At 42.3% G+C, this 55560-nt stretch carries 47 protein-coding genes; 24 read left to right on the top strand and 23 right to left on the bottom strand.

Features of this window, described 5'->3' with window-relative positions; translation table 11 throughout:
- The first annotated feature begins 252 nt into the window (after positions 1-252).
- The gene (locus tag EO93_RS14980; protein ID WP_156161349.1) at positions 253-2583 is read left to right on the top strand and encodes an Ig-like domain-containing protein; all 2331 of its coding nucleotides are present in this window, start codon (positions 253-255) and stop codon (positions 2581-2583) included.
- A gap of 92 nt (positions 2584-2675) precedes the next feature.
- Here EO93_RS14980 and EO93_RS14975 read toward each other — a convergent pair whose 3' ends face one another.
- From EO93_RS14975 to EO93_RS14955, 5 genes are all read right to left on the bottom strand, one after another.
- A complete protein-coding gene (locus EO93_RS14975) occupies positions 2676-3758 on the bottom strand; it encodes a hypothetical protein (protein ID WP_048163366.1) in 1083 nt (360 codons plus the stop codon).
- Positions 3759-4079: 321 nt separating this feature from the next.
- Entirely contained in the window at positions 4080-4769 is a 690-nt protein-coding gene (locus tag EO93_RS14970) for a DUF72 domain-containing protein (RefSeq protein WP_048163364.1), read from the bottom strand.
- Positions 4770-4882: 113 nt separating this feature from the next.
- A complete protein-coding gene (locus EO93_RS14965) occupies positions 4883-5116 on the bottom strand; it encodes a hypothetical protein (RefSeq protein WP_048163363.1) in 234 nt (77 codons plus the stop codon).
- A gap of 130 nt (positions 5117-5246) precedes the next feature.
- Positions 5247-5714, bottom strand: coding sequence for a DUF3795 domain-containing protein (locus EO93_RS16625; protein WP_052735481.1), 468 nt, complete (start codon positions 5712-5714; stop codon positions 5247-5249).
- 1214 nt (positions 5715-6928) lie between these two features.
- Entirely contained in the window at positions 6929-7513 is a 585-nt protein-coding gene (locus EO93_RS14955) for a M23 family metallopeptidase (RefSeq protein WP_048163362.1), read from the bottom strand.
- 439 nt (positions 7514-7952) lie between these two features.
- On the opposite strand from EO93_RS14955, the gene EO93_RS14950 reads away from it, so the two are divergent.
- Positions 7953-8303, top strand: coding sequence for a DUF2173 family protein (locus tag EO93_RS14950; protein ID WP_048139210.1), 351 nt, complete (start codon positions 7953-7955; stop codon positions 8301-8303).
- A gap of 606 nt (positions 8304-8909) precedes the next feature.
- On the opposite strand, the gene EO93_RS14945 is transcribed toward EO93_RS14950, so the two are convergent.
- Together EO93_RS14945 and EO93_RS14940 are read right to left on the bottom strand one after the other, a co-directional pair.
- Entirely contained in the window at positions 8910-9731 is an 822-nt protein-coding gene (locus EO93_RS14945; RefSeq protein ID WP_082107680.1) for an alpha/beta fold hydrolase, read from the bottom strand.
- A gap of 543 nt (positions 9732-10274) precedes the next feature.
- Positions 10275-12218, bottom strand: a complete 1944-nt coding sequence (locus EO93_RS14940; protein WP_048163359.1) for a histidine kinase dimerization/phosphoacceptor domain -containing protein — start codon at positions 12216-12218, stop codon at positions 10275-10277.
- A 402-nt stretch (positions 12219-12620) separates the two neighbouring features.
- Here EO93_RS14940 and EO93_RS14935 point away from each other — a divergent pair, with 402 nt between their 5' ends.
- Complete coding sequence (locus EO93_RS14935; RefSeq protein ID WP_048133254.1) at positions 12621-12833, top strand: hypothetical protein; 213 nt, start codon at positions 12621-12623, stop codon at positions 12831-12833.
- A 226-nt stretch (positions 12834-13059) separates the two neighbouring features.
- On the opposite strand, the gene EO93_RS14930 is transcribed toward EO93_RS14935, so the two are convergent.
- Positions 13060-13776 (bottom strand): endonuclease III domain-containing protein, encoded by a 717-nt coding sequence (locus EO93_RS14930; RefSeq protein WP_048163377.1) that lies wholly within the window; start codon positions 13774-13776, stop codon positions 13060-13062.
- Positions 13777-13865: 89 nt separating this feature from the next.
- On the bottom strand, positions 13866-17651 hold the full coding sequence (locus EO93_RS16620) for a PAS domain S-box protein (protein ID WP_052735480.1): 3786 nt from the start codon (positions 17649-17651) through the stop codon (positions 13866-13868).
- Between the two features lie 656 nt (positions 17652-18307).
- Between EO93_RS16620 and EO93_RS14915 the strand changes: the two genes are divergently transcribed.
- Complete coding sequence (locus EO93_RS14915) at positions 18308-19504, top strand: Acg family FMN-binding oxidoreductase (protein ID WP_052735479.1); 1197 nt, start codon at positions 18308-18310, stop codon at positions 19502-19504.
- Between the two features lie 244 nt (positions 19505-19748).
- On the opposite strand, the gene EO93_RS14910 is transcribed toward EO93_RS14915, so the two are convergent.
- From EO93_RS14910 to EO93_RS14890, 5 genes are all read right to left on the bottom strand, one after another.
- Positions 19749-20249, bottom strand: coding sequence for a phosphate-starvation-inducible PsiE family protein (locus tag EO93_RS14910; protein ID WP_048133285.1), 501 nt, complete (start codon positions 20247-20249; stop codon positions 19749-19751).
- Positions 20250-20575: 326 nt separating this feature from the next.
- Positions 20576-21919, bottom strand: a complete 1344-nt coding sequence (locus EO93_RS14905; RefSeq protein ID WP_235284290.1) for an ABC transporter permease — start codon at positions 21917-21919, stop codon at positions 20576-20578.
- A 76-nt stretch (positions 21920-21995) separates the two neighbouring features.
- Positions 21996-23246, bottom strand: coding sequence for a COG1361 S-layer family protein (locus EO93_RS14900; RefSeq protein WP_156161348.1), 1251 nt, complete (start codon positions 23244-23246; stop codon positions 21996-21998).
- 143 nt (positions 23247-23389) lie between these two features.
- Complete coding sequence (locus EO93_RS14895) at positions 23390-24103, bottom strand: ABC transporter ATP-binding protein (RefSeq protein WP_048163357.1); 714 nt, start codon at positions 24101-24103, stop codon at positions 23390-23392.
- Between the two features lie 259 nt (positions 24104-24362).
- A complete protein-coding gene (locus tag EO93_RS14890) occupies positions 24363-24938 on the bottom strand; it encodes a DUF4013 domain-containing protein (RefSeq protein WP_200898132.1) in 576 nt (191 codons plus the stop codon).
- A 184-nt stretch (positions 24939-25122) separates the two neighbouring features.
- On the opposite strand from EO93_RS14890, the gene EO93_RS14885 reads away from it, so the two are divergent.
- On the top strand, positions 25123-25905 hold the full coding sequence (locus EO93_RS14885; protein WP_048163355.1) for a hypothetical protein: 783 nt from the start codon (positions 25123-25125) through the stop codon (positions 25903-25905).
- A complete protein-coding gene (locus EO93_RS14880; protein WP_235282888.1) occupies positions 25881-26183 on the top strand; it encodes a winged helix-turn-helix domain-containing protein in 303 nt (100 codons plus the stop codon). The genes EO93_RS14885 and EO93_RS14880 overlap by 25 nt, the downstream gene beginning before the upstream one ends.
- A gap of 106 nt (positions 26184-26289) precedes the next feature.
- Here EO93_RS14880 and EO93_RS14875 read toward each other — a convergent pair whose 3' ends face one another.
- The 3 genes from EO93_RS14875 to EO93_RS14860 all read right to left on the bottom strand — a co-directional run bounded on the left by EO93_RS14875 (position 26290) and on the right by EO93_RS14860 (position 28409).
- Positions 26290-26496 carry a helix-turn-helix transcriptional regulator gene (locus EO93_RS14875; RefSeq protein WP_048133245.1) on the bottom strand — a complete coding sequence of 69 codons (207 nt, stop codon included), beginning with the start codon at positions 26494-26496 and terminating at the stop codon, positions 26290-26292.
- Positions 26497-26516: 20 nt separating this feature from the next.
- Positions 26517-26903 (bottom strand): hypothetical protein, encoded by a 387-nt coding sequence (locus tag EO93_RS14870; RefSeq protein ID WP_048133241.1) that lies wholly within the window; start codon positions 26901-26903, stop codon positions 26517-26519.
- A gap of 579 nt (positions 26904-27482) precedes the next feature.
- Complete coding sequence (locus EO93_RS14860) at positions 27483-28409, bottom strand: pirin family protein (RefSeq protein ID WP_048133239.1); 927 nt, start codon at positions 28407-28409, stop codon at positions 27483-27485.
- Positions 28410-28557: 148 nt separating this feature from the next.
- Between EO93_RS14860 and EO93_RS17680 the strand changes: the two genes are divergently transcribed.
- Positions 28558-28710: a hypothetical protein gene (locus tag EO93_RS17680; RefSeq protein ID WP_156161347.1), complete on the top strand. Its 153-nt coding sequence runs from the start codon at positions 28558-28560 to the stop codon at positions 28708-28710.
- Between the two features lie 105 nt (positions 28711-28815).
- On the opposite strand, the gene EO93_RS14855 is transcribed toward EO93_RS17680, so the two are convergent.
- A complete protein-coding gene (locus EO93_RS14855) occupies positions 28816-30411 on the bottom strand; it encodes an IS1634 family transposase (protein WP_052734340.1) in 1596 nt (531 codons plus the stop codon).
- 423 nt (positions 30412-30834) lie between these two features.
- Here EO93_RS14855 and EO93_RS14850 point away from each other — a divergent pair, with 423 nt between their 5' ends.
- The 5 genes from EO93_RS14850 to EO93_RS14830 all read left to right on the top strand — a co-directional run bounded on the left by EO93_RS14850 (position 30835) and on the right by EO93_RS14830 (position 35564).
- Positions 30835-31521 carry a hypothetical protein gene (locus EO93_RS14850; RefSeq protein WP_235284289.1) on the top strand — a complete coding sequence of 229 codons (687 nt, stop codon included), beginning with the start codon at positions 30835-30837 and terminating at the stop codon, positions 31519-31521.
- A 329-nt stretch (positions 31522-31850) separates the two neighbouring features.
- Positions 31851-32681 carry a YihY/virulence factor BrkB family protein gene (locus EO93_RS14845; protein WP_048133693.1) on the top strand — a complete coding sequence of 277 codons (831 nt, stop codon included), beginning with the start codon at positions 31851-31853 and terminating at the stop codon, positions 32679-32681.
- A 233-nt stretch (positions 32682-32914) separates the two neighbouring features.
- Entirely contained in the window at positions 32915-33643 is a 729-nt protein-coding gene (gene modA / locus EO93_RS14840) for a molybdate ABC transporter substrate-binding protein (RefSeq protein WP_394297254.1), read from the top strand.
- A gap of 50 nt (positions 33644-33693) precedes the next feature.
- The gene (gene modB, locus EO93_RS14835; protein WP_048133695.1) at positions 33694-34377 is read left to right on the top strand and encodes a molybdate ABC transporter permease subunit; all 684 of its coding nucleotides are present in this window, start codon (positions 33694-33696) and stop codon (positions 34375-34377) included.
- Positions 34378-34430: 53 nt separating this feature from the next.
- Entirely contained in the window at positions 34431-35564 is a 1134-nt protein-coding gene (locus EO93_RS14830; RefSeq protein WP_235284288.1) for an ABC transporter ATP-binding protein, read from the top strand.
- 81 nt (positions 35565-35645) lie between these two features.
- Here EO93_RS14830 and EO93_RS17675 read toward each other — a convergent pair whose 3' ends face one another.
- The 4 genes from EO93_RS17675 to EO93_RS14815 form a co-directional block, all read right to left on the bottom strand.
- Positions 35646-35783 (bottom strand): hypothetical protein, encoded by a 138-nt coding sequence (locus EO93_RS17675; protein WP_156161346.1) that lies wholly within the window; start codon positions 35781-35783, stop codon positions 35646-35648.
- Between the two features lie 135 nt (positions 35784-35918).
- Complete coding sequence (locus EO93_RS14825; protein WP_048163347.1) at positions 35919-36224, bottom strand: MscL family protein; 306 nt, start codon at positions 36222-36224, stop codon at positions 35919-35921.
- Positions 36225-36509: 285 nt separating this feature from the next.
- Positions 36510-38357 carry a PAS domain S-box protein gene (locus EO93_RS16615; RefSeq protein ID WP_255350235.1) on the bottom strand — a complete coding sequence of 616 codons (1848 nt, stop codon included), beginning with the start codon at positions 38355-38357 and terminating at the stop codon, positions 36510-36512.
- The gene (locus EO93_RS14815; RefSeq protein WP_048133698.1) at positions 38358-38795 is read right to left on the bottom strand and encodes a PAS domain S-box protein; all 438 of its coding nucleotides are present in this window, start codon (positions 38793-38795) and stop codon (positions 38358-38360) included.
- 403 nt (positions 38796-39198) lie between these two features.
- On the opposite strand from EO93_RS14815, the gene EO93_RS14810 reads away from it, so the two are divergent.
- The 8 genes from EO93_RS14810 to EO93_RS16610 all read left to right on the top strand — a co-directional run bounded on the left by EO93_RS14810 (position 39199) and on the right by EO93_RS16610 (position 50003).
- A complete protein-coding gene (locus tag EO93_RS14810; RefSeq protein ID WP_048163346.1) occupies positions 39199-40491 on the top strand; it encodes an APC family permease in 1293 nt (430 codons plus the stop codon).
- A 262-nt stretch (positions 40492-40753) separates the two neighbouring features.
- A complete protein-coding gene (locus EO93_RS14805) occupies positions 40754-41293 on the top strand; it encodes a GNAT family N-acetyltransferase (RefSeq protein WP_235282917.1) in 540 nt (179 codons plus the stop codon).
- 763 nt (positions 41294-42056) lie between these two features.
- On the top strand, positions 42057-42356 hold the full coding sequence (locus EO93_RS14800; RefSeq protein ID WP_235282918.1) for a carboxymuconolactone decarboxylase family protein: 300 nt from the start codon (positions 42057-42059) through the stop codon (positions 42354-42356).
- Between the two features lie 421 nt (positions 42357-42777).
- Positions 42778-43356, top strand: coding sequence for a TetR/AcrR family transcriptional regulator (locus tag EO93_RS14795; protein ID WP_048163344.1), 579 nt, complete (start codon positions 42778-42780; stop codon positions 43354-43356).
- Positions 43357-43503: 147 nt separating this feature from the next.
- Positions 43504-44703: an aldo/keto reductase gene (locus EO93_RS14790; protein ID WP_048163343.1), complete on the top strand. Its 1200-nt coding sequence runs from the start codon at positions 43504-43506 to the stop codon at positions 44701-44703.
- A 205-nt stretch (positions 44704-44908) separates the two neighbouring features.
- On the top strand, positions 44909-45724 hold the full coding sequence (locus EO93_RS14785) for a nitroreductase family protein (RefSeq protein WP_048163341.1): 816 nt from the start codon (positions 44909-44911) through the stop codon (positions 45722-45724).
- Positions 45725-45967: 243 nt separating this feature from the next.
- Positions 45968-47164, top strand: coding sequence for an aldo/keto reductase (locus EO93_RS14780; RefSeq protein WP_048163371.1), 1197 nt, complete (start codon positions 45968-45970; stop codon positions 47162-47164).
- 706 nt (positions 47165-47870) lie between these two features.
- Positions 47871-50003, top strand: coding sequence for a PAS domain S-box protein (locus tag EO93_RS16610; RefSeq protein WP_052735477.1), 2133 nt, complete (start codon positions 47871-47873; stop codon positions 50001-50003).
- Positions 50004-50085: 82 nt separating this feature from the next.
- On the opposite strand, the gene EO93_RS14770 is transcribed toward EO93_RS16610, so the two are convergent.
- Positions 50086-50652, bottom strand: coding sequence for a flavin reductase family protein (locus EO93_RS14770; RefSeq protein ID WP_048163340.1), 567 nt, complete (start codon positions 50650-50652; stop codon positions 50086-50088).
- Positions 50653-51160: 508 nt separating this feature from the next.
- Here EO93_RS14770 and EO93_RS17670 point away from each other — a divergent pair.
- From EO93_RS17670 to EO93_RS14755, 4 genes are all read left to right on the top strand, one after another.
- Positions 51161-51313, top strand: a complete 153-nt coding sequence (locus EO93_RS17670; RefSeq protein ID WP_156161058.1) for a hypothetical protein — start codon at positions 51161-51163, stop codon at positions 51311-51313.
- Between the two features lie 322 nt (positions 51314-51635).
- Complete coding sequence (locus EO93_RS14765; protein ID WP_052733543.1) at positions 51636-52166, top strand: Ig-like domain-containing protein; 531 nt, start codon at positions 51636-51638, stop codon at positions 52164-52166.
- 494 nt (positions 52167-52660) lie between these two features.
- Positions 52661-54169, top strand: coding sequence for a serine--tRNA ligase (locus EO93_RS14760; protein WP_048163339.1), 1509 nt, complete (start codon positions 52661-52663; stop codon positions 54167-54169).
- A 428-nt stretch (positions 54170-54597) separates the two neighbouring features.
- Positions 54598-55212 carry a 30S ribosomal protein S3ae gene (locus EO93_RS14755; RefSeq protein WP_048133703.1) on the top strand — a complete coding sequence of 205 codons (615 nt, stop codon included), beginning with the start codon at positions 54598-54600 and terminating at the stop codon, positions 55210-55212.
- Positions 55213-55560 lie beyond the last annotated feature (348 nt).

Genomic DNA, 55560 nt, shown 5'->3' with positions numbered 1-55560 from the left:
CTATATATCCAATTAGCTTTTTTAAAAAATATTAATTATTTATATATTCATCTATTAATTTTTATTAATATGCCATTCTTTTTTTACAATTTAGTTTTTTAAAAAAAATATGTTCTTATTAATAGCTTAGATTAAAAATAATTTATAAAATCTGATTATATAAACACACGTTTTCTTATAGAATCAGTTTCATGAATATTAAGTATGTAAATAATACAAATATTGGGGGTATGTGCAATAAATAAACCTCTTGTGAGTTCGATAGCAATCCTGCTTTTATTCTGCTATGCTGCTCTTGCAGCTGATGTTGTGCCAACTGATATCATGCAGCCCGGTACACAGCTAAACGAAGTGAAATTTCTTGAATCTCCTGACAAGTGTGATAATTGCCATGGGGGATATAATGAAACCGTTGAACCTGCTTTCAACTGGCGCGGCACAATGATGGCAAACGCGGGCCGCGACCCGATCTTTTGGGCTACTCTTGCAGTTGCAGAACAGGACTTCAATGGAGCGGGGGATCTCTGCATACGCTGCCACAGCCCCGGAGGATGGCTTGCCGGGCATTCCACACCCACCGACGGGTCAGGACTGACAGCATGGGATTCCGATGGTGTTGAGTGTGATTTCTGCCATAAGGTCACAAATCCTGATAATTCCGACCCTATACTAATTGGTGTACAGAATGACCCGTTTTTGGCAAATGATCTCGGAGATCTGGATGCGGATCCTAATAATATTACAGGATATTATGGAACCGGAATGTATGTTATGTGGAACAATCCTGACAAACTGGGGCCGTATAGCGATGCTACGTCAAAGCACCGGTTTATTCAGTCCAGATTCCACCGTTCCGTCGACTTCTGCGGCACCTGTCATGATGTATCCAACCCGGCTGTAGGGGACCTTGCCCATAATTCTGGAGCGCTGGACCCAACCGGTGTGGTAGCTTCCGGAGAACCCGGTTCACCTGTCGAGGGTAAGGCAGCTTTCAACAACTTCCCGTATGAGTATGGGATTGTGGAGAGGACCCAGAGTGAATATAAGGCAGGGCTTCTGTCTCAGACGCCGGTTTCGGATTACGATAGCCTTCCTGAGGTCCTTCAGGCAGGTGCGGTCAAGGCTGCCTATGACAGTGCTTTTGCGTCAGGTACCGAAGGAAACTATGCAGACGGCACTGTAAGATACTTCAGCTGCCAGAGCTGCCACGAGCCTCCAGTAGAGGGTTACGGTGCCAATAAACCCAGAACTCAGTTAAGGGCAGACCTGCCGTATCATGACTTTACCGGTGGCAATTACTGGGTGCCGGATGCTATCCAGTATCTGGATGGCATTGGACAGCTCAGGCTTGGCGGAGGGCTTACACGCACCCAGAACCAGGCAATAGATGCCGGGCAGCTCCGAGCCGGGAAACAGCTTGAGAATGCAGCTGTCCTGGAGGTAAATGGCAATACCCTGAAAGTCATAAACACTGCAGGTCACAAACTCATTACCGGATATCCCGAAGGGCGCCGGATGTGGGTAAATGTCAAGTGGTATAATGAGAGCAATGGCATTGTGAGGGAAGACGGAAAATATGGTCCTGTCCAGCTTGAGATAGATCTGGATGGAGATGGCGTGAATGACACTGTTAATACAATTCTGAACCTCAAAGATAAAAACACCAAAATATACGAGAGTCACCCCGCCATGACACAGGAATGGGCAAACCAGCTTATGGCTCAACCTTTTAATGTTCCAGGAGATCTGCCATTGAGCTATGACCGCTTTACAGGGGAGCCGGATTATACTCTCGGAGAGCTTGCTGCACAACCTGAGGGAACCACCTATAAGACGTTCCATTTTGTCCTTAACAATGCAATGGAGATGGATAACCGCATCCCACCCTACGGAATGAGCTACGATGAGGCAAAACTCCGAAATGCACTTCCGGTTCCGGAAGACCAGTATGGAAACCCCGGATCAGAAGGGGTGTACAATTACTGGGATGAGATAACCCTGAACCCTCCAGATGGTGCTGTAAGAGCAGAGATACAACTCCTCTACCAGCCCACCAGCTGGGAGTATGTACTCTTCCTGTATAAGGCCAACAGCGGGTCGAACCCGTTCCTGGCAGAAGAAGGAAATAAATTACTGGATGCCTGGTTGAATAACGATATGGCAAAGCCATATGTTATGGCATCTACAACGTGGCCTGCTTCGGCATTACCTCCGGCTTCCGAGCTTGTGGTCGGTGACCTGGTGACGCTGGAAGTTGACATAAAGGGCAATCCTGCCGGGCAAAGTAGTACATTTGCTCCAAAGGATACTGTGGGCATAGGATTCAGAATAGGAGATTCTACAGGCTCTCAAATTTCAGGTGCCACCGTGTTCCTGAGCGTCCTTGATTCTGAAGGTAAAGAAGTAGCTTCGCTTCAGGGACTTACTGATGAAAACGGGGAAGCTGTTTTTAAATGGAAAACCTCAAATAAACAGGGGGCTGGAGCGTACACTGTTGATGTGACTGATGTGGTTATGGACGGATACGTGTATAACGCTGAGGAAAGAGATGAGCTGGACAAAGTGAAATTTAATATCCAGTAATAAGCCTCTTAAAAACAGGAGTTTGACTGAAAAATATTTTGACAAAAGGGGAAATTTTTCTCCCCTTTCTCTTTTTGAATCTTAATTGGTTTTTACCAGACAACGTTGTTTTTCAGGGTAGCCAGAATGTTGGTGAATTCATTGTTGAACTTACATTTTCGGAAGTCCGGGGAATCAAGGATGTTTTTCTTTACGGCCTGCATTGAAATAAGAAGGCTCATATCGGTGATGTATTCGAATCCTTCTTCGGGAGAGATAATGTTTTCTGCAAGAATTTCCAGAAACCTGGGGTCCAGGTCGTTTGTTAAGTAGGTGTCCAGAATCAGGAGATCCATAATCCGTTTGTAGAAGTCTATGAGTTTCTGGTAGTAAGGCAAAGAACAGACACTTGCCGTATGTTTCTGGCTGTTGAGATAAATAAGATAGCGGGAGATTGTGCTTATCAGGGTTTCAACGGGCTCGCCCTTTGGGAATTTTATAGGGAACCTCTTCAGAATTTTAGGGCAAATGGTGTTGCTGGTGCACTTTTTTTCGCGGTTCCAGATTTCCGGGAAGGCTCTTGATATGGAAGAATTAAGGACGGCTGTAACGTAATGGTACATGGAAGGGTCGCCGAGAATTACTCCTATCCCACCAGCAAACACATGGTTTCCGGCTGCATCGTACGAGGCCTGCAGGCGGTAGTGGTCGGTAATGATGATTTTGGGCGTGTTAATGTACTGCAAGAACCTTTCATCTTCCAGGCGGTAACAGTCGGCAGAATCAAGCTTTTCTCCCTCGGTTCCTAATTTGGATTTGATTCCCAGAAGCCTTTCATATGCCATTGGAAACTTTGTATTTAACTCTCCTGGCTGGAAGATTCGGTATTCTTTCCTGACGCCGCAGCCCCTTATCTCATAGGGCAGCATGAACCTGTACTGTGTCGCACGGATGGCAAATTCGTTGGGAAGAGCACTATCCAGGTAAGGATACATTAATTCCTGCTCTATGTTCACATTTTTGTACAGATGTCTGCATACGTATGGTGCATCGGGGCTGTTTTCCCGCGATAGGCTAACCCTGTGCAAGAAATCATTTGTTGAGGGTACGCCATCGAAGATCTCTACTGAGATGTCTTCCAATGTGCGCGGGATTTTGGCAAGCCTTTCTACAATATCGTCCTTGCTCCAGAACATGTTTTTTCCCCTTTTTTCCCGAAATTATACATTCTGTTAATATATATAAAATAAGTTATTCACTCGGCACCTATTTACCAGAGATCAATTTTCATAAAATATGACATTATAATTTAGATAAACCTTATTTTTGACCTTCTAAAGTTAACTTGTCAATTGTGAATATATATTCTTAATATAATAATCTTTTTCTAATGCCTGGTTTACGTTTACAGATATTTCACTCCGCTGCAGGGGGCTTTACAGGAGCAGAAGATAGCTCGTATCTGAGTTTCTGATCCCGGTCGGAGGGGATGTTTGAAGTCCTGCACAGGGCTCTCCTCAGGTTGACAATTCATTCATGATGTCCAGCATCACTCTTGCATTTTTCAGCATATTGTGGTCGTTATTAAAGTAAACATAGGCTTTTTCCGGGCCTTCTTCAAGGATTTTTCCTGCGGTTTCCCTCATTTCCTTTCCTGAATAAGCATAGCAGTACCAGCCTTCTCGCCCATGCATCCGCAAATAAACAATTTTGCCGGGAAAGATCCGGTCCCGGAAGTCGGGGGAGTCTACAGATACGGGAGTTACTTTTTCCACAATTGCCTCACACAGCCCCTCGTCTCCCAGCACTTCTCTGTTCCGGATTTCTAAAGCAAACCTCTTCCCCAGGCCTGTGGCTTTTGCAAAGTCCAGAACTTTTCCTATGTCCTTGAACTTTGGTGGTGTCTGGAAGAGGTAAAAATCAATCAGAGGATCAAGGGGTTCGAAACGTTCCCTGAAATTGTTCCATATTTCAAAGGCTCTTTCATTGAATTGATGTTTATGGGTAACCGACATGTGAGCCTTTACGCTCCACCGCAGCCCGGCTCCTTTTACTGACCAGTTCTTTATCGTATTGGGAGAAGGAATCCTGTAAAAACTTGCATTTAGCTCTACAGTATTCAGTTTGGAATTCCTTACGAACCAGTCCAGGCTTTTTTCCTTATTCCACTCGTAGTACCAACCGCTTGTGCCTACAAATGCCTGCATATAACCCCCCTGCACAGGTATCGGGCATGCTGATAGATGTATCTTTGGTCTATGAAGCTCTGGTCTATAGTTTTGGTTTTTCCCTCAGGAGATTTGCGGGTTCGCTCCCGGTTTTAAGAACTTGAGCTTTTCCTTGACGCAGGCGCATTTTTGTCCCGATCTATAATAAGCACGAAGGGAAACCTGTTCTCCCGTGCATATCGAAAAAAGTCAGTGACAATTTTTTTTCCGTCGCCTTTATCAATGTAATTATCTTTGATTACAGGCAGTTTCTTGAATGCTTCGATTTTTACATCGCTTTGGGATATTTTATCATATTGGGATGTTTTCTCATCTGGAATCACCATATCAATCCCACAAAAATATTTTTTTCAGAAACCAGGCTAATTCATCGGATGGCAGCAGCATGTAATCAAATTTGATTATGTCTTATGCGGCTCATTTTATGTTCAAACTCTTCTTCAGACGCTTCTTCGGTCACATCTGTTGCCAGTTATAAATAGGCCTGCGGCGCTTGCTCCAGCCTTCAAAACCATTTTCCCTTATCTCTTTGAGGTTATGCATTACCGAAGCTTCACAGCGGGGTTTTAAGCACTCGAACTTCTCACATGCTTCAAAAGTCCCGCATTCCCAGCACCCCTCGTAGCCTTTTTCCTTACAACACTGAATTATCTGGCAGGGCTCTTCACTGCACCCTTCTCCTGTTCGACAGCCTTCAGAGCAGGAGTGGCTTATAAGAGCTTCAAGCACTGTAAGAAACACATCATACTGCTGGAACTCCGAACCAAAAGGACTTTTTACGCTGGCGTAGCTTTGAAAGTCTATATTCTCAAGTGTCTCTTTCAGCTGCCCCGCAAGTTTACTGTGTTTATTCTGAAAGTGGATACAGTCGGCGCAGTAAAGCCCGCAATAAGCTGTGAGTTCTTTTTCTTCTCCTTCACGCATACGGAAAAATCTGACGTCCTTTTATATAAATGGGGTAGTAAAGTTATCCAGCATGGGAATTTGTTTTTCACCCGAATTGCGCCCCGGGATCACATGAAATCGGAGATTTCCTGGGAGTTGCGATGTAATCGCAACAGTACGCGTCCTTTTCGCTGCGCTCAAGAGGACTGAATTACACATATTTCTGGCCAGTACAACTTAATTAGCTGTTTAAAGTCGTTTTTGTCACGTTCGACACAGGAGAGCGGCTTTCATACAAAAAAAATAAGACAAAAGACCCGAAAGAAAAGCTATAAAGTAAAATTAAAGTAAAAAGTAGGGAGATGCAGTCAGAACCTGATAAAAATATACCTGAAAAATACTATTATTCACGTCTGTTTTTATTGATTTTTAATGGAAATTTCAACCTCTTGTTTCTTCCTTCTCTTATTATCAGGACTTACGCGGTTGAACCGAGAAATCATTAGCATTAAACCCCATACTGTCTAAAAAACTAATTTTATCACACCGTATGTTGCATTTGATTTTGTATCTCAAGTGCGTAAATCCTAATTATCTTTCTTCTTTTTTCTTCTTTTTTTGCAGGGCCGCCAGAAAAGCTGGCGGATACGTCCGATATTTACCTGTGAATTAAAAAGCGGTCTCCGGGGTCAAGGGAAGTATTCTTCGGACCATGAAGGCATTTCACTATAATCTCGTTTTTTCTTAATACCAGTAGGAATTCGCATGTTATTTGTTTTTGCGGGCAGACGAGACGGTTTCAGCCCTGTAAGGCGCAGAAGAGAAAAAAGATTTCATCTCAGGATATTCTGAATAATACCAACCGATTAAGCAGGAACCACTACAATGTTCAAATCATAGGTATTTTTTCAAATTCGTCTTAATAATGTATTCATTCAGTAGTTTACTATACAATATCTATATAAAAAAGTATATATTTCTATTATGTGCCTATACTTATCTATTAGTTTAAACTGTAGTATTGATAGCTTTTCAAGATGAAAAGCATCAAAAACACATAGTATCAGTTGGCAAAATTATTGAAAAACTTTTTGAAATAAATTCACATCAGTCCATACATATGAATGTTAATTCTCCTTCTCTTGGGGAATTATCTTCTTCTTAAAGTTTGCATGCCCGGACTATAAAAACGGAAATGACATAAATGACATAATCCGCCGCAAAAAACCGTGGCCATCAGCCTGATTTTTCATTCAGTTCCTTATTGATGCCAGATATTCCGTAGGGTCTACAAGGTTTTCTGGCTTTTCTTCAGAAAACCAGTTCCCTCCAAGATAATCTCTATGAGAGGTAATGGGTTTATCCTTCCAGAGTTCAAAATGCAGCATACTGGAGTTTTTATTCTTTAATTTCCGGATATAGGATGGAGAGAATTCATCTATTTTCGCACAGTTGAGGACCATTCCCACATACCCTATCAGCTGTCCGGAGCCTACATTATCTCCTTTTTGTACGGCATACTCTGCAAGTTCCCCATACTTGCAAAACATCCCTGAGGTGTTTTCGATTATCACGTAATACGTGGGGTTCCAGTAAGGCAGGATCTCGGGGGAAGTCATGAGGCCTGTTTCCGAAACAATTCCTTCTTCAATCGAAAGAACCTCAGTATTTTCGGGGGCATAAAGGTCAACTCCACAGTGGAATCTGTCTCCCCGGTCCTCCCAGAAAGAGCCTGCTTCTCCCTTTTGCAGGATTTTTGTCGGATTTACTTTATCTATAGCTGTTTTTTCAGAAGCTGTTTTTTCTGGAACTGTTATATTTAAAGGCCATCTTTTCATGTGATTTCAGTTTATGTCGGTAGTTAAAAAAACTTTCTTTGATCTGTTTTTTTCTTTTCAAGTTCATACAAGGGAAGGCTGGCCTGCGGTCGGTGAGTATCTCGGGATCTGAGAGAATCGGATTCAAAAACCGCCACGATTCATGAAAAAAACTCAAAGAGAGTAGATTTTCAGTAAATGGAAAAGGTTTAATTTTTTAGTTTTAAATTTTCTTTTTTTAATTTGATATATTTATATAATATTGCATTAATCTTTTTCTATTCCTTTATGCAAAAATCAGGCACGAAGGAACAATTATTTCACTGAACTAATTTTGTGCATGGACAAGGAGAAGAGCCTGTGGACCTGTGGACAGTGGCTCCAGAAACGAAGCAGGTTCACTAATAAGGTTCACCGATTATACTGAAAATATATACCGAATTTAGTTGGGGGGAAATACATGAACCAAAAAGAGTGCAACCTATCGTTAGATGAGCTTCTGAAGTTTGATGGTGTAGCTGCAGCCGGGATTTTCAGCCCGGAAGGAAAGCTTGTGGAGTATAAATCCAAAACCGAGATGCCCAAAGAGATGGCTGAGACGACTGCCAAATTTTGCGGAACCGTAAACATGATGTTCGATGCTCTGGCCAGTGCCTACACACAGCTCTACAAGATGAGCTGGATACCTCAGCACAACTGGATGTACAGCGGCGGCGATTGGACCGTTATGATCTCGGGCACAAGGGGAATCTTCGTCGAGAGCTCAAAGGCAGATTTAAAACAGCTCCTCAAAGCCCTGGGGATGTGTTAATACTCTTTTAATAAGCCCGGCTAACCATCTATGGTTAGCCAATCATTTTAATCATGTGTGTACACGGAAATTAGTACTTACTAACTAAAAAAATGCTCAATTATTGTTCTTTTATACCTTTAATGAAATAATTACAATTGATCCATAAGGTCAGTCCCAGATCTATGAAAAGACGTACAGAGAAGGTATGTAACTTAAATAGAGTGACTTGACTAAGTAATAACTTGACTAAGTAATAACTTGACTAAGTAATAACTTGACTAAGTAATGACTTAAATAAGTAGAACTTAAGTACAGAACTACATTAAATTGTGAATCAGACCTTATGGGTCACAAGCGCCCTTTTTAACACTTCATTTTGTTTCCGTCCATTTTATCTCATTTTATCTCGCTTTATCTCGCTTTACTTCATTTTGGTTTTGATCATGTCTACAATCTTCGTGTTTTCTGTTTGTCTTATTCCAGCGAATTGCCCGCTATTACCAGGTTTCGGCTTTCAAAAACTTCAGGCTTTTCACCAGCTTTCTGTAAATGATTTTAAAAAAATTTTGAGTAATAGGTCTTTCAGAAATAAAGGACTGGGGATGCCCTCCCGTGGCATTTCAATCAATCGGCAATCTCTTCAATAAATGCAACAATATCCGATGCAACGCGAACCGGCTCTTCCCAATAGAAAGCGTGCCCGCCACCTGGATACACAACGAATTGTGAGCATGAGATTGTTTCTGTGAGGGCTTTCTGGTCGCTCAGGGGAAGGAATGCATCCCTGTCCCCCCAGATAATCAGGGTGGGTGCCCTGATCTTATTGAGCTCTTCGGAAGAATCATCTTCCATGAGGCCTTTAAATGTCGCTTTCCATACGCGCGCAGGGACTTTCAGGTTCTCCTGCACCAGCATTTCTAAAAAATCCTGAGGCACTGGCTGAGCAAGCGTATCTTCTGCAAATTCGCGGACCATTCGCGGGTCAACAGGGTCTGTCATTTTTGATATTATAGAGTTCCACAGTTCCCGAGGGCCCGGTTTATCTTTAAGGGTGAAGGGAGAGCCAAGGAGCACAAGCCCGAGAGTGCGTTCGGGGTGGTCGATTGCAAAGCGCCGGGCGATAATACCGCCACTGGAACCTCCTATGATTACGGCTGCTTCAAGCTGAAGTATGTCCATAAAAACCAGAAGGTCAGCCGCAAAATCACGCGGTCTATAACCCGCCTCAGGGCGGCTCGCATCTCCATGGCCCCTTTGTGTCAGAGCTATGGCATGTATATATCCGGGCAGATGAGGCAGTAAGCGCTCGAAGGCATGCCAGGAGTCTGCAATGGCGTGCAAAAACAGCACTGGGACGCCCGAGACATCTCCCTGCTCAACATATTGGAGTACTACCTTACCGGGAAGTTCAACAGATTTAATAACAGGTGCCATGTTTAATGCCATCCAGCTAAACCTCAATTTCTAAACCTGAATTCTGCAGGCTGGTTTTCTGCTTCTTCTGATATAGTTATATACAATTATAAAAATAAGAATTTACTGTCTAATAAAAAATATTATGTACTATGCGCCTAATTTAAATCTATGGGACAGATGGCAGAAGCTATTGTCTACATTTTATTCCTGATTTTCGCAGTATGGCTCGTAAAAGCATTTTTCAGCATAATTCCTGAGCTGTTAAATTTTCCATGAATTTTTGGTCGTCACTGCTAAATAGCCGATATTTTGATTCTCGATTTTTCCAGTGCCGTTGAAGATTGTGTTTTCATCTGCTCGAAGCCCACCGCCTCAAGCCGCACCCGGCGCCTGACAGGAACAAAACAGGAGATTCCATTTTGCTTATTTTGGAATAATCCCGGCTAATTGACTCCGGAGCACCTGGTATATGACCTGAGGTCTAAAATTTGAAAAAAGGCAGTTGAATTTAAAAAAACAAACGTTAATGGTTTTTGGGACCCTCAAACTATTTTCTGATCACTTTTTGTTTCTTCAGCCTGAATTTTCTTTGAATTTTATCCTGAATCCTGTTCCCACCCCTTTTTCTAGTTCAATACTCCCATTTATCTGTTCTACCAGGGCGTTTACAAGTTGAAGTCCCAGGGAGGGGGTATTCCTGAAATCGATCTTTTCCGGCATGCCTACTCCATCATCCGAAACGGTCAACGTAAACTGAGAGGTATCATCATTTTCTGTCTGGTGGAATTTGATCTGGATTTCCCCGTTTCTTCCCCTGGGGAAAGCGTGTTTTAAGGAGTTGGAAACAAGTTCACTGACAATGATCCCGAGGGGGATTGCCGTGTCCATTCCAAGGGATACTTTTTCGAGGTCCAGCTTTAAACGGATGTCCTCGGTCCCGATTTTATAAGACTGGATAAGTTCTTTTGCCAGTTTTTGGAGGTAGGCTGTAAAATCAAGGTTTTCGGAGTCTCCCGTTTTGTAGAGTTCCTCGTGGATCAGGGACATTGATATGACCCGGTTCTGGCTGTCCTGAAAAGCCTCTTTAACTTTGTCATCACTGAAGTGTTCAGCCTGGAGGCTTAGCAGGGAGGAGATTACCTGCAGGTTATTCTTTATACGGTGGTGGATCTCTTTTTTGCGAATTTGTTCGGTTTTTAAAAGTGCCTGCTCTGCTTTTTTGCGTTTGGTAATGTCAAGTAATACCCCTACAATCCCGATTACATCCCCTGCGACATTACTGTATGTAGCTTTATGGACTAAAAAGTCCCTGATTATTCCGTCTTCCGCACATCTTATCTGTACTTCATGAGGCAGACTTATTCCTTCTTTCAGCAGCATCCTGTCATTATATTCGGAGATCCGGGTCATTTCTTCCGAGAATTCTTTTGTAAACTCATACATGGAGTGTCCTATGACTTTTTCTTTCGGAAGGCCCAGGATATAGCTGGCAAACATCTCGTTGCAGCCCTGGTAAATGTAGTCCAGGTCCCTGTAAAAAATGGGCGCAGGTATCGCATCAAGAACTGTCTCCAGGAAATTGACGTTATTTTGAAGGGCTTTTTCCACCTGCTTGCGCCCTGCAATTTCCCGGGAAAGCTGCTCATTTGCCTTTGTAAGTTCGGAGGTCCTTTCTTTAATTAATTCTTCAAGCTGTTCCCTGTGCTGCTTCAGTTCCTCTTCTGCACTCCTGCGTTTGATTACTTCTGCAATCATAAATGCCACCGAATTGAGGAAATAGGTGTCTTCTCCTGTGAACTTCCTTTTTTTAGTACTGTGGGCTCCCAGCACTCCAAAGGGGTTTTCCCTGTTTCCTATGGTGACACTCATCCCGCTTACTACATCATGTTCTTTCAAAAGTTCGGGGGTACTGAAACGCTTTTCCTCCCTGAGGTTTTCTACGATAACGGGGATTTTTGAAAAAAGGGTGTATCCTGCCTGGGATTCCATTTTCCCCTCAATGACAGCTTTTCCCACAAGTCCGGGTTTCCACCCTACTCCGGCCCTGAGCAGGAAATTTCCATCGGGTAAAAGTTCCAGGATTTTACAGTATTCGAGTTTCAGGGTACTGGCAACCAGCTTTACACTTTCGTCCATGAAGGATTGAAGGCTTTCAGACGCAAGGGCTATCCTCCCTATCTTGTAAAGAACATCATGCTGTCTTTCCTTGATACGGAGTTTTTCTTCCAGTTCTTTCTGACCGCTTATATCAAATCCGTAAACGTTTACGTATTCTTCAGGCAAAGGGTGAAACGTGATCAGGTATACTTTTTTTCCCACTTTAACTTCCATTTTTTCCGGGCTATTCAGGGAAAGTACCTTCTGCACAAAATCTCCTATACAGGAAGGTAGTTTTTCTCCAACTCCCACACTCCATTTTTGCAGCAGGGATTCACCTGCGCTGTTTGAGTAAAGAACTGTCCCATTTTTATCCAGACGGAGCACAGGATTCGGGTTCATTGATGGAAATTGGTCCATTTTTCTCCTTTTCCTTTCGGGATTTCCCTTCTTATGACCTTCAGCCCGAAAGCCGATACTTGCAAACCAGAAAATTCGTTACTTAGAAATAAACTATAATATTATAGTATACTTTAACTCTAATTAATTGTTTTCTCCGGGTATTTTATCTATGCTTTTCCATTTCACTGAGCACAAAAGTTATATAAGTTAACTGAGTAAATATTCAGTGCGAGTAATTTATATTAAAAGAAATATACTCAAATAGATAAACTAAAAATATATAGGTGCATATGCCATACATATATTACTGGGATAATCTATTTATAGATACTCGACAACTATACTATGTCGAAGAGAAAACAGAAACCAGACAAAAGTAAAAATAAAATATAAATTAAAATAAAAACAGGTGATATAAAAATGGAACAACTCAGAAACTTAATTATCGAGAACGTGGCAATGTTCAATAAGGCATTTCCGGACAGGTTCTGCCATAGCCCGGATGTAATCTCAGCGATCTCATACGACTATCAGTTCACTTACGGACAGGTAGAAAACGAGATTGAGAAGATGGTTCATGAAGGAGTTCTTGACGCAGAACTTTCCGATTGGGATGGAATAAAGCTCTTATAAGTACGGAATAAGGCGTTAAGAGGAATATTGCTTCTTTCCGATAAAGGGAAGAAATAAACTGAAAATCACAAAACACTGCACGACGACAAATTGGATTGAGTAAGAAGTATTTAACTGCAAAACAAATAATTTAAAACAAATACTTGCTAAGGATAAAGAAAATTATACAGATGGAATTTCAACTGAAATTTCGCCCGTAAATAACTTCTTTTCCCCAAAAACTCTTTTAGTTCCCGGCAAGTTCCAGAAGCGGACATTTCACAGAGTTTCTATTCTTCTGATAATATCTCTTGGCATGTTCCACCAGTAGGGCATGATACTCCTGATACACAGCAAGGTCTTCCGGAAGATTTTCTTCAAAAAGGGCCTTTATTTCATCATACTTTGCCTTTTCTTCTACCAGACCCAGGTTCGTTACTATTCTCCTTGTATATGCATCGACCACAAAAGAAGGCTGTTTGAAGGCGTAGAGCAGGATTGAATCGGCAGTTTCGGGCCCCACACCTTTTAAATAGAGGAGTTCTTCCCGGGTCGGGGTTCTGTCTTTCAGATTTGAGAACCATCCGGCAAGGATTTTGAGGCGTTCAGCTTTCTGGTTGTAGTAACCTGCTGGTCTAATGGCTTCTTTTAAGGTCTCCGGGTCAAGGGAAATCATTTTCACCGGGTCAAGGGCGTTTAGCCGTTTGAGGTTAAGGAGAGCCTTTTCAACCTGCTGCCAGCCTGTGTTCTGGGTAAGCAGTGCCCCACATATGATCTCAAACTGCTGGTTTCCCGTCTGCGGATAGCTGTAGTCCCCCGGATGATATCCCTGAACCGAGCCGGTTTTTGTGGGGTTTGTCCCTCCTTTGTCATGAAGCTCGATAAGGGGCCACCAGCCCTGCGGGCCGCAGGAATCAAGGAGAGAGTCGTAAATTTTCAGGATAATCGGATTATGGATACTCATATTCTTAAAAATGTTTTTCTGATTTTTGTTCTCCATTTTTGGTACACCGGAATTAGAGATCAGGCTTAAATAATGCTACCCTTGAAGTATCAGTTTTCATTTTTGTGTATTATAGGCATGGTAAAAGTAAAAATGCTGCCCTTCCCAACTTCGGATTCAACCCAAACTTCTCCGCTGTGCATCTCCACAAAGCGTTTAACAAGCGCAAGGCCAAGACCTGCTCCTTCCTGCTCTCTTGACTCGAATTTTTCAAGTTGCACGAAGGGCTGGAAAATACTTTGATGGGCTGCTTCCGGAATTCCCGGTCCAAAGTCTGCAACACTGATAAGTACCTTGTCTTCCGAAAACCTGGAGGATATATTAATAGTGCTCTCTTTGGGTGCAAACTTTAAGGAATTGCCCACCAGGTTATATAATATCTGCTTTAACCTGGTCTTATCGGCTCTCAGGGTAGGTGTTTTCGGGCTGATCTGGCACATTATACGGATGTTCTTCTGAGCCGAACGTGGTATCAGCATTGTCTTTATTTCCTCGACCACTTCCTGCAGGGATAAGTTCTCAAGGTTAAGCTCTGTCATTCCGGCTTCAACCTTTGAGAGATCGAGGATATCATTAATTAACCTTAAGAGGTGCTTTCCACTCTTTGAAATATTATTCACATGCTTTAGCTGCTTTTCATTTAATGGGCCGAAGACCTGGCTGAGCAGCAGGTCTGAAAAACCGATTACGGCATTTAACGGGGTCCTCAGTTCGTGGCTCACAGTAGCTAAAAACTCACTTTTGGAACGGTTTGCGGTTTCTGCATTCAGCTTTGCCTCATTTAAAGCTGCTTCTGTTTTTTTCCTTTGAGTGATATCCACAAACGATCCCATTATCCCTATTTTGCGGCCATTTTTATCCCGGAGCAGGTTTGCCGAAAGATGGACATCAAAAAATGAGTTATTTTTCTTTCTGGCAACCAGATCCCCTTCTAACTTCTCTTCGGAAAACGTCCTCCAGAAAATTTCTGCTGTTTTGTCCTCTTTTTCCCAGAGGCATTTGCTGTTTTTTCTCAGCAACTCTTTCTTATTCCCATATCCCCACAATTTCATGAAAGAAGGGTTCACGTAAGTCAGGTTTCCGTTAAGGTCAGCAAAAGCTATGGCGCTTATGGAGGATTCTATAGCAGTGTTCTTGATTTGCAGATCTTCTTCGGCTTGCTTAAGCTCTGTTATATCCAGCATCACCCCGATAATTCCCACAACCTCCCCCAATACGTCCCTGTATGCTGCTTTACTGAATAAAAAGTCTCGCTGTTCCCCATTTTTACATATAACATTGCTTTCATAACATTTTGTTCCGCCAGATCTCAGCAGCTTAAGATCGCTTTTTTTATGAAAAGAAACCATCTTTTTTGAAAATGAGTCGGGGATTTCTTCTATTGTGTGCCCGACGATCCTTTCTTTCGGAAGACCTGCAACATTGCTGGAAAAGAGTTCATTGCAGCCCTGATACTTTCCGTCCCTGCCTTTGTAAAAAACTGGAGCAGGGATTGTATCAAGCAGGATTTTCAAAAATTGGACCTTCTCCTCGAGGGCTTTTTCAGCCTGCTTGCGTTCGGTTATATCAAGGATGATACCCTGAAGATGGATCTCGCCTTTTCCGTCCCTCTGGATAAAAGTTCTTTCATCCACCCAGCGGACTTCTCCGGATTTGGTAAATATCCGGTATTCAGAGGTATAGACGTCACAGCCAGCTTCCACATTTCTGGCAACGTCATCCCCCACTTTTTCACGGTCTTCCGGATAGACAATGTCCGTGTAGAAAATCTTTTTTGAGGTTGAGATTAAATCCTCTACTTCATACCCAAACCTTGTAATGTTTTCCGATACAAACTCTATTGGCCAGCCTTCCTCATACTTCCATAAAAAGACAATTACAGGGCTGTTGTTGATTATTTGTTCCATTTCTTCTTTTAACTTATTGGAGTGCTCAAGCTGCCTCGCATAGTCCATGAGGGCTTTTTCAGCCTGCTTGCGCTCGGTTATATCTCGAGAAACGCTAAGTAAAGCCGGGTTCCCTTCATATTCGATAATTCGGCTGTTTATTTCGAGAGGGATGACAGCCCCGTCCTGACGCATGTAATTTACTTCAAAAATAGCACTCCCTTTCAGGTATATCTCCTCAAGGTGCTCAAAATAAATCCTCTTTGATCTTACCAGGACTTCCGGGGTAATCTGCAGCATTTCATCCCGGCTGTAACCACTCTGCTCGCATGCTACCTGATTGACCTCAAAGAAACGGCCTTCAATATTATGAAGAGCAATTCCGTCACTGATATTTTCAAAAATAATCCGGAGTTTGTTTTCAGATTCTCTCAGGGCTTCTTCTGCTTGCTTGCGTTTGGTTATGTCCAGCATCACTCCAACAATCCCGGTGGATTTACCTGATATGTCCCTATATACTGCCTTATTGAAGAGAAAATTCCGGACCTCTCCGTTTGCGCACAGGACCTCTCCTTCATAATACTGTGTCCTTCCATTTTCAAGCAACTTAAGGTCCTTTTCCCTGTAAATGGAAGCCAGGTTTTTCGGGATTTCCTGAGCAAACTCATCCACGGTGCGGCCGATAATCTTCTCTGCCGGGAGGCCCAGAATCGTGCTGGCAAAGAGCTCATTGCAGCCCTGGTACCTTCCGTCCCTGTCTTTGTAAGAAACAGGGGCAGGAATAGTATCAAGCAGAGTTTTCAAAAATTGTACCTGGTTTAGAAGAGCTTCTTCAGCCTTCTTGCACTTGGTCATGTCCAGGGCAACCATAAGTATGGCTTTCTTTTCCCCGTAATCGATAAGTTGCATTTTCAGTTCAACTTGAATGGGAGTCCCGTCCTTGCGAGTAACGGTAAGATCAAGGATTGCATGGTTCTCCGTCAGTGCCTCGAGGCCTGTGGCTAACTTACCGGCAGATTCGGGAGCAACAATGTCATGAGGCTCCATTTTCAACATTTCGTCCCTGGAATAACCCAGAATCTCGTATGTCATCTTGTTCATATCCAGAAAACAGCCATTGGGTTCTATGATAGCGATGCATTCGCTGGCATTTTCGAATATCGCTTTCAGCTGTTCCTGGGATTCTTTCAGGGCAAGTACCGCTTTTTTTTTCTCGTCTATTTTTTCAATATGGGAGACACTATATAGAGGCCTGTTTTCGTGAGTTCTGATCATGAAGGTTGAAACCCTGGTCCAGATAGGGGTTCCGTCTTTTCTTATGTAGCGTTTTTCGATCTGATAGGCCCCTGCCGACTTATTTATAATTTCATTGAAATGACACAGGTCCAGTTCAAGATCATCAGGGTGAGTAAGGGATTGAAAATTCAGTTCCAGAAGTTCGGCTTCGGAATATCCTAAAATCCCACATAGTGTGGAATTTACCTTGATCCATTTGCCACCTATTCCCACAAGGGCTATGCCTATCGGGAACTGCTCGAATACCGGGCAATTGCATATTTCTGATATTTTCAGAGTTTCATTGTTACTTTTGGGATGGTCCTGCTCCCTCACAAAAACACAGTATTTCAACTGTTCCCCAACCTTCAACTTTTTGCAGCTGAAAATAGCTTTCTTAATCGTGTTTCTATTTGTTACGATATTTGCTTTGAAGCTTTCATCCAGGCCATGTTTTATCCGATTAAACAGGTTAACCTCAATTCCATTACTGTCCAGAACCGGAAGCTCACTGATCTGCTTTTCCATCAGATCTGTCCGGTCCCATCCGGTTGCACCAAAAAAAAGAGCGTTAATAAACTCAATTTTCCCCTCAGAATTGACTATGCAAGCCCCTTCAAGGAAACCATCAAGGAACGAAAAAATGAACTCCTGCGTGTCTCTAATGCAAATCACATCCGTTTTTATAAAAAATAGCCTTTTATATTCCTGTACAAAACTTCAATCTCTATAAAAATATGTACATCATTTATATATCTACGGATGTTTTATTTCAGTCGAATACCCCGTAGCTTGCTACGGGGTGCGCCAGAACAACTTGATTTTTGAATTTCCCATAATCCGTCTGAATCAAAAAAGAGAATAATATTTTTCTCATCTGCCTTATGGGGGGCAGAGGGAAAATTGCTGAACCATCTTTAAAAGAGATTAATTGCTTTCTGAAGCAGGCTTGCTTAAATAATTTTATACTATCCTTTTTCCCTCTTGATGAACAAAGACTTTCATATTTTTTTGATTATATACAGGTTCCCGCAGTATTATATCTTATTTTTTTAAAAATAAATAGTGCATACCTGGTGACCTTTCCTTTGTTTCTTTGTACTTAGGTTCGGGAGATCTTTTCTTAAACAAGCTCCTATGGGTAGAAGCCATACGTTTAAGATCGAGAACGTAAAAAATGATAAGAAGGAACAAAACTCGAAATGAAGCAATTCCATAGGTAGGTAGTTGCCCAAAGAGGAGGTTGAAAAAAATATGGCATATCATGAGCTGGCATCTTATGACTCGAAGTTTATCGATTTTAATGAAAACTCCAATTCGGGGGTAAAATTTTGGCTTTGATCACCAGACATAAGGCTGTAATTGCAGTTTTAGGGATTCTCGTAATCGGCATTTTTTCACTGGTTATGGCAGACGGAGCCTTTCTTCCGAAGAAATATCTTGAGCCCTGGTCGGGGACCTATCACACGCAGTTCGAAGACCCGAGGGTTCAGGTCCTGGCCCACGGGGTGCTTGCCCCGAATTCCCATAACCTGCAGTCCTGGAGGGTGGTCCTTGAGGGAAATGACAGCTTTCTCCTGTACGTCGATTCGGACAGGCTCAGCCCCAAAGCCGACCCACCGGGCAGGCAGGTGACAATTAGCCAGGGGACCTTCCTTGAATACGTGAGGATTGCCGGAGAAGAGCTTGGGTATGAAACCGGCATGCAGCTTTTCCCCGAAGGGGAATACGGGCCTGATGGGACGGCAGCAAATCTGGGAAGCAAACCTGTTGCCAGGGTGGCCCTGCAAAAGTTAAGGGAAAATGAAACCGGTGCAGGGACTGAAAATTCGCCTCTCTATGATGCGATGTTCGTTCCGGACACATACAGAGTTCCTTATAAAGAAACAAAACTTCAGGCAGAAGATGTGGAGAAACTCGAAGCCCTGAGCACGGAAAATGTCACAATAGTCATCTTCCAGGCTCCTGAGGACCTTGAAAAACTCGGGGACATTGCTTTCAGGGCGGCTGAGGTCGAGGCGGGGCTTGACCGTATCCAGGTTGAAGGCTCCGAACTTTTCAGGCCCAACGAATGGCAGAAGAACGAGTTTCGCTACGGTTTTACCATGGAAGGCCAGGGGCTTTCGCCCCTCAAAGTTCATGTACTCCAGGGCCTCGTATCCCTTTTTCCCTCAATGAACAGCCCTGAAGCCTCAAGGGATTCTTTCCTCAGCCAGACCGAATCTGCCGTGGAAAACACTCCCGCATATGCCCTGATAATCACAAAAGGCAACAGCCGCACGGCCCAGGTTGAATCCGGTATCCTCTACAGTCGCTTCCTGTTAACAGCCGCAGACATGGGATATGCCATGCAGCCCCTGAGCCAGGCTACTGAAGAGTATCCGGAAATGGCTGGACTATATAAGGAGATTCATGAAGAATACGCCGGGGAAAACGAAACAATCCAGATGCTTATAAGGGTGGGGGTGCCGGAAAAAGAGGTCCCTCCGACGATGCGGCTTGATGTGATGGATATCATCGAAGTATAAAGAGCTACATAAGGCTTTGAAGTGCTCCAAAGTTTTTTTGGCGCTCTGTAGTGATCCCTGCAGAGCCCTTTTCCCCTTTTGTTTTATTTCAGTCGAATACCCCGTAGCTTGCCACGGGGTGCGCCAGAACAACTTGATTTTTGAATTTCCCATAATCCGTCTGAATCAAAAAAAAGATAAATATTTTTCTCATCTGCCTTATGGGGGGCAGAGGAAAAAATTGCTGAACCGCCTTCAAAAAAGATTAATTGCTTTCAGAAGCAGGCTTGCATCGATCAATTACGGCGCTTATACCTTGTTTTGAAGGTTGCCCTTCATTCTGCACAGCAGTATAAGATCCCTGGGTTTTTGCCGGGGAATATGTGATAGTAAGCACTCTCATTATGCCCAGCACGAGCAGCAGTACAGAAAGGCTCAAAACAAATTCATACCCGAACTTCTGGGCATAAAGGCCCACAGCGATCTCACGCAGGACTATTAAAATTGTGGCATCCGTTATATTCGTAAGCTTGATCCGGTCGTGTTCGTGGTAATCAACAAAAGCTGTGAAAAGGTCAATAACAATAAAAACTGTCAGTACACTTGTTACCATGTGATTGAATCCGCTTTCAAGGGACTCAAAAATAATGAAGCGAATATCCAGTAAGGTTTTTGCCATTCCCACAATTAAAGCCAGCAGCAGTACGTAAAGGATAATTGTAGTAATCGCATCCGTAACCTTTTTAAACAGTTTTATACTATCCATTTTTCTCACTTCATATAATTTTATCAGGTACATACTTTTTTAATTATATAGAGTTATTGATGCTTTTATCCATAGTTAAAAATAAAAATATATATCCTCATTTCTCTGCATCCTTCCTGTGCTTCGTCGGTTAATTCCAAAATAGTTTTGTTTTGCCTGGTTCATCGATCCCGTTTATCATGAATGAGCCACGGATAAACACAGATGGCCTCAATCCATTTTTATCCATTTTTATCCGTGTCCATCTTTGGTTCTTTTATGGACAACTCATTGTCCAGAATTTGGAATCGATGCACCAGGTTATTTCGTAATGAGCCCTGAGTTCTTTATTCATATCTCAGTGCATCCACTGGCTTCAGTTCCGAAGCATTTTTTGCCGGCACCAGGCCCGCAATCAGGCCCACGATGATCGAGACAAGAGTTGCGATAATGGTCCCTTTTATGCTGAGGGCAAATTCAAAGGGGGTTTGCATTTTCATTGAGATCAGGAGCAATATCGCCTGTACGACAGCTGTGCCAAGTAAAATTCCTATTATTCCGCCTACAAGGCTGATCATTGCGGAGTTGCAGAGAAAGATAAGCATGATATCTTTGTTCTGTGCTCCAATTGCTTTCATTATCCCGATTTCTTTAGTTTTTTCGAGGACGGATGTAAACATTGTGTTTGCAATCCCTGTAGAGCCTACAAGCAAAGAAATGCCTGCAATAAATGCCAGAAATGCAGTAAGCCCGCTAATCACCTTTCCGACGCTTTCCATATTCTCTTTTCCTGAGTACACATAGAAGTCCTGGGTCTTTTCATCAACTCTGCGTGAAAGCCTCAGCATTTCCTCTATTTCTTTTAGTGTACCTTCGTAATCGGCATTTTTGTAGAGTTTTACTTCAATGGAATCGTAGACATCCCTCTTTTTTTCACCATAATAACTGTCTTCATCGGTTGGAAGGGAATAAACTTCCTCGTAAGGCATGTAGATGCTGCTCCCAAATCCCAAGCCTCCAAATAGCCCTCCTTCATCTGCCAGAATCCCAATTACCCTGTAGGACTTGCCGTTGAGGAGGATCATCTGATTGACCATTATTTTCCGTCCCAGCTCTTCATTGTTAGCAAGTTCACCGGAAATTACCACTGAAGTCCGGTCTCCGGGCTGCAGCATCCGGCCTTCTCCTACCTTTTTCTTGGTGATGTCAGGCCAGACCCGCGGGTCCACACCCTTGACATAGACGTTGGTCTTCTTGCCTCCGAATTCCATTGTTGCGCTGCTTTCAACGTTAACGTTGATGTACTGTACTCCGGGAATTCGACGGAGCGTGAACACATCCATTTTTGTGAGTTCCGGGCTTTTCGGTTCTTCATAATTCACAGGACTTCCGGAACCGCCTCCGCCTTCACTTTCATTTTCACTTTCTACGCTTACCTGGGAGTAATCTGCCTCCTCAAAATTAAATGGGTAAGAGGCAACGATGGTGATCGTATCTCCACCCAGCTCTTCCATGGTTTTGGTTACCTGTTCCTGGAAATATTCCCCGGTTGTGACAATGGCCATTACCGAGGCAATGCCTATGATCACCCCTATAATGGTCAGCCAGCTACGTAGTTTGTTGGCTTTTACCATGTTAAAGGCAATTCTGAGTATCTTTGCAGGTTTCATCGCACCACAGCCTTCGGACATTAAGCTTTCATTCGTCTCTTCCCGGATCTGATCATTAAATGGCTCATTTTATCTGGGTGTTTAAATTTCGCGGGATTCACTCATTCATTTTTCTCTTTTTGGAAACTTTCCTGTACACCAGGACACCTGCAATTCCCAAAACAACTATGAGAACTAATTTATATGAGAATGAAGCAGTTGAGCTTTCTTCAGACCCTGAATTTTCATTTGTAGAGGACTCTGTTGTGTAAACTGTAAGCTCCTGTTTTTCTACCTGTCTCTGCCCGTCACTTGAGGTGTAGCTGATTTCAAATTTGAGAGGCAGCTCTTTGCCGTATGCAGCCGGCTTGAGATTGAAATCCGCAATCGTATAGTCCCCTTTTTGCAAGTTGCCGAGAACTACCGAATTGCTGCCGCCGTTCGTGATGGTCCAGTTTGCCTGCTGGGGAATGGAAACTTTTACGGAATTTGCGGCGTTGTTTCCTATGTTCGAGACAGAAAAGGTGTAAGCTCCTGTGAGGCTTCTTTCCATGTAAGAAATATCAAAATCAGTGGTGCCCCCGATGTAGACTCCTGCCTTGCTTTTTATCTGTTTCCGTTTCTCGTTATCAAGTGTACCGGCTTCCGTGATGGTCTTGAGTGCTTCAACATCATCATAGGTAAGAGTCATATCCAGTTTGTAGAGGCCTGGAACAGTATTTACGTTTGTAAGAACTTCAAAGGTGACATTTGCAGTTTCCCCCACATCGATAAGGTTGATATGCTTTACATTGCTCGAACCCACGGGAAGGATAACATCGTTTGCACAGTCCCAGGAAAACATCGCATTTTTCAGGGGAGAATTGCCTACATTTTTTATCCCAAAAGTAAGGTTTGTCTTTTCCCCGGGAACCAATCTCTCCAGGCTGATGGACTCAATCTCAGCATTTGATTCACTATCAATCTCGATCATGAGATCCTTGGTAAGGGAAACTTTGTCTTTTCCTTCATTTGAATAAAAGAGAACCTTTAAGGGATATTTTCCTTTATTGATATCGTTTTCCACTCCCACCTTGAACTTTACTACCTTCTCGCGGTCATCTGTAGATCGTTTTCCCAGAGTACCAATGTCTTTTGACAGTTCTTCTCCTGGCAGGGACTTGAAGGGGTATTTTGGTTCAATTTTAACGATACAGTTATCGTTTGCTTCATATCCCATATTCTGGATAGAAATCCGGACTTCCAGAATGTCTCCGGGTTTTACAGGGTCAGGGTCCTGGTTAAGCAGGTCAACAGTTACTCCTTTCTCCTGAGTACTCAGAGCAAAGGCAGGAGAACTGAAAGCAGTTGTACTTATCAGCAGTACCATGAAGAATCCAAAAAGCTGTCTGCAAATTAGGTTTTTATTAACAATTCCTCTACGAGTCAAGGTTTGACTCATAATCTTTTTACTATTAACTGGTTCAGGTCTTATTTTTTCAAGAAACATTTTTAATTCCTCTGTAATTCCCTTCAGTATTCAGGACAGAACTGGTCCTGGTTTGGTTCGTCCCGAACCACTTCTCCGTCTTTTAATTCAATGTGCCTCTGGGCGTACTGTGCGAGGTGCATGTCATGGGTAACCATGATTACGGTTTTCCCGTTTTCCTTCCACAGTTTGTAAAGCATCGTCATTACTTCTTTTCCGGTAACACTGTCCAGGGCACCCGTGGGTTCATCGGCAAGGATGATATCAGGGTTGCTGGCAAGAGCTCTTGCAATCGAGACTCTCTGCTGCTGGCCTCCGGAGAGCTGGGAGGGTCTGTTCTTCATCTTATCGGAAAGCCCTACCAGGGTCAGCAGTTCCTTTGCCCTTTTTTCCGCAATATCATCATCAATTTCCTGTATCTCCAGGGGCAAAAGCACATTTTCAAGGGCTGTCATTCCCGGAATAAGGTTGTACTGCTGAAAGATAAATCCAATTGTTTTTCCCCTCAACGCGGCCAGATCCGATTCCTCTAAACTGGCAATGTTTTTGGATTTCAGGAAGATTTTCCCCTCTGAAGGGACATCAAGACAGCCCACAAGGTTCATCATTGTGGATTTTCCACTGCCTGACGGGCCAATGATTGCGGTAAACTCGCCTTTCCTGAACTCTGCGTTCACTTCTTTCAGGGCATTGACCTGGATTTCTCCCATCTGGTAAGTTTTCCAGACGTCCCTGAAGGCAATCAGCGTTTTATCCATACGCTTTCCTTAAGCCCCACTTATATAAAAACATGCTGTAGTTGAAAAATGTATTTTACCTCCATTTTTTCTGTCTGCCTGTGGAAGGCCTGAGATATCTCTTACATGGATACGAAACTCGAAATAAATTACAAAACAGGGGTGCAACACTGGTAAATAATAACATGAAATAAGGGCTTTGTAACAAAGCCCCCAAAAAATTAAAAATATATTTGGCCAAAAATTCTGGCCAAAAATTCTGGCACAAAATCGGAAATCTTCACAGAACCTGCTCAACCTGTTCCTCAATAAACCGGCTATAAAAGTTTGCAGCAAATATCATGCTTGTGACATACAGGGCAGGTATGCCTATAAGGACAATGCTAAGTACCAGGAATATAATGGAAATTGCATACTGTTTTAGCATCGTAACGATATAGTCTCCGATGTTATCCATGACATAACCGAGTTTCCCGAAATCAAAATAAGACCCGACAGTCTGTTTCCTGTAGAAGTTTACATTAAGGACCGGAAACACAAAGAACCCGAGGAGCAGGCCCAGGATATTCGCTATGTCTTCGTCAAGCATGGTTATGCAAGTTATCAGAGCGATATACACAATGTAGAAAGGCAGTGATTTCAGGAACATCGAAAACCCGAATGTCAAATCATCTGTGAAGTGAAGTTGGGGGAGCTCCTCGTACTTACCTTCGATAAATTCGTTGGCGATTCTGACAAAGTAACCAAAAAGTGCAAGCCATCCGATCACCGGGACAAGCATCCATAAAGCGTATAGAAGCCTTTTAGGCCTGTTGAATGGATATTTTAAAGCATCAATAAAACCAATTGTTTCCATATGATCACCTGAAAAATTGCTTATTCTTTTAACTTATGAGAAGAAACTCCTTATTTTCAAACAGACTCTTTTAACACAGCCTTCTATACAGGGCACATATATAAAAATGAGAGCTAGTTGAAAAGTATAGTTGACCTCCATTTTTCCAAAAATATATATAATACAGGACTGTTGAAGGTGATGGATGACCGCTGGCTTATTCAATGCAACTTTAAGTGAAGAACTCCTTAATCAGGTCTCAGAAGCTGTAGCTTCTGCCAGCATGTCCGATATCATCTTCGATCTTTTTTTATATGCTCTGATGGTAGGCTTAGCTCTACAGATCTTTCGGGAAACTTCGAAGATCTATTCATTCATGGAATATGAAGGGCTTAGATACTTCAAAAATACCTTTTTTTTCTACGGGCTCGCTAATTTTTTTCTGCTTGTCCTGGATCTTGTGTTCCTGCTGGCCAAATCCTCAACTGTAGCGTCTTTATACCTTTTAGCCATTAGCATGATTCCGCTTTTTCTTTTAGCCGGGGTTTGCTTCTGGTTTGCCAAGGTAAACCTGCTCTCTTCGATTAGCTGGAGAATGGTAGAGGGAACCCTGGGAAAAAGATTCTATAAGTTCCTTTATTTCATGTTTCTCATGTTTCTCACGCTGATGGATACGTTAGTCTACATACTCATCTCAGTAATTGTGGGAGAATATTATGCCTTTGGCTATAAGGCCTTTATTTTTGTGTTTATACTGCTATTGATCAGGTCAAATATGCGTTCGGGTGGAGAAACAAAACCAATAACCAACCCATATTATCTGGGCTTGATTCTGCTCTTTACCCTGAGTTTCCTGGGTAATATTTCAACCCTTCTCGAAGGAAAGTCCGCAGAACTGATAAGCTCTGGCTTTGATTTATTGACCCTTCTCGCTTATGTAATAATTCTCAAAGGAATAAGAAAATGGAGCCGTATTCTTCTGAAATGAAGCCTTTTCAAAAACGAAGCAGGCTTGAAATTATCCGGGATATTCTTAATGTTATCCGCGACTCCAATAGTACAATCAGTCCTACAAAACTTCAAAGGTTTTCCAATCTTTCCTACCAGATGTTTGAAGAATACCTGGGGGAACTTGAATCCAAAGGGATGGTCGAATTAAAGCAGTATAAAGGGAAAAGGAATGTGTATGCTTTGACCCAGAAAGGTAAACAGTTTCTGGAAAAATATGAGGACTTCGTGTCTTTTTTAAGAGATTTCGGGATATAAGTGCCCCTGATCTCCAGTTATCAAAAAATTCCCCGGACTTTTCTCTAATATCTGAGAAGATCCGATCCCATTATTTCAGTTCTTAATGCTCCTTCTAACCCGGTATTCATTCGAGATCCGAGTCCTCAAATATAAATAATTCATCAATCGTTGTTCCCAGGCGGCTGGCTATTTTGTATGCAAGCTTGAGTGAGGGGTTATATTTTCCCTTCTCAAGAAAAACTATTGTTTCTCTTCTAACCCCTACCATGCTCGCAAGGGCTTCTTGAGTAAGGTCATGCCTGGCTCGAAGCTCTTTGATCCTTGTTTTCACTCTTTATCCTCCGGAGGTCCTTACTCAACATCGCCCTTTTGCATGAAATGCCACCTGAAAACATTTGCGGAGATACTCATGAAAATGAGAAGTATACCAAGCACGCCTCCTACAGTAAGTTCAATCAGTTTGAAGTATTCCACCCAGTAGAGCACTGCAATGAGCACTAACGTCAGAAGCCAGGAATAAGTTATCCCGTAAGCTGCCAGTTTTTTTGTTCTTTCATCCCTGTCCGGAAGGCCCCGCAGCCTGAAAAGTCTGAAGGCTGTTATAATAAAGAGGATCAGACCCAGGTTGATCAAAAAAATAGAGATAGACATATCAAACGTATGAAAAGCTGCCGAAAGCATCCCGGCAAGCATAATGATTATTCCAGGGACCAGTTTGTTCATGTATCTTTTTTCCATGCTTTTTATCCTCTTTTTTCAGTATCTTTTTTCCATGCTTTTTTCGCAGATTACCGAAAGTCTGTTCTTTATCTGTAACATATTATTTGATATTTCAAACATTAAGTTAGATATACTTAACATCTTCTATTATTTCTATTTTTCGCCTTCAATGGAAGTTTAAGTTATAAATTGCTAACATAATGCGATATACATGTAACAAAATGTGCCTTATATCTAACAAAAATTTTCAGAATTCCTGCTTAAGGATAGAGTTTTATCTAACCGGTTTCAGGATCGAAAGAAGATGTAAACTCGGGGAAAAAATCAAAAAAATATTTCTGTGTTTTCGGGTCAATGTACCCGTTTATTTTTCTATTGTTTTTTGAACTTCTTAGGATGGTGTTTTTCCTGTAACTGATTTTATCTTTTTATTAATAATCCAATTTTATTTGCAATTTTGGAACATAATTTTCTCTAAATTCCATTCCAAAGTTGTCCATTATGTACTGCCAGATATCTTTTGAAGTTGCGAAGGAGCCTTTCTTACTTCGTTTCTCAGTTGCGAGATTTTCTCTGGCTTCATGAGGGCTTGATACTTCATAGGGGCTTGATGCTTCGTGGATGCTTGATAAATGTGCCTTTCTTGTATTCTTCAAAAGCTATTTTTAATTCTTCCTGCGTGTTCATGACAATTGGCCCATACCAGGCAACAGGTTCACCAATGGGTTTCCCCGATACAAGAAGGAACCTTACACCTCTATCTCCTGCAGTAACCTCGATCGAATCCCCATCCCCGTAGAGGACCAGGGTCTCCTTATCTATCACACAATCCTCTGCCGGGTCAAGATATCTTTCTCCTTCAAACTCAAAGGCGCAAGGGTCTTTTTCCCTGTCGAAATTTCCGCTGCCCTCTATCACGTACGCAAAGACAGTGTACCCGGGAACTGTTATATGAAAAAATTTTTCATCTGCAGGCACTGTTACATCCAGGTATTCGGGATCGGTTACTATTTCCCGTACAGGCCCTTCAACCCCGTTTACCTCCCCACAAATAATCCTTACCTTCAGCCCTTTTTCCATGATAAGTTCAGGCACCCGGTTGCTTTTGATCTCCCGGTAGCGCGGATTCATCATCTTGTGTGAAGCAGGAAGGTTTGCCCAGAGTTGAAACCCCCACAGAGTCCCATTCTCATCCCCCTGTGGCATTTCCTGATGGATAATCCCGTTCCCCGCAGTCATCCACTGCACCTCTCCTGGGTGGATTATACCTTTATTTCCCAGGCTGTCTTCATGCCTTACCTCCCCCTGCAGGACATAAGTGATAGTCTCAATACCCCGATGAGGATGCCAGGGAAATCCCATACTATACTCCTCCGGCTTTTCCGAATGAAAGTCATCGAGCAACAAAAAAGGGTCCAGTTCAGGCACATGCTTGAACCCAAAAGCCCTCTTCAGATGTACTCCTGCCCCTTCAATTGTCGGCATACTCTTCCTTACTTTCCTTATTCTTCTAGGATTAGCCATTATAATTATCACCCCTCTAAAAATAATCCCTCAATTTTCTTATAATAACAAAAAATCTAAGTCCTCTTGAGCGAAGCTCACCACTAAAACCATAATTAGTCCTCTTGAGCGAGCGAAGCTCACTGCTAAAACCCATAGATTAGCCCTCTTGAGCGCAGCGAAAAGGGCAGCGTACTGCAGAGCCGCAACTCTGCTGAAACGGACCGTGTACTGTTGCGATTACATCGCAACTCCCAGGAAATCTCCGATTTCCTGCGATCCCGGGGCGCAATTCGGGCGAGTCCTCTCCCAACTCTCATAACCTTGCCCGCGCTGATTCCCTACGTAAGTATTGAAGTCGATGTATTTGGTTTTGTTGGAAAAATGTTGGTTTTAAATCTGTAACTGCCTTTCCGCAGATCTCCACTCAAAAGTAGTATTTTTCACAATTTTTCCCCATCAACCTTATTATCTTGGCCTTAACTTCATTCATGTTGGCAATTTGAGTTACTACTTTAGAATCAATTTCCACTTTTACTTCTGTAATCCCCCTCATTAGGATAAAAGCCCACTTCAAAGTGGGCTTTTGAGTTTGTTTTTTAACCTGGTCAAGTATTGTTTCCCCTGTTTCTTTTAACCTTTCTCTTAATTTCCATTCCGCTACCGAGTAAATCATTAGGGTTAATACCATTACCATTGATAGAGCTTCAATTCTTTGAGGTTTTTTCAAATAAACATCTGAAACCCTGAAACTTTTATCCTTTATGAACCTGAACCCTTTTTCAACCTTACTTTGATTCTTGTAGTAATCCAGCATTTTTTCAGCATCAAGATTAAGATCATTGCTTGCAATTATAAACCTTCCTTGATGCTCTTTTTCATTCAGTGTAATTTCTTCATTCCTAACTGCTTCTGCATTAATAACATAGTGGACTATAAGCTTTTCATCCTTCTTCGGTCTTCCTCTCTTGCCGTTTTCCCTTGTTGAAACTGTTGAAATCTCTACGTTTTCAAGTAAACAGTAAGGATTCTCTTTCATCCATCTTTCCAGAGCTGCTCTGGCATCATCTTCACAGGCAAACTCTATCCTTTTTAGATCTTTGAGTTCTTTTTGAGCTTCTTTGACAATCCTTTTGATTTTCTTTTCAAAAGTAACATCTTTTCTTTTCTGCATCTCAGATGAATGGACAATTACCCATTTTTGCTCGATACCACCATATCCAACAATGGTTTCATAAAATGAATATCGAGTGTCTTCTCCTTGTTTAAACTCAAGATCAGAAATCAACAAATCTCTTGAAAGCTTTAGTGTTGAAGGAACACGAGTAATCCACTTCATACCTTTTCTCATTGATTTGATGTTATTGTCAGAATAGAGAGCACTGTCAGCTATGTAATAAACATCATCAGGGAAAGTTATGTTTTCTTGAAGCTTTTTCATTGCCTCAATTATGGTTTCTTTATCTGATGCATTACCAGAGTAAGCTTTTGCAAATAATGGGATTCCATATTGATTTGTTATAATCCCAAGTCCAAAACGTTGAAGGTCATCTCTACCGTCTTTTGCATGACCATATGTGATTTCGATGGCAGAACTGCCATCTATATGGTTGTAATCTCCATAAACGCTAAAATTGGTAGTGTCACATTGAAGAAGTTGAGTCCTGATGTTCACGATTCCCATCATTTTCAAGGCAAGTTTCATGAAAAGTTGAGTCGAATCTGCTTCATAGATTTCATCAAGAGTTCGACCTAAAACATCATCAGTAAGGTCACATGCACTGATCCCGGAACCAAGGAGTCTTTCAACAGGAAGAGTTTCAAAATACTGAGAGTACATGTAAAGACGACTGTCTACGAAACCAAGACAGTTGAGGATCATTGCTTTTACTACAATAGAATGAGATAATTTGTGCTGCCCAATTTTGGGCAGCACTTCATCGATCACTTTTCCAATTTCAAGTTCATCATAAATGCCAGAAACAATTCCATGATGATCAAGAGAACGTGTTGTAACAAACATAATGAAATCCGAAGCAGAATACGACATTTTTGATATTTATATATTAACGAGAAAAAAGAATAAATTTGTCAGACATCTGCGGAAGGTCAGCTGTAATATTTAGTACGAACTTTTATATAAACCAATTTATATTTTATCCGGGTACCGCTTGATATTAATAAAGTTCCTGAATTAAATCGTCAACAAAGAGTATAAAGAATAAACTTAAGTACAATAAAGTTAAAGTTATACAGTAAATGGACTTTTAAGTCGTTATATGCTCAAACATGTGGCTATGCAAACTAACTGTGCAAGGGTTTTTCATTCAAATTTCACTTCACAGTTTGAGCATAACACTTGGGGATGCAGTATATGGGTATTTTTTCTATGAGAATAAGTCCGGATCTGAAAGCTTTTCTTGAGGCAGAGGATCTGGATGGATTAATGGAAATAAGATCGAAACTAAGGCAATTAAATAGAAAAGATGTTAAGAAGATTCGCTCCATACTCCAGAAGTGGAACAGCCCTCAGGCAGTATCAAATCTGCTTCTTTACCCTTTCCTGATCCCTGAAGATATCAGGGGAAGTTGTCTCCTTAAAGGGTTGAGAGAAAAGAAAAACTCGTATTATGTCCTGGCTTCTATAGTTGGGCTTCAGGGCATTGATCCCACAAGCTTTTCAGAAGATGAGAGAAATGAGATAAAGGAAAGTTTGATTTTTACCCTCAAAACCTCGGGAGGGATTATTTCGGCAAGAGGTTCGGTTAGCATCTGTGATTATCTCTCTTCTGAAGACGCCTCCACAATGTTTGAGCTGCTGGATCATCCTAATGATACTACAAGGCACAACATTTTATGCTGGTTAATCAGAGCCATGGAGGAAAGGGGTTCCGATGCATTTGTTTTAATGGCAAGAAGCAGCGACGAAAATTCAAGTGTGCCTGTTAGGATGAGAGCAGCTTGTTCCGATGCATTTGTTTCAATGGCAAGAAGCAGCGGTATGCCTGAAGATGTGCGGAAAGAGGCGATCGAAAAATTCCAGGAATATCTCAGGCAAAAAGAAGCTGGAGAAGTCAGTTCATTTTCAATGCAACTTTATGCGTATATTCCGAATTTGAGGGATTTTATATAAAGCCCCCGAAGTTTTGCCATTTGAACTCTGAAGTTTTGCCATTTGAACTCTGAAGTTTTGCCATTTGAACTCTGAAGTTTTGCCATTTGAGGAATCTCTCTTATTTAATAATTTTTTAAACCCTCTCCTTTAGGTCATCCACAGTTACTTCCTATCCTTTAAGTAATCCGGAGTTACCATGTTTTATGTTCTTTATCAAAAAACCAATTTCCGGCTTAAAATCCTGAATTCGACCCGTATTTTCTGTTTACTTGCAGAAAAAATCTTTTGCAGAATTTTGATAAGAGATGTTTAATTAAAGAGCCATATATTATGAATTAAGGGGAAATATGAATTTGGGGTATATAGGAAAGCTGGTCACCGGAACGATAAAGGAGTGGGTGGAAGACAATGCACAGACTTACAGTGCTGCGCTGGCATATTATTTTGTGTTAAGCCTTCCTGCTCTTCTGTTATTTTCTGTATCCGTAGGAAGTCTTTTTTTAAGGTCAAAACGGATTCAGGACAACATAATCGATAACCTGCAGGGACTCGTTGATCAGAGGGTGATTGATATGATTAGTGCGCTCTTCGAATACATCCCGGAAGTTAATTCCCTCTCGATAGGCGCATTGATTGGTTTTGTGATTCTTCTCTGGAGTGCAAGCAATGTTTTCCGACAATTGAAGAAATTCCTCGAGATTGCCTGGGATATTGAACCTGCTGAGTCCAGTACGGTTAAAGACTTTATAAGGGATTCAATCGTGTCTTTTTTCGTAGTGATTGTTTTTGGAGGGCTCCTTGCGCTTAGCATAATTATTGAAGGGGTTCTTTATGCAGCTTCAAAATTGTTCCAGGGGATTTTCCCCTTCCCCCCGGTTCTTGCCCAATACGCTGGCTCCATAGCCAGTTTCCTTATCCTGGTCCTGTTTTTCATGCTTGTCTACAGGGTATTGCCCGATACAAAGCTTGATCTGAAACCTGATTTTGTAGGGTCGCTGGTAACAGTAATTCTCATAACCATAGGCAAATATGCCCTTGGTCTTTATTTCACATACGTCAACCTTACAAGCGTTTATGGAGCAGTCGGGTCAATTGTAGGGCTATTTCTCCTGATTTATTATATCTCAATTATAATTACTATTGGTGCGGAGTTCACGAAGGTCTATTCTGAATTGTGAAGTGTGAGCTTCTGTTAAAAAAGTCCGATAATCATTTATTTGCTTTTAAAGCCTTCATGAGACCTACACCGGGAATCTTCTTATACTATTAAAATACAGAAAGACTCGTTATGTTTTTAAAAACACAACGGTTTATTCATAAAATTGTATCAAATAGGTAAGAGGAAATAATTATGGAAAAAAACAAAATAGTTATTTATGCTGCTGCTGTTTTAGGAATATTGATTCTGGCAATGGCGATATCGCCGGCTGCCGAGCAGGGACCTGATACCCTGACCGTTTCTGCAGCTGCCAGCCTTACCGAAGCTTTTACGGATATGGAATCCCGGTTTGAAACCGAAAACCCCGGCATAGACGTGAAAATGAACTTTGCAGGTTCCGGAAACCTGCGCATGCAGATCGAAGGTGGGGCTCCGATAGACGTTTTTGCTTCGGCTGACCAGAATCACATGGATATACTTTCCGGGGAAGAGCTGATCGAAAACAGCTCAAGAAAAGACTTTGCCCAAAATTCCCTTGTGCTCATAGTCCCTGCGACCAGTACCCTTAATATAACGGGATTAGAAGACCTGACAGCCCCCGAAGTTGATAAAATCAGCATTGGAAACCCTGATACTGCCCCTGTAGGTAAATATGCACACTTCGCACTTACCGAAGCAGGCCTGTGGAACCAGCTCGAAAACAGGACCATACTTGCCGAAGATGTCAAACAGGTCCTTGTATATGTTGAGAGGGGAGAGGTAGATGCAGGTTTTGTGTACATGACCGACGCAAAGACTGCAGAGCCCGGAACTATCAAAATCATTGCCAGTGTGCCTGTAAGTACCCCTGTAAGCTATCCGATAGCTGTGGTTTCCTCCTCCGAGCACAAAGAAGAAGCACAGGAGTTCCTTGATTTCGTAGCTGGAGAAGAAGGACAGGAAATACTGGAAGAATACGGGTTCACCCCCGAATCCGAATAAAAGCACAAGATAAAACCATAAGATAAAACCATAAAATTAAAGCGTAAGAAATGATCCCTATGCTGGACAAGATATGGTTCCCAATACTCATTACTTTCTGGATAGCTACCATATCGTCTCTTCTCGTACTGTGCAGTGGCGTAATTATAGCTTATGTGTTTGCAAGGCGTGATTTCCGGGGAAAAGGACTCGCGGAGTTATTCGTGACCCTTCCCCTTGTCCTCCCTCCTACTGTAATTGGCTATCTCCTTGTCGTCCTGGTGGGAAAAAATGGGTTTATCGGGCAATTGATTTTCAAAGTTCTGGGGACCGGGATCATGTTTACCTGGCAGGCGGCAGTTATTGCGGCTTATACGGTTTCCCTCCCCCTCATGGTAAGAACCGCAAAAGCAGCCATAGAAGCAGTGGATAAAGAGCTTGAACATGCCGCTTATATCCTTGGAAGAAGTGAGCTTGAAACTGCTCTGCTCATAACCCTCCCCCTTGCGAAAAAAGGGATACTGGCAGGGCTGGTGCTGAGTTTTGCAAGGGCGGTAGGAGAATTTGGAGCAACCCTTATGCTGGCAGGAAATATTCCGGGAAAAACGAATACAATGTCAATTTCAATATACAGCGCTTTTCAGGCAGGCAATAACGAACTTGCCCAGGTGCTGGTCCTGATCCTGGTAATTTTGTCCCTGCTGTCCATTTCTCTGACCGGAAAATTTATCGACCGAGAAAAGTTCGAGGTATAAGTTTGAGGTATAAGTTTGAGATATAAGTTTAAGGTATAAATCGAGGTATAAGCTTGGGTGCCAGAGTTGAACTAAAAAAATGCTATCATGAAGCTGAAGGTAGCGAAAAAAAAGGAAAAATGAATGTTTTTTCTCTGGATGTCAATTTTGAAATGAAAAACGAACTTGTGGTGCTTTTTGGGCCTTCGGGGTCCGGAAAGACCACGCTTTTGAAATGCATCTCCGGAATCACGCAGCCTGATAGCGGAAATATCTCGGTGGACGACCTAATTTACTTTGACAGCGGCCGGAAAATAAACCTTCCAATCCAGAAACGCAACCTTGGATTTGTCTTTCAGACCTATACCCTGTTTCCCCACATGAATATCAGGAAAAACATAGAATGCGGGCTTAAAGGGTGGGAAAAAGGCAATAAGGAAAAAAGAGTCCGGGAAATGCTTGATCTCCTGCATATCGAAGAATTGGAAACCCGCTATCCTTCCCAGCTTTCAGGCGGGCAGAAGCAGAGGGTTGCCCTGGCAAGAGCTCTTGCTCCTAAGCCCGAACTGCTGCTGCTTGATGAACCGTTTTCCGCACTCGACAGGGTAATAAGAACCGAACTTGCAGAAAAAATAAAACATTTACAAAAAAAAATCGGGATACCTCTGTTGTTTATCACTCACAGCCTGGACGAAGCTTTCCTTTTAGCTGACAGGATTCTTATCTTGTACAGAGGGGAAGTCCAGCAGTTCGGGACTCCTGAAGAAATCTTCTATAACCCGAAGAACATGCACGTAGCAGAACTCGTCGGTATGTCAAATATTTTTAGTGATGCATGGGTTGAGGAGCAGGTTGAGGGGCATAACGCAGGCCCAAAATGCACAGTCTTAAAGAGCGGAGGCATGCGGATCACGGTAAAGCCCCTGAGCCTGAAGGAAGGGGATAAAGTTTCCTGGGGGATCCATCCGGAAAATATAACACTTCTCCTTCCGGGCTCCGGTTCTGAGGACCAGGACGAAAACATCTATCCTGCATATGTCCACAGCATCATCAGCAAGGGTCCAAAGAAAAGAATCGTACTTAAACTTACAAAGCATGAAAAGTCCCTGACTGCAGAACTGCCTGCACAATTTGCTGATGCTCTTAACCTGAATACAGGGGATTTATGCCTGGTTAAAATGGATATGAGTAAAGTAGTTGCATTCTGAAATGTGAGTAAAGTAGTTGCATTCTAAATTAAGAGTTAAAGGTTAAAAAGAAATATTGAGTTTTTAGAAATCTGGTAGGTGTCAGGAAACAATCTCCAGTTCCTCCACTGTACAGACTTCCCCGAGCATCGGAAGATCATCTCGATAGAAAACTTTTGAACCTCTGCATTCAGAGATGCTGTGCAGTTGCTGAGTATATGGTATTGTATCTCCTGTCAAAAAGCACACCCCATTCCGAACTGAGCCCTTTTTCATGACATATCAAATTTTGTGCATCCACGACGATAAGTGCTGTTTTCTCCCTTTGCGCTGGTCATCGTTTACCCCATTTCTTTTACACATACTTTTCGGGAGTTATTTTTTTTCAACCTTTTCTTCCTTAAGCATCTTTTTTGCAATGATAAAGACCACAAATGCGATAATAATGAAATTTACCAGCTCTGCGAGAAAAGCCCCCCAGCTTATCACTATCGGCCCCAGCTCAACTGTTGCAGTTTTCCAGGCCCCTCCAGGAACAAAAGCTGTAATTATCGGCATGATGATGTTGTCCACAAGTGACTTTATAAGAGCCGTGGATGCGATACCCATGATAAAGGCAATTGCAAGCGGAATTACCTTGTATTCATAAAGGAACTCTTTGAATTCACTTAGAAGTCCCATATTTTTCCTCCGTATAAATGAAATAATATAAATTGTCGGGGTAAGTTTTTAAGAAGACAAGAAACATTGATCAGAAATGACTTGTAGGAAACAATGATTACTGGTTGGAAATCCGAATTAAGGCAAAATAAGGGTGAAAATAAGAAATAAAGGTTAGAATTTAGAAATAAAGGTTCGAAATCAGAAATAAAGGTTCGAAATCAGAAATAAAGGTTAGAAATCAGAAATAAAGGTTAGAAAAATCTACCTTATTTTCAGGGAAAAAGTGTCCCTTAAGATAAATAATTATTCCGGGATAAGAGGGATAGTGAAACTGAATTTACTGCCTGCCCCTATCCTGCTTTCCACCCGGACGGTTCCCCCATGCATTTCCACATATTTTTTAACAATCACGAGTCCCAGGCCTGTGCCTGGCTGTTCTCTGGACTCGAACTTGCCGAGCTGAGTAAAAGGTTCAAAAAGTTTTTTCTGGTCGGCTATTGAGATTCCAGGGCCTGAATCCGTAACACTGATAGATATATTCTCCTTTGAAACCCCTGTATCTATTTTTATGAGTCCGTTTTCCGGGGTGAACTTAATGGCATTATCTATGAGGTTATATAAGATCTGCTTGAACTTGGTCCTGTCAGCCCTTATGCTTTTCAGTTCCCCTTCTGTTTTCCATACCATTTTGATATTTCTCTTTAAGGCCAGAGGTGCCAGAGTCACCTTTATTTCCTCAAACATTTTGGGCACGGAGAATTCTTTCGGGTTAAGCTCCATCTTTCCGGTTTCGACCCTGGAGAGGTCAAGGATATCATCAATAAGTTTTAAAAGGTGTTTCCCGCTTATCGAAATGTTGTTAAGGTACTTTGCCTGCCTGTCATTAAGGGGACCAAAAGTTCTCTCCCTCAATACATCTGCAAAACCTATTATTGAATTCAGGGGGGTCCTGAGCTCATGACTCATAGAAGCTAAAAAGTTACTCTTTGCCCGGTTTGCATCTTCAGCCCGCATCCTGGCCTCGATCATCATCTTTTCTGCTTCCTTGTGCCCGGAAATGTCCAGAAACGAGCCCATAATGCAGATAGTTTTTCCAGCCTCATCCACCACAAGGCTTGCTGAAAGGTGGACATGAAACTCGGTGCTGTCTTTTCTCCTGCAAACAAATTCTCCTGCCCAGCTCCCTCTGGAAAATAGCGTATTTATAACACCAGTGGCCTTCACTTCCGAAAACCCTAAATTTCGGACCGATCTTCCGAGGACCTCCTCTTCACTTGAGTAGCCCCAGAGTTTCAGGAAAGCCGAATTAACATAGGTAATATAGCCTTCAGGATTGGCTATGATTATGGCAGTAAGGGAAGAGGCCATGGCAGCGCTCCTGACCTTCATTTCTTCTTCTACTTTTTTACGTTCGGTGATATCTTCCCCTGAACTCAGGGTCCCGGTAATCCTGCCTTCTTCATCCTTTAAGATGCTGTTATACCACTTGATTATCCGTTTTTCGCCACTTTTGGTTATAATAAAATTTTCAAAGTTTTTGACGGGCTCAACGTTTCCGGACATTAACTGCGCATAACTCTTTTTTGTTGCCTGCCCGTACTTCTCAGGTATGAAGGCATCAAACCAGTTTTTGCCGAGAATGTCTTCTTTGGGGAAGCCGAGAAGTTCTGAACCTTTTTTGTTTATAAGTATAACTTTTTGCTCGGCATTAAGAGCCACGATGATTGTCCCTGCAATATCGAGGTAGTTCTGTGCACAGTCCCTTTCATATTTCAGCATTTGCTCGGCTTTTTTCCTTTCTGTAATGTCCCTGACAATTGAAAGTATGGCCGGTTTGCCCCTGTATTCAATGAAACTCATACTCAGCTCTACAGGCGAACATGTACCATTTTTACAGGCAACCTCACTCCCTGTTACTGTATGTCCGTACTGGTAAAGTTCTTTCATATGCTCAATAAACAATTTTGAGGACTCTGAACTAATCATGTCTTTGGATTTTTTTTGAAGTAGTTCCTCCCGGCTATAACCAAGTTTTTCACAGGTAATATGGTTTACTTCCAGGAATCGGCCGCCAGGCTCGTTTATGGTGATTCCGTCATTTGCATTTTCAAATATGACTTTGAATTTTTGTTCCGAATTTTCAAGAGCCAGCTAGGTATCCTTTAGGTGGGTCAGGTCCTCAATCTGAAAAATGAAATGTTGAGGACTATTATCACAATCACTGGCAAGAGTGATTGAAATTCCTATCCAGACTTTCTCTCCGTCTTTTCGGAGACAGAGCTTTTCCTCATAGTGAATTTTTGAACTTCCGTCGGGAATTTCATTAAAGATCCCTGCGTTGAGTTCAGGTCCATTGGTATTTATTACCCTCTTAAAACCAGGCCCGAGTAATTCGGGTTCAGGGTGATCCAGTATTTTGCAAAGCCATGGGTTAACCATGAGGCAAATACCTTCAGCATCCACAATTGCAATGCCTATCCGGATCTGCTCGAAAACCGAATAGATGAGGCGATTCTCGTCTCCTGGAGATCCCTCTATTTTTGTGTGCGGATCTTTGTACTGACCTGAATCTTTTGCCAGAAAACCCATGAATTCACCTTTTTTCAAAAAACTCTGAAAATAAAATTTGATATATAAAATCGGAAAATATAATATAAAAATATATGTACTGTGCAGAAATGGGTACAGACGTAAACTTCTAAGTATGACTTGCCGGTTTCTACAGATCTTATTAATTTTGGCAAGTTCTTAGTTCTTCAATCCATAAATTCCCTGCATGCGGAAAATACGGGTCTGGCATGACCCGTGTCATGTAATTTTTTTAAAAATTATTTGTCAAAAGTTGATCTGTAAAAAGTTAGGCTGTATAAGCTGCCTGATCGCAAAGGATTGATTTTTAAAAGAGAAATGAGAAAAAAGAGGGTGGAGAATAATAAAAGAGAGAGGATAAATATAAAAGAGCGAGGAGATAAAGAAAAATAGGGGTTTTCAAATGGCAGGAACGAAATCAATGGGGCTCTGGGCGGCGGCTTCAATCGGGGTCGGGGCGATGGTGGGAGCAGGCATTTTTTCGATTTTCGGGACAGCTGCCCGGATTTCCGGAAACGCGGTATACATGTCTTTCATCATTGCAGGAGCCGTTGCCCTTTTAAGCACTTATTCCTATGCAAAAATGGGGGTCAGGTACCCTTCAGCAGGTGGGCCGGTGGAGTTTCTCCTGAAAGGGTTCGGAGACGGGATTGTAAGCGGGGGGCTCAACCTCCTGCTCTGGGTGGGCTATGTTTTCGGGCTTGCCCTCTATGCAAAAGGCTTTTCGTACTATGCAGTAACCTTCCTGCCGGCAGGTTCGGCTTCGGTCTGGGACAATGTCTTTGCCACAGCTATTATCCTTGTTTTTACGGTCATTAATTTTGTAGGGGCAAAAGCCGTGGGGAAATCGGAACTTTTTATTGTTTCAATAAAAGTGGGTATCCTTTTACTTTTTGCCATTGCGGGTCTTTTTTATATGGACCCGACAAACCTCTCGGTTTCGGCCTGGCCAGCTCCCAAAAATCTCTTTTTCGGGGCAGGAATGGTTTTCCTTGCGTACCAGGGCTTCGGACTGATAACCAACGCAGCAGAAGATCTGAAAGACCCGGAAAAAAACCTCCCGAGAGCCCTGTACTTAAGTGTAGGGCTGGTCATTATTATCTATGTGCTCGTCAGCCTCGCAGTGATGGGTAACCTCTCAATTCCAGAAATTGAAAGTGCACAGGACTATGCTCTTGCGGCTGCTGCAAAGCCTTTCCTGGGGGACATTGGCTTCAAGATTATGGCTCTGGCTGCCCTTTTTTCTACATCTTCCGCAATCAATGCTACCCTTTACGGAGGAGCAAACGTAAGTTACCTGCTTGCCAGAGAAGGAGAACTGCCCGAATTTTTCGAACGGAAACTCTGGAACAGGGGCACTGAAGGGCTCTTTATCACTTCGGGGCTTGTCATCCTCTGTGCAAACTTTCTCCGGCTTGAAGGAATCGGTATGCTTGCCAGCGCTTCCAGTCTCATAATTTATGTAGCAGTTAACGCTTCCCATCTCCACCTGCTAAAGGAAACCGGGGCAAAATCCTATATAATCTGGGCTTCCCTCCTCAGTAGCTTTATTTTCTTTGTGGTGCTGACATACTATGAATTCGTGCATTCAAAGTCCACCCTGGGACTACTTGCACTCACGATTGTTTCCTGTTTTGCTGCCGAATGGGTTTACAGGAGATATTCCGGCAGAGTGATTAAAGAAAGGACAGGCTAAACCTGAAAAAGAGTAAAATTCACAGTACTTCCAGAGAATTTAAGAAACATCAATATATCAATAATTTTATATAATATTGGATATTATTATATAATTAGGGCATCTGAAAAACACTCTTTTCATACCCCCAACATCTTTTACACCCCCACTCCAAACCACTCCAAACTTTCAGATGCCCATTCCCCCACATTCTTTTCTCATTTCCATACCTTAAAGGTAACTTACCAAAAAGATTATCTCTATAAAAACACAAATCCATTGCATGCCCCTGATTCTTTTTCCTATTAACACAGAAAGGATGTCTCTGGTCCCCGCGACTATGAAGCTATATCTTCTGGAGCTGCATGACCGCCCGGCATTTGCTTCTACCCTCAATGCGCATGTCCCGCAGGAATGGCCCCCTGACCAGATTACTCCTGAAGTAATTGAAGAGTTTATAGGGCGGATTCAGGCAAGAGACCGAAAAATCTGGACCTTCTACTGGCTCCTGAGTCAGAAAGGATCGGAACTGCCTGTACTGATCGGAAATGGGGGATTTCTTGTTCATGAGAATGGGATCCTTGAGATAGGGTATTCCATGCTTTTTGACTACCAGAACAAAGGATATGCAACAGAAGCTGTCCGATCGATGTTGCAGTGGGCTTTTTCCAGCCTCAAAATAAATTGTATCATAGCTCATACGTATCCCCACCTGAAGGCTTCGATCCGTGTGCTGGAAAAGAATGGTTTTCTTTTTAAAGGAGCTGGGCCTGAAGAAGGAATAATAACTTATGAACTTCAAAGAGAAAACGGAAGTCCCTGATCCCTGTTAGAAGTCTTTTTATGAGGTTGCTGCAACATCATACTATTTGCAGAATGTATTATGATTAGATGTATATTAGATGTACATTAGAGGTACATTAGAGGTACATTAGAGGTACATTAGAGGTACAGCATTTCAGGACGCTGTTAAGTTATTGAAATAATTTGAGTACCTCCAGAAAATGCTAAAAAATCGCAGTATAACCCCAATTTTATATATTTATGGGTATTATATGGATGTAGGGCATCTGAAAAACTTTTTTCAAACCCCCCACTTTCCTATCCCCCAATTCCCACCTCAGTAAAAGCCAGATGCCCTCCACCCCTTTAAAAGAGGTATACTTTTAACAGTACCATTTTACACTACTTTTGTAATTATCTATTTGCAGCACCATTTTACACTACTAAGCACCATTTTACACTACTATAAAATGGCATACTACCATACATGTCAGATTTCAGTTGTATTTTCCCGTACCTCTGCGTGGCTGGAGTCGGTTGCCTTCGATTAAATCAAAGTGCAATTTTCAACGGGCTGGAAAATAGAGGACAAAATATCAACCCTTAAGCAGTGGATAGCTAATTGTTAAAAGTGGATAGCTAATTGTCAAATATACTATTAGCAGAACTCAAAAGTGGATATAGCAGGCAAGGGAATACAATTGATATGTAAACAGAGGGATAAATAAATAGAATAATAGTAATACAAATAATCAACAAATGTAATCGGAATTTCCGGAAAATACCTATAAGGAGACGATAATTTGTCAGAAAACCCATTGCAGGTCATAATGGATAAAGATCCCGAATTTTTCAAGCTTCTCGAAAGTACGCGCGGACTTGCATTTTCAGAAGGCGGAATGCCCATGAAATACAAGCTTCTTATTGCAATGGCGCTTGATGCAGCCAACGGTGCAGTGGACGGCGTTAAGAACCTTGCAATCCAGGCAATGCAGGCAGGGGCTACAAAAGAAGAGGTTCTGGAAGCAATAAGAATAACTCAGTATATTTTTGGGGTCGGAAGCGTTTACACGGCTGCAAGAGCCCTGAATGACGTGTTATAATTAATCTGTTAGGGTTTCGGGCAGGTACGGAATTTGCGTGTACTGCCCGGATTTTTTCTCATCCTTACAATACTGCCAGAAATGGAGTAAAACAAGATTATTTCATTATTTTTATATGTAATGAAGGACTAAATACTATAGGGCATCTGAGAAAACTCTTTTTTTCAGTATAATATCCCAAATTCATATCCATCTAAACTCAATCCCAAATATCAGGTGCCCCATATCCCATTAACAGGTTTTTTTATCTTTAGGATTTCATTTTTCTTCGTTTTACCGGGTGGCAAATAACCATCAACAGTTATTGATTTTTAAATTGCCGATCTATTCCTTAAAGGTGTGGCTTCATGATTTATGGAAATGATTTTATACCAAAAACCCAATGACTGATTAGTCAATCTTTTAAGTTGAGAGCACAAATATGGACCAGCAGGTTAAGGATAAAAAAACAGCAATTATGGACGTGGCCCTGAAGCTCTTTACGGAAAGAGGCTTCCACGGCACATCCACCGCGCAAATTTCAAAAGACGCGGGGGTAGCTACAGGGACCCTTTTCAACTACTTCCCTACCAAGGAAGACCTGATAAATAGCCTTTATTTTGAGGTAAAGGGCAGGTTAAGCCGCAGTATAAAAGCAGGCATTGATGAGGAAGTTTCCATCAGGGACAAACTTAGACGGTTGTGGTCAAACTTTATTATGTGGGGTGTAAACAATCCCGAAGAATACCTGTTTGTCGAGCAGTTCTGTTCATCGCCTTACATCACGAAAATAACCCGGGAAGAAGTGATGAAGGAGTATATTTTCCTCTCTGAGCTCGTGCAGGAAGGAGTCACCAGTGGAGTTCTTAAGGATTATACGCCGGAATTGACCATGAAGGTTTTTTTCCACGGTACGAAGGCGGTGGTGAGCTTGATCCTGGATTCAAATGTCTCTCTGGATACTGAGGAACTTATTGAGAATGGGTTTAGGATTATCTGGAATGGTTTGACCGACGAATAATTTTTTTTCAATCTCTTATGGGGTGCTCAGTCACTCTAAAATTCCACTCTCAGAACTGAACCGAAAAACAAAAAATCAGTCTGACAAAAAGAGTGATCAGTCAATCAAAATTTGATCAAAATCAACCAGGAATCAGGAGAATTAAAAATGCTGTACAGGAAAATGCCCAAAAACGGAGACGAACTCTCAATACTTGGATTCGGGTGCATGCGCCTTCCCGTAGTAGAAGACGGGACGATCGATGAGGAAAGAGCCCGAAAGCAGGTCCGCTACGCAATCGATCACGGAGTAAATTATGTTGACACGGCCTGGCCCTATCATATGGGGGAAAGCGAGCCGTTTTTAGGGCGCACACTTGCTGACGGATACCGGGAAAAGGTCAAACTTGCAACAAAACTCCCATCCTGGCTTGTGGAGAGCCGCGAGGATATGGATAAATTCCTGAATGCTCAGCTTGAGAGACTTAAAACGGATCACATTGATTATTACCTGGTTCACGGCCTTGCAGGAAAACTATGGGACAAGCTGGAAACGCTCGGTGTAATAGATTTTCTTGACAGAGCCAGAGCTGATGGCCGTATCATCAACGCCGGTTTTTCCTTTCACGGTTCGAGAGAAGACTTCAGGAGAATAGTGGATGCCTATGACTGGGACTTCTGCCAGATCCAGTACAATTTCCTGGACGAAAAGAACCAGGCAGGTACTGAAGGACTTGAATATGCAGCTTCGAAGGGCCTTGGAGTTATCATTATGGAACCCCTGCGTGGAGGAAAACTCGCCAGCCCCTTGCCTCCTGCTGTGGAAGATCTCTGGAATGAGGCCCCGGTAAAACGGACAGCTGCAGAATGGGCTCTTCGCTGGGTCTGGAACCACCCTGAATTAACGGTTATCCTCTCAGGGATGAATGAAGAAACCCACATTGAAGAGAACCTTGCGGTAGCAGACAAGGCATACCCAAATTCTCTGACTGAAGCTGAACTGCAGCTAGTAAAGAAAGTAGAGCAGAAGTACCGTGAACTCATGAAAGCAGGCTGCACAGGCTGCCGCTATTGTATGCCCTGCCCGGAAGGAGTGAATATTCCTGCCTGTTTCGATGCATACAACAACCTGTACATGTTCGGCAATGCAGACGAGGCAAAGTTCATGTATGCAGTAGGGTTGAGTGGTGCTCTATCCGGCGGAAAGCCCGGATTCGCTTCCCAGTGCGTGCAATGCGGACAGTGCCTTGAAAAATGTCCTCAGCACCTTGATATACCAACGATTCTTGAATCTGTGGTGGAGGAACTTGAAGGGCCTGACCTGGAGATGAGAGTTGCCATGGCAAAACAGATGTTTAAACTCACTTAAAGGCTAGATGGTTTAAAGTATCCGAAAAGAACTGGAACGAACAGAAGTGGAGGTATTCTTTAAGAAAAGATTGACCAATTACATCTTCACTTCTAATCATTTTCCTCGATTTCAGTTAATTATATCATTTCCTCGATTAATAGAAGTCAGTTACTGGATCGATAATAGCCGGATTAAGAATATAGTATGAAGAGAGGTACCCAGAATGAGCCTTATTTCTTTTGATGCTGGAAAATGCACAGCCTGCGGAATCTGCTCCATGATCTGCCCGGAAAACATAATTATGCCCGGAGAAAGCGGAGTTCCTTCTGTACCTGCCGAATATGAAGCCTTCTGTGCACACTGCGGACACTGTGAAGCTGTCTGTCCAGGCAGTGCAATCACTTCAAGTTATCAGGCTTTCCCTCCTGAAGATGATACTGCCGATACCGGACAGGTCAGCCCTGATGTGCTCACAAAGTACGTTCAGAGCAGGCGTTCGATAAGGGTTTTCAAAGATATGCCTGTTGAAAAAGAGAAAATCGAAGCCATCTTCGAAGCCGTCCGCTTTGCTCCTTCGGGCATGAATATGCAGCCCGTTAAGTGGCTTGTAATAACCGATGCAGCAGAAATCAACAAGCTTGCAAAGCTTACTATCGACTGGATGCGGATGATGGCCGAAACAGGTACAGACCATCCTCTGAAGCCTTTCTTCCCGGCTCTTGTTGCTCTGGCAGATGCGGGCCTTGAACCTATCTGCAGAAATGCCCCGGGCCTTGTGTACGCTTACTCCGAAAACGCCTTCGGATTCACTGATAGCATTATCGCCCTGACAACCTTTGACCTGATGGCTCCCTCTTTTGACCTGGGCACCTGCTGGGCAGGACTTTTGCATCTTGCTGCTGTGGAATCCCAGCCCTTAAAAGAAGCCCTTGGAATTCCCAAAGGATATATATTGCAGTATCCTATGCTTTTCGGATACCCGAAATATAAGTACAAAAAGATCCCGGGAAGGAAAACAGCAGATATTATCTGGAAATAACTATCTGGAAATAACTATCTGGAAATAACTATCTGGAAATAACTATCTGGAAATAACTATCTGGAAATAATCTGCACCCGCAAGTTGAAACTCTAATTTCTAAAAGCATTAACTAAAAACCTCAGGTATTTCTTTATCCGAGGTCAATATAATTTTTGGATTAATTATTTCTGTTTTTTCGGGAATTCAGGGTGGAAACCCTTAAAAATCAAAGGAAACAACTTAAAACAGAAGGTAATGGAAATGCTGTACAGAGAAATGCCGGAGAATGGAGACGAACTTTCGATACTCGGGTTCGGATGCATGCGTCTTCCTCTCAAAGAAGGAAAAATAGACGAAGAAAGAGCCAGACAGCAGGTGCGCTATGCAATCGACAACGGAGTAAACTACATAGACACAGCATGGCCGTACCACCTGGGGGAAAGTGAGCCTTTCGTGGGGAGAGCTCTTGCTGACGGCTACCGGGAAAAGGTCAAACTCGCAACAAAACTTCCCTCCTGGACCGTGAAAAGCCACGAAGATATGGACAGGATACTCAATGCCCAGCTTGAGAGGCTCGGGACAGACCATATCGATTATTACCTTGTGCACGGGCTTGTGGGGGCTTTGTGGGACAAAATGGAAAAGCTCGATGTTTTGAGTTTCCTTGATAAAGCCAAAGCTGACGGGCGAATTATAAACGCAGGTTTTTCCTTCCACGGATCAGTTGATGATTTCAGGCGGATTGTGGACGCATATCCCTGGACTTTCTGCCAGATCCAGTATAATTTCCTGGATGAAAAAAATCAGGCAGGTACTGAAGGACTTGAATATGCAGCTTCAAAGGGGCTGGGCGTAATTGTAATGGAGCCCCTGCGTGGGGGTAAGCTGACAAATCCCATACCTCTGGCAGTACAGGATCTCTGGGACGAAGCATCCGTAAAACGCACACCAGCAGAATGGTCGCTTCGCTGGATCTGGAACCATCCCGAAGTTACGGTTGTGCTTTCAGGCATGAACGAAGAGTCTCATCTCGAAGAAAACCTGAAAATTGCAGATGAAGCCTATCCGGATTTCCTGACAGAGGACGAACTTCAGCTCGTAAAAAGAGTGGAACAGAAATACAGGGAACTCATGAAAACGGGTTGCACGGGCTGCAGGTACTGCACACCCTGTCCTTCAGGAGTGGACATTCCTGCCTGTTTTGAAATTTACGATAACTTTTACCTTTCAGGGAATGAAAAAGAAGCAAAACTCATGTATGCAGCAAAACCCGGGGGAATAATAAGAGGCGACGTTCCGGGATATGCTTCCCAATGCGTGCAGTGCGGACAGTGCGTTGAAAAATGCCCGCAGCATCTGGATATATCATCCCTGCTCAAAGCCGTTACAGAAGAATTTGAGGGAAAAGACTTCAAGGGATGGAGAGTTATGGCGAAAAAGGCGTTTGGAAAGGAGTAACGGTTATATTGCCATAATAATTAACGAACTTTTGATGTAAATCCATAAATAAAAATCGATACAGATGGATGATTGGAGTAATAAATTAAATATTAGCAGATTTCTGTACCTGATGTAAATATGAGCTTTTGCCATTTTCTTTAAAATTACTTTAAAAGCTAAAAAAGATCTATAAATGCTTATTTACCTTAAAAATTCCATCTAGAGTCTTTAAAAAAAACACTACTCCAAGAATTGTTGTGTATAATTGCACTAAAATATATACTAAATAAGACTTTTAGTAAAACATTCATAATATTATTTTAATTTTAACTTACAAATTGATAAGTATATTATTTTTCAGAATATATTAAAACTCTATAAGCCAATTATTCAAGTATTTAATAAATAAAATAAGAGTTAACCAGAAAAAATGGAATAATATATATTTATATTGACTATAAGTTGATTAAACATACATTTTTGACAAAATAAGACTTAAAATTGAATATTATTGAAAAATAAGTAATTTTAACGAAAATGGCAAAAGTTCATCTGTATAGATAAAATTTTATCCTCTGAGTGTCTTATATAATATATCTACAAAGTTGGGGAGTCAACTATCAAAATTTATCTTTACATCGGATTTAGAAAGAATACATTCTGAATTTTTCACCCATTTATTAAAATGAAAAAATGAGATGAAGACCTTATCCTTGAGTACAGGATGTTAACAAATTCAGGAAACGCCCGCTGGATCAATAAGAGAATTCTAATACTGCCTGAAAAGGATGGGATTATCATGAGCTATTCAAGTACAGTTTTTGATATTAATAACAGAATAAAGTCAAAGGGATCAATCAGGCACAAGCTGGCGATCGAGGAAGTATTACTCGAGATTTCCAACATGTTCATCGTTCCTGTCAACCTTGAAAGAGATATAAATGTTGCACTCGAAAAGATTGGTCTTCTCTGTGGGGCTGGCAGGAGTTACATCTTCCTTGTTCGAGAAAATGGAACCACAGTGGACAACACGCATGAATGGTGTGCTGAAGGGGTGGAGCCTCAGAAAAACAACCTTCAAAATATTCCTTGCGATGTATTTCCCAGATGGTCGGAAAAACTGTATAATGATGGAATAATCCACATAACCAATGTTTCGGCTCTGCCTCCAGAAGCAGCAGTAGAGAAAGAGATGCTTGGAAGTCAGGGAATCAAATCTCTTATTGTTTTACCTCTATATGTAAGTGGAAAGCTTGCAGGCTTCATGGGAATGGACAATGTGATTAATACCGGGAGCTGGGGAAAAGACGATGTATCAATACTCAGAATAGCTGTAAACCTGATAGGTATGGGGATACAGCGCAAGAGGGCTGAAAAAGCAATACACGTTGGGGAAGAAATCTACAGGTCCATGTTTCAGAATGCTGCCAACCTGATTACTCTGGTGGACAAAAAAGGGATTATTGTTGACTGCAATTCCCGGGTAGAAGAGCTTCTGGGCTACAGGCAGGATGAGCTCATAGGACAGCCCATAAACAGCGTCATATTTTCAGATTACCTGAAAAAGCTTCAGGAATCTTTAGAAGAGATAGAAAACAGGGGTTTTTCCTTCAACAAAGAGTACAGGATGGTTCAAAAAAACGGGAAGCCTGTTGATGTCAATGTCAATTCCTCGGGCTTAAAAGATGAAAATGGGAACCATGTTCAGACTATTTACATAATAGAAGACATTACTGAACGCAAAAAAACAGAGAAGATGTTAAAGGAAAGTGAAAACAGATACCGCTCTCTGTTTCAAAATAACGGTGCTGTAACACTGCTGATCGATCCGGATACGGGAGATATACTTGATGCAAACCCGGCTGCCTGTTCTTACTACGGATACGCCAGCGAGAAAATGCTTAGCCTGAATATTGCCGATATCAGTATACTTCCAAAAAAACAAATATCTGAAGAATTGGAACAGGCAAAGTCAAAGGACATAAATCATTTCTTTTTTACTCATCGCTTAGCAAACGGAGTGTTACGTGATGTTGAGAAATACAGTTATCCTATTTTGATAGATGGGAAAAAACTCCTGTATACAACCATTTCGGATATATCAGATAATAAAAAAATGCAGAATGAGCTTGTTAGAGCTAAAATGGAAGCTGAAGTTGCTAATCAAACAAAAAGCGAATTTCTGGCCAACATGAGCCACGAACTGAGGACACCCCTGAATTCTATCATAGGTTTCTCAGATATGTTGCTTACTCAAAACTTCGGCCCGCTTAACGAAAAGCAACTGAGATATGTTAACAATATCTCCGTGAGCGGAGGCCATCTCCTGAAGTTGATCAATGATGTACTGGACCTCTCAAAGGTTGAAGCCGGGAAGATGGAACTTAACGTAGAGAAGTTTTCCATCTCCAGTTCAGTCTCTGAAGTTAAGACTTTATTGACACCTCTGGCATCAAAGAAAAGTATCCAGATCCTGAGCATGGTTGATGAAAAGCTAACGACCATAAGGGTTGATAGAACGAAGTTCAAGCAGATCTTATACAACCTGGTGGATAATGCTATCAAGTTCACACCCACAGGTGGGCACGTTATTGTTGATGCCAGGGTTTGGGAAGATGGAGCAAAAATTACTATCAAAGATACAGGCGTTGGAATCTCCAAAGAGGAAACCCGGAAGGTCTTTCAGCCATTTACACAGCTTGAGAACTCTGAACTCGGAAAACATGTTGGGACGGGACTTGGACTTTCTCTTGTCAAGAAATTTGTGGAGATGCATGCAGGTCGAATCTGGGTTGAAAGCGAGTTTGGAGAAGGCAGCAAATTCATTTTTACCATCCCCCTCAACTCAAATAATTAATCAAAGGATAGATTTTCTGTCCTGCTGAGTTTTTATGAATGTTTTTTTCGGTTCTATTTTGTTTTATTCACCATTTACGGTTTCAGGCCTTTTTTCCTATCGAAAAAGCTTTTCCAAGGTTACATCCTATGCCGTAATAGCTTCTATTTCCTGTCCCGTATATAAGAGGCCTGATTTTCTCAATATCGGGATTTCCGTTTTCATCAAGCACGGATTCTTCTGCCTTGATGTCCATAATCTCTCCTACAAACAAAGTATGAAGCCCTATCTCAAGGCTGTGGAGAAGTTTACACTCGAGGATAACCGGAAATTCTGCTATATAAGGAGCAGGTACAAGTTCACTCCTTATTGGGGTCAGACAGGCTGCTTCAAACTTATTCTCATCTCTTCCGCTTGTGATGCCGAAGTAATCAGCTTCCTTTATATTATCCTCTGATGGGATGTTTACAGTAAACGCCTTATTTTCCATAATACCGGCATAGCTGTAAGTTGCTTTTCTTAAGGACACGCTGATACATGGAGGGTTCGAACAGCAGATCCCTGCCCAGGCTACAGTCATCGCATTTGGCTTTTCATTCATGTCGTAGGTGCCGACAACCCAGGCAGGTGTCGGAAATGCGAGTGTCTTTGCTCCGATTGATTGTTTCATGGCTAAATCTTCTTTTCGATAATACAAAAAGGTTTTTTGAGCTGGACTGAAAGGCATCCGTTTTGCTCTTTTTTCCGGTTATTCTTCCGATCTCTTTTGTTATCAATAACAGTCAATAATGGCAATCAGTTTATTTAACCGGTTTATTTAGCGGCAAATATATATATTGCCGACAATATAATCTGTGGTGCATATTTGAAAGAAACACGTCATTCAAATTCAAAACTAGAGGGGGATTTCCTGTTTTGCTTAGGATTGGTGAACATTCATTTTTCCAGTGAACATCGATTCTTCATCCTGGAGAAAACCGGGGGAGATAAGAGTACAGGTGAATACAAATTTGAAGCTGCTGCAAATTGTCATTTGAAGTATTTGCCACTGCTGCAATAAAATACCGTTGTAAAGATTTCTCTTAATCAGGGTAGATTAAGGCTGAATAAGTAAAAAAAAGTAGCATATTAAAGGGGGTATCAAACTGACGAAGAAACATATTCTTGGTGGTCTGTTAATGGGGTCAGCCGCCGGAGTTGCTGCGGGTGTGGTTGCCGGAGTTACGATGAAGTATACTTATGATAAATATATTCAGGAGCAGCTGCATAAACAATTAAAATCCATTTTCTATGAAGTCTCCAGAAGACATCAGAAATGCCTCATAATATAATAATAAGTATTCCGAAAGAAACACTCTATTCAAATTCAAAACTAACTGGAATATTCTGTCCTGTTCTGGATTGATAAACACGGCTTTGTCCGGTGAACATCTATTTTCCGGTTAGGACAAAACCAGGGGGAAATAAGAATGCCAAGTTTGAAGGGTTGTTGCAAATTGTCATTAGGAGCAATTGCCATTGCTGCAATAATATATACAATTACAAAGGCTCCTCTAAAGGGTAGGGGTAAGATTAAGGTTGAATAAGTAAAAAAAGTAGCATATTAAAGGGGGTATAAAACTGACGAGGAAACATATACTTGGTGGTCTATTAATGGGGTCAGCTGCCGGGGCTGCTGCGGGTGTGGTTGCCGGAGTTGCTGCGGGTGTGGTTGCCGGAGTTACGATGAAGTATACTTACGATAAGTATATTCAGGAGCAACAAGTGCACAAAAAACTCAAATCCATTCCCATAAAAGTGTTTAAACGCGGCCCGTTTCCTGTTACAGTGAAGTCTGTTTATCCGGATCGTCAAACCTTTTCTCATAACCTGAAATCCCCGATCTGGATCGAATTCGATGCACCTATAGACAGTTCTACTGTCACGAAAGATACGGTAATAGTCAAAAGCTCAGTGTCCGACGAGCCTGTAGAAGGTTTCCTTGATGCAGGTAATAGGATTCTGATGTTCCGGCCGTATGGGAAATATCCTGTAGAAAATGGTGGAGCCAAAGTCTCTATTACATTGATAGGAACCGATACCGGATCGGGAGCTATCACCGATACAAAAGGTGTTCTCCTTGATGGAGATAAGGACGGAAAAGCCGGTGGAGATTTCGAATACAAGTTCAGTATTATGAGGTGACAAAACATCCTCTGAAAAACTCTTCTAACTTTTTTTAGTTTTTCTTTACATTCTTCTTTTTAGTTCTTCTTTTTAGTTCTTCTTTTTAGTTCTTCTTTTTAGTTCTTCTTTTTAGTTCTTTTTTAGTTCTTCTTTTTAGTTCTTCTTTTAGTGTAATAATTCAGGATATATCCATAAAACCTGTGAACGCCAGCTACAGAATAGAGATATTTTATGTCTCCTCTTCAAATTGAGTTGAAAGTCAGAGCTTTCCATTCAATTTGAAAAATATACATAATTTACAAAAATTTTCCTAAATGCCTGTGCAGTTAACAGTTTTTTATAAAAGCTAACTATTTAAATAGTTAGTCAGTTTCTTATTTAGATAAAAAGAGCAGGCAGGTTACAGGCATCTATATCTAATTTTATATCCGAAATAGAGGTTTGAAGTTCTGCTGACATTCTTTTTAGATTCACAATCACACTATCCAGTATAATTAAAAGAGGCTCAAACCTTGGAATTACAATTCAAACTCAAAGCTTATTTTAAAACAGGTGCAGACCCTGCTCCCGCAAAGGAGGCTGTGACTGCACTTTTTGAAGAGGCAAACAATACTCTTCTTACCAGAGGGGCACCTGAAGGGCAGGGAGCAAAAATTACTGAATGGAAGCTCGGGGAAGACAGGATAGAGCTTGTGCTCGAATCCGGAAGGTATGTCAGAGTGCATGATGCCGTTCTGAGGCTGAAGAAAGTGCTGGTCGAGGCGCTTGGAAAGAGGTACAGGATAGGGATCAGGGGGATTGAGGTCGAGTCTTTTATCATTCAGGTGCCGGCTGAGCGGGAACTCAGGATGCTGAAGGTCCCCTATATTAAGAGCATGGAAAATATCGAAGGCGGGATCGTACTCGAGCTTGAAGTAGGGGAGGCTGAGATGAAGAACAGGGTTCCGGACCGAATCCTGACCCTGCTCGAGGAAAAAATCGACGCTGCCCGGTACGGAGCAAAGGCTGAGCACTGGAACCTGATCTGGCAGAGAGAGCCTATGGAGCACCCCTTCAAGGAAGACCCGACTCAGGCGATGATGAAGGAAGGCTGGCTCAAGAGAGGAGCAAGCCGCGGGCAGTGGATCCATGGGCCTCAGTCCACAAAAGTGTTCCGGACCTTCGAAAAGATAGTTTTTGAAGAACTCCTTGAGCCCCTGGGGTACAGGGAAATGATTTTTCCGAAACTGGTTCCCTGGGAAGTCTGGATGAAGTCCGGGCATGCCAAGGGTGTCTACCCTGAGATCTATTATGTCTGCCCTCCGAAGACAAGGGACCCTGAGTACTGGGAAGATGTCGCAGACTACTATAAGGTCACCCATGAGGTCCCGACAAAGCTCATTAAAGATAAGATCGGGGAACCCATAGGCGGCATGTGTTACGCTCAGTGCCCTCCTTTCTGGATGTATGTTACAGGCGAAACTCTTCCTAATGACGGGATTCCTGTAAAAGTCTTTGACAGGTCGGGGACCTCGCACAGGTACGAAAGCGGTGGGATCCACGGGATTGAAAGGGTAGATGAATTCCACAGGATAGAAATCGTCTGGATCGGGACAAAGGAAAAGGTAATAAAGTGCGCAGAAGAGCTGCATGAGCGCTACATGCACATCTTCAATGAGATCCTGGATATCGAATGGAGAAAAGCAAAGGTTACCCCCTGGTTCATGGCACAGGAAGGGCTGCTCGGGCTTGCCGAAGGGAACGTTGTAGGAACGACTGACTATGAAGCCTGCCTGCCTTACCGCGGGGAGAACGGCGAATGGCTCGAGTTCCAGAACGTAAGCATCAACGGGGACAAGTATCCCAAAGGCTTCAATGTAAAGCTGCAGTCCGGAGAAGAACTCTGGTCCGGGTGCTCGGGTGTAGGGCTTGAAAGGTGGGCTGCGGTTTTCCTGGCCCAGAAAGGGCTTGACCCTGAGAGCTGGCCTGAAGAGTTCAGGAAGAGAGTAGGTGAGCTGCCGGAAGGCATCCGCTTCCTCTAAACTTTTTTTTCTTTCCCCCCGGATGCAAATAACAGGACAGAAAGCGTTTCTGACCGATTTATTTATATATGGAAATGATATGTATAGTGAGCCATTAACTAGTTAGTATCCGTTAATTTCTGAGGATTTCTGGCCGATTTCCGGTCACACTTTTGACTATAAGGAGCCTGTGGCTGTCGGCAGATGGGATGGGGCCCGAGTCCGGAAACGCCAAGAGGCTCAGAGATTTTTGATATATGCAAAGACAAGGTACTGAAAGAGCAAACCTGCGGCAGTGTAAAACCTGTGCAGAAACGCCTGAAAACCTTTCACATTCATTGATTATGGAAAAGCTCACTTGAGCATCCGGAAGACAAAAACCTGAGATTGCCTGAGGGCATCAGGACAAAATCAAACTACACATAAAGAGTATACTTCGGAGGAATTACGTGGCAAGAAAGAAAGTACAAAGAAAGCTTGACGGATGGAAATCCAAGGAATGGTACAATATTGAAGCCCCGGTTTACTTAAACAGGGCTATTGTCGGAAACACAATGGCAGGAGATCCTTCTCTGCTCTTAGGCCGCAATGTTGAGACTACAGTTGGGGAACTCACCAACGACATGAGCAAAAACAACACAAAGGTCATCCTCAGGATCAACAACGTCGTCGGAGACATTGCAACTACCGACCTCATGGGCCACGAACTCACAACCGACTACATCCGCTCAATCGTTAAGAGGCAGACTTCCAGGATCGACGCCAATGTCGATGTCAAAACCAAAGACGGCTACGTTATCCGCGTAAAGCCAACCTGCTTCACCATCAAGAGAGCACGCTCAAGCCAGATTAAAGCCATCAGGGAAATGATGGTCGAGATCGTCAAAAAGCGAGCCTCAGAATCCGATTTCGAGACCTTCATGCAGGAAGCAATCCTTGGCAGGCTCTCAGCAACCATTTACAGGCAGGCCAAGTTCATCTACCCTCTCCGCAGAGTAGAGATCAGAAAGACCGAAGTCGAAAAAATGCCCGCAGCAGCTGCACCTGCACCTGCAGCAGCATAATTATTTTCAAAAGATATCTCTGCCGCAATTGCGGCAGAGCCTTTTTTGACCTTACAAATACTTTTTTTGTGATCTGATAAATACTTTTTTTATGACTTTCATACTGATGAAGGTACCATTGAGTTAGCCTTTAAAATAGCTATTAAAGGATGATTAACGAGGCATCGAAATCCTCTCAGGTCTTTGTCCTCCCAGGTTTTTGAAAACATTAATAATGTAATTGTGGGCGGCCAGAATTTTTCACTTCATACCGGAGTTTATACTTTATGATTAAAAGTGATATCATTCGGCTTATTTTTCATAGGGTCTAACGAATTTTAATTATTTGTCACCAAATCTTACTCATAT

This window comes from Methanosarcina sp. 1.H.A.2.2, assembly GCF_000979975.1.
Classification (GTDB): Archaea; Halobacteriota; Methanosarcinia; order Methanosarcinales; family Methanosarcinaceae; genus Methanosarcina.
The sequence above is the reverse complement of the archived record's forward strand: the minus strand, read 5'-3'. Positions and strand labels throughout refer to the sequence as shown.

Excerpts from the sequence above, each read along its gene's own strand:
- EO93_RS14805 (WP_235282917.1), top strand. The coding sequence starts at position 40,754 with ATGCCCCTGATTCTTTTTCCTATTAACACAGAAAGGATGTCTCTGGTC.
- EO93_RS14965 (WP_048163363.1), bottom strand. The coding sequence starts at position 5,116 with ATGGTGATTCCAGATGAGAAAACATCCCAATATGATAAAATATCCCAA.
- EO93_RS14780 (WP_048163371.1), top strand. The coding sequence starts at position 45,968 with ATGCTGTACAGAGAAATGCCGGAGAATGGAGACGAACTTTCGATACTC.
- modA (WP_394297254.1), top strand. The coding sequence starts at position 32,915 with ATGGCGATATCGCCGGCTGCCGAGCAGGGACCTGATACCCTGACCGTT.
- EO93_RS14795 (WP_048163344.1), top strand. The coding sequence starts at position 42,778 with ATGGACCAGCAGGTTAAGGATAAAAAAACAGCAATTATGGACGTGGCC.
- EO93_RS17670 (WP_156161058.1), top strand. The coding sequence starts at position 51,161 with ATGGGGTCAGCCGCCGGAGTTGCTGCGGGTGTGGTTGCCGGAGTTACG.
- EO93_RS14955 (WP_048163362.1), bottom strand. The coding sequence starts at position 7,513 with ATGAAAAGATGGCCTTTAAATATAACAGTTCCAGAAAAAACAGCTTCT.
- EO93_RS14970 (WP_048163364.1), bottom strand. The coding sequence starts at position 4,769 with ATGCAGGCATTTGTAGGCACAAGCGGTTGGTACTACGAGTGGAATAAG.
- EO93_RS14815 (WP_048133698.1), bottom strand. The coding sequence starts at position 38,795 with ATGGGTTTTCTGGCAAAAGATTCAGGTCAGTACAAAGATCCGCACACA.
- EO93_RS14770 (WP_048163340.1), bottom strand. The coding sequence starts at position 50,652 with ATGAAACAATCAATCGGAGCAAAGACACTCGCATTTCCGACACCTGCC.
- EO93_RS14935 (WP_048133254.1), top strand. The coding sequence starts at position 12,621 with ATGGAACAACTCAGAAACTTAATTATCGAGAACGTGGCAATGTTCAAT.
- EO93_RS14905 (WP_235284290.1), bottom strand. The coding sequence starts at position 21,919 with ATGTCCGAAGGCTGTGGTGCGATGAAACCTGCAAAGATACTCAGAATT.
- EO93_RS14950 (WP_048139210.1), top strand. The coding sequence starts at position 7,953 with ATGAACCAAAAAGAGTGCAACCTATCGTTAGATGAGCTTCTGAAGTTT.
- EO93_RS14850 (WP_235284289.1), top strand. The coding sequence starts at position 30,835 with ATGGAAATAAGATCGAAACTAAGGCAATTAAATAGAAAAGATGTTAAG.
- EO93_RS14910 (WP_048133285.1), bottom strand. The coding sequence starts at position 20,249 with ATGGATAGTATAAAACTGTTTAAAAAGGTTACGGATGCGATTACTACA.
- EO93_RS14825 (WP_048163347.1), bottom strand. The coding sequence starts at position 36,224 with ATGGGACTTCTAAGTGAATTCAAAGAGTTCCTTTATGAATACAAGGTA.
- EO93_RS14845 (WP_048133693.1), top strand. The coding sequence starts at position 31,851 with ATGAATTTGGGGTATATAGGAAAGCTGGTCACCGGAACGATAAAGGAG.
- EO93_RS16610 (WP_052735477.1), top strand. The coding sequence starts at position 47,871 with ATGTTAACAAATTCAGGAAACGCCCGCTGGATCAATAAGAGAATTCTA.
- EO93_RS14880 (WP_235282888.1), top strand. The coding sequence starts at position 25,881 with ATGGAGCCGTATTCTTCTGAAATGAAGCCTTTTCAAAAACGAAGCAGG.
- EO93_RS14855 (WP_052734340.1), bottom strand. The coding sequence starts at position 30,411 with ATGTTTGTTACAACACGTTCTCTTGATCATCATGGAATTGTTTCTGGC.
- EO93_RS14765 (WP_052733543.1), top strand. The coding sequence starts at position 51,636 with ATGGGGTCAGCTGCCGGGGCTGCTGCGGGTGTGGTTGCCGGAGTTGCT.
- EO93_RS14930 (WP_048163377.1), bottom strand. The coding sequence starts at position 13,776 with ATGAGTATCCATAATCCGATTATCCTGAAAATTTACGACTCTCTCCTT.
- EO93_RS14790 (WP_048163343.1), top strand. The coding sequence starts at position 43,504 with ATGCTGTACAGGAAAATGCCCAAAAACGGAGACGAACTCTCAATACTT.
- modB (WP_048133695.1), top strand. The coding sequence starts at position 33,694 with ATGATCCCTATGCTGGACAAGATATGGTTCCCAATACTCATTACTTTC.
- EO93_RS14860 (WP_048133239.1), bottom strand. The coding sequence starts at position 28,409 with ATGGCTAATCCTAGAAGAATAAGGAAAGTAAGGAAGAGTATGCCGACA.
- EO93_RS14900 (WP_156161348.1), bottom strand. The coding sequence starts at position 23,246 with ATGGTACTGCTGATAAGTACAACTGCTTTCAGTTCTCCTGCCTTTGCT.
- EO93_RS14870 (WP_048133241.1), bottom strand. The coding sequence starts at position 26,903 with ATGGAAAAAAGATACATGAACAAACTGGTCCCTGGAATAATCATTATG.
- EO93_RS14810 (WP_048163346.1), top strand. The coding sequence starts at position 39,199 with ATGGCAGGAACGAAATCAATGGGGCTCTGGGCGGCGGCTTCAATCGGG.
- EO93_RS14945 (WP_082107680.1), bottom strand. The coding sequence starts at position 9,731 with ATGGCATTAAACATGGCACCTGTTATTAAATCTGTTGAACTTCCCGGT.
- EO93_RS14975 (WP_048163366.1), bottom strand. The coding sequence starts at position 3,758 with ATGTTCTGGAGCAAGGACGATATTGTAGAAAGGCTTGCCAAAATCCCG.
- EO93_RS14785 (WP_048163341.1), top strand. The coding sequence starts at position 44,909 with ATGAGCCTTATTTCTTTTGATGCTGGAAAATGCACAGCCTGCGGAATC.
- EO93_RS14890 (WP_200898132.1), bottom strand. The coding sequence starts at position 24,938 with ATGGAAACAATTGGTTTTATTGATGCTTTAAAATATCCATTCAACAGG.
- EO93_RS16625 (WP_052735481.1), bottom strand. The coding sequence starts at position 5,714 with ATGCGTGAAGGAGAAGAAAAAGAACTCACAGCTTATTGCGGGCTTTAC.
- EO93_RS14895 (WP_048163357.1), bottom strand. The coding sequence starts at position 24,103 with ATGGATAAAACGCTGATTGCCTTCAGGGACGTCTGGAAAACTTACCAG.
- EO93_RS14885 (WP_048163355.1), top strand. The coding sequence starts at position 25,123 with ATGACCGCTGGCTTATTCAATGCAACTTTAAGTGAAGAACTCCTTAAT.
- EO93_RS14940 (WP_048163359.1), bottom strand. The coding sequence starts at position 12,218 with ATGGACCAATTTCCATCAATGAACCCGAATCCTGTGCTCCGTCTGGAT.